Below are 57,671 nucleotides of genomic sequence, written 5' to 3' on the forward strand. Positions count from 1 at the left end.
CGGCGGCCAGGGCGAGCACCCCGGCGCTATCGGAGCCGTCGGCGGCGAGCACCTCGGTCACCTCGGGCTCGCCCAACGTCAGCGTGCCGGTCTTGTCGAACAGGACGGCGTCGACCTGGCGCATGCGCTCGAGCGCGAGCCGGTCGGTGACCAGGATGCTCATCCGCGCGGCCCGCTCGGACGCGATCGCTACCACCAGGGGGATCGCCAGGCCCAGGGCGTGCGGGCAGGCGATGACCAGCACGGTGATCGTCCGCACGATCGCCGAATCCGGCTGTCCGATAACGGTCCACACGATCGCCGTGAGCACCGCCGCACCCAACGCGTACCAGAACAACCAACCGGCGGCGCGGTCGGCGAGCCGCTGCGCCCGCGTGGACGATCGCTGGGCGTCGGCCACCATCCGCGCGATGCCGGCCAGCGCGGTCTGGTCTCCGGTGGCGGTGACGGTGATGCGCACCCCGGAGTCGGTGGCGACGGTGCCGGCGACCACGGAATCACCGATCCCCCGTGCGACCGGTGCCGATTCGCCGGTGATCATCGACTCGTCGAAGCTCGCGGCGCCGTCGATGATCGTGCCGTCCGCCGGGACGGTCGCGCCGGGCCGAACGATCACGGTGTCGCCGACCGCGAGATCGGCCGGATCGACCGGGACGACCTGTCCGTCGACCACCTTCTCCGCCCGGTCGGGCAGCAGCGCGGCCAGCGAATCGAGAGCCGAGGAGGTGCGGGCGAGCGCGGCCATCTCGATCCAGTGACCGAGCAGCATGATGACCACCAGCAGCGCCAGTTCCCACCAGAAGTCGAGGTCGTGCGGCAGCAGACCGAGCGCAGCACCCCAGGACGCGACAAAGGCAACGGTGATCGCCAACGCGATCAGCAGCATCATTCCCGGTGCGCGGGAGCGGATCTCGGAGACCGCCCCGGTCAGGAAGGGGCGGCCGCCCCAGACGTACATGACCGTTCCGAAGATCGGTGACACCCACTCGATCCCCGGGATATCGGGGAGGGTGTAGCCGATCAGGTCGGCGAACATGCTGCTGGCCAGCACAACCGGAACTGCCAGCGCCAGCATGATCAGGAAGAGGCGCCGGAACATCGCGACGTGACCACCGTGCCCGCCGTGACCGCCCATGTCGTGACCGCTCATGTCGTGCCCGGACATGCCGGCCATATCGTGCCCGGCGTGCATGTCGTGCCCGGCGTGCATGTCGTGGCCGGCGTGCATGTCGTGCATCTCATGGCCGGCGTGATGGTGCATGTCGGTCGCGGCGCCGTTCGGTTCCTTGCTGTCACCCATTGGATGCCCCATATCCGCCACCATACCCCTAGGGGGTATATCCGCAAGGGGTCCGGCGGCCCCTCGGCGTGCGACGTTCCGTAAATCACTGGAGTTCCCCGCGAGCGACGTGCCATGCTGGAGAAGTTGTTGTTCCCGAGTACGAGGTGTCGTCCTTTGTGAGTTGTGTCGAGTCCGCCGCGCCCATCACCGGCGCCGATCTCGTCATGCCTCACCGCGCGACCCCGCCACGGATGCGTCCGTAACGCTCCGGGTCGACGAATCGGCGCGAAAGCCCACTCCCCTCGGAGGTTTTCGTGACCCACTCCCCCACTGCCACCGTCACGGTGACCCGGCTGTCCTTCGCCTGGCCCGACGGCACCACGATCCTGTCGGACGTGACCACGGCGTTCGGCGCCGGCCGCACCGGTCTGGTCGGCCTCAACGGTGCCGGGAAGTCGACCGTACTGCGGTTGATCGCCGGTCTCCTGCAACCGATATCCGGGTCGATCACCGTCTCGGGCACTGTCGGCTACTTGCCCCAGCAGGTGACCCTCGACGCGGACACCACCGCCGCCGACCTGTTGGACATCACCGCCAAGCGGCGGGCGCTGCGGGCGATCGAGTCCGGCGACGCCGACCCCGCCCACTTCGAGATCCTCGGCGACGACTGGGATATCGAGGCGCGGGCCCGCGCCCAGCTCGACGAGGCCGGGCTGTCGGCGGTATCGCTCGATCGTCCGATGACCGAACTGTCCGGCGGGGAAGCGATCCTCACCGCCCTGGTCGGCTTGCGGCTGGCCGCAACGCCGATCGTGCTGCTCGACGAGCCGACCAATAACCTCGACCGCGACGCCCGCGCCCTGCTCTACCGCATGGTCGACACCTGGCGCGGCGCGCTGATCGTCGTCAGCCACGATCTCGAACTGCTCGACCGGATGACCGATACCGCCGAGCTGCGGGACGCGGACCTGCGGATCTTCGGCGGGCCCTATGCGGCCTATCGCGAACAGGTCGAGACCGAGCAGGCCGCCGCGCGCCAGGCCCTGCGCACCGCGGAGCAGAAGCTCGATACCGAGAAGCGCCAACGCGTCCAGGCCGAAACCGCGCTCGCCCGGCGGGCGCGGACCGGCCGCAGGATGGCGGAGAGCAAGAGTCTGCCGAAGATCCTGCTCGGCGGCCGGAAGAACTCGGCCGAGGTCACCGCGGGCAAGGTGCGCGGGTCGATGGAGGCGAAGGTCGACGCGGCGAAGCGGGCGGTCGAGGAACGCGCGGACAGCGTGCGCAGCGACGACCACATCCGCATCGACCTGCCCGATCCGCGGGTCCCCACCGGCCGACAACTCGCCCGGTTCCGGACGGCAGGCACCGATACAACCGACCGCTCCCTGACGATCGTCGGACCGGAACGGATCGCGCTGGTCGGGAGCAACGGCGCCGGCAAGACCCGACTGCTCGAACGCCTGCTCGGCCGGGTGCCCGACAGCGGGGAGACGACGGGCGATCCGACCTCGGGCGAGGTTGGCGGCGAGGTATTCACCCGGCGTATCGGCTATCTCCCGCAGCGGATGAATCACCTCGACGACGCCGCCTCGATCCTCGACACGGTGCGCGAGGTGGCGCCGCAGACCCCGGAGCAGGACGTCCGTGCTCATCTGGCCCGCTTCCTCTTCCGCGGGGACAGCGCGCTGCGACCGGTCGGATCGCTGTCCGGGGGCGAGCGGTTCCGGGTGGCCCTGGCGCGGTTGCTCGTCGCCGATCCCCCCAATGAGCTGCTGATTCTCGACGAGCCGACCAACAACCTCGACATCCACAGCGTCGACGAGTTGGTCGACGCGCTGGCCGACTACCGCGGCGGGCTGATCGTCGTGAGCCACGACGACCGGTTCCTCGCCCGGCTGCAGCCGGACCGGTGGTGGCGGCTCGACCGGTCGACCGGTCTGACCGCTATCGACCCGCTCGAGCCGGCGCCCGCACCGGAAGGATCACCAGCAGGCCGATGAGCAGCACCGCCGTCAAGCCGAGAACGCCCGCCTTCTCGGAACCGAAGACGACCTGGAAGGTGGAGAACGCCAGCGGCGACAGGAAGGTCACCGCGCGGCCGGTGGTGGCGTACAGGCCGAACATCTGGCCCTCCACCCCCTCCGGCGTCATGCGGGCGAGGTAGCTGCGCGCGCAGCTCTGGACGGCGCCGGGGAAGAAGCAGAGCGCCAACCCCAGCGTCCAGAACATCGTCGGACCGGAGACGAAGAAGAGGGTGAAGCCGACGGCGACCATCGCCGCCAGCGAGCCGACGATCACCGGCTTGGGACCGATCAGGTCGTCCAGGCGGCCGCCGACCATCGCGCCCAGGGCGGCGATCACGTTGGCGGCGATGCCGAAGATCAGCACATCCCCGGCGCCGACGCCGTAGACGGTGACCGCCAGCACCGCGCCGAAGGTGAAGACGCCGGCCAGACCGTCCCGGAAAACCGCGCTCGCCAGCAGGAACCAGACCGTATTGCGGTCGCGCTGCCAGAGGGTTCGAATATCGCGCCCCAGGCCTCGATAGAGCTCGGCGGTCGAGGGCTTGGGCGCGGACCGGTCGACCCGGGGCTCGTTTTCCGGCATGGTCACGAACAGCGGGATCGCCGAGAGCAGGAACCAGACCGCGCACAGCAGGGCGATCACCCGGATGTTGAGGCCGTCGTCGGTCGGGATGTTCAACAGGCCGCGCGTATCGCCGTCGCCGGCGATGAAGCCGAGGTAGCAGATCAGCAGCAGCACGATGCCGCCGAGATAGCCCATCGCGAACCCGAAGCCGGAGACGCGGCCGACCGTCGCCGGCGTCGAGACCTGCTGCAGCATCGCGAAGTACGGCACCTGGGCCAGCTCGAAGGTCACCGACCCGATCGCGAGCAACGCCAGTCCGAGCCACAGATAGCGGTAGTCGTCCCGCACGAAGAACAGCGCCGCCACCAGGATCACCACGGCGAGCGTCAGCAGGATCAACGACCGCTTGCGTCGCCCCAACTCGTCCGAACGGCGCCCGGCCACCGGCGCCGAGAGCGCGGCGATCGCGGCCGCACCGGCGAGGAACCACCCGAGCCAGGTGCTGGCGGGGGTACCGCCCGGCAGGTCCGCGCCCACCGCGTCCACCAGATAGACCGAGAAGACGAAGGTGAGGATGACGGCGTTGAACGCCGCGGAACCCCAGTCCCACATCCCCCACGCGAAGATGCGCGTACGCATCGACGCCTCCGGAGCGGTCCGTGCTGCGTCGACCATGTGGTGAGCGTAGGTCACGAATTCGTACCCGAACGCCGGCGCACCGAAACGAGACGCGGAAGGCACCCGACGTTCACTCGCTCGTTGACTTACTCTGCAGTAAGTTGGGAGTCGATGGGACCACATTCCTCCCCGGCCCGTGCGCAAGCACACGAGGAATGAGGTGATCCGAGGAGGATTCATGACCACCGCGCCCGCGGAACCACCGGTGTCGGCCGACAGCTGGGAGCTGCTGCTGCAGCCGCTCGAGCTCGGCCCGATCACGCTGCGCAATCGCGTGATGATGGGATCGATGCACACCGGGCTCGAGGACCGCGCCTACCACGTCGACCGGCTTGCGGCGTACTTCGGCGAACGCGCCCGCGGCGGCGTCGGGCTGATCGTCACCGGCGGCTACGCACCCAATCGGCGCGGCACCCTGCTGCCCGCCGGCGCCAAGCTGACCAACCGATTCGAGGCCCGCCGACACCGGCGGATCACCGACGCCGTACACGCCCATGGCGCGCACATCCTGCTGCAGATCCTGCACGCCGGTCGCTACGCCTACCACCCGTACAGCGTCTCGGCCTCGTCGATCAAGGCCCCGATCAATCCCTTCCGCCCCTGGAAACTGACCGATCGCGGGATCCGCCGACATATCGAGCACTACGCCCGCTGCGCCCGGCTGGCCCGCGAGGGCGGCTACGACGGCGTCGAGGTGATGGGCGGCGAGGGCTATCTGATCAACCAGTTCCTCGCCCCGCGCACCAACCGCCGCAAGGACCGATGGGGCGGCTCCACCGAGAACCGGCAGCGCTTCCCCCTCGAGATCGTGCGCGCGATTCGACGCGAGGTCGGCAGCGACTTCGTGATCGCCTTCCGCCTGTCGATCCTCGAGTTGGTCGAGGACGGCCAGACCGTCGAGGAGGCGATCGCGCTTGCGCAGCGCCTCGAGGACGCCGGGGTCACGCTGATCAATACCGATATCGGCTGGCACGAGGCACGGGTGCCGACCATCGTCACCTCGGTTCCGCGCGCGGCCTTCGTCGATGCGACCGAACGGGTCGCCGACAAGGTCTCGATTCCCGTGGCGGCGTCGAATCGCATCAATATGCCGCAGACCGCCGAGGCGATCCTGCGCAACGGCAAGGTCGCCCTCATCTCGATGGCACGGCCGCTGCTCGCCGACCCGGAGTGGGTGAACAAGACCGGGCAGAACCGCGCCGACGAGATCAACACCTGCGTCGCCTGCAATCAGGCCTGCCTCGACCACGCCTTCGTCCACAAGACGGTGTCCTGCCTGGTCAATCCGCGCGCCGGACACGAGACCGACCTGATCCTGCTGCCGACGAGACGCAGCCGGCGGATCGCGGTCGTCGGCGCCGGCCCGGCCGGACTCGCAGCGGCGACAGCCCTCGCCGAACGCGGCCACGCGGTCACCCTCTTCGAGGCCGGAGCGGATATCGGCGGCCAGTTCGCGATCGCCCGGCGCATCCCCGGCAAGGAGGAGTTCGCCGAGACGATCCGCTACTTCCGCCGCCGCATCGAGATCACCGGGGTCGACCTGCGCCTGAACACCCGAGCCGACGCCGACATGCTCGCCGAGTTCAACCGGGTCATCATCGCCACCGGGGTCCGCCCACGGGTGCCGCATATCGAGGGCATCGACCATCCGAAGGTGGTCACCTACGACCGGGCGGTGCTCGGCGACATCGAGATCGGCCGGTCGGTCGCGGTGATCGGCGCCGGCGGGATCGGCCACGACGTCAGCGAATTCCTGACCACCGAACACTCCCCCACCCTCGACCTCGAGGCCTGGAAGCGGGAATGGGGCGTCACCGACGACACCCACGTGCGCGGCTCGGTGGTCCCGCCGCAGCCCGAACCGTCACCGCGCGAGGTGTACCTGCTGCAGCGCAGCCCCGGGCGGATGGGCGGTCGGCTCGGCCGCACCACCGGATGGGTCCACCGGGCGGCGTTGTCCGCCAAGGGAGTCGAGCGGATATCCGGGGTCGAATACGTCCGCATCGACGACGACGGCCTGCACATCCGGGTCGGCGACGACCTGATGATCCGGCGGGTCCTGCCCGTCGACACGGTCATCCTGTGCGCCGGCCAGGAGTCGGTGCGCGAGCTCTACGACGAACTCGCCGCGCGCGGCGTTCCGGTCGAGATCATCGGGGGCGCCGACGTCGCCGCGGAGATCGACGCCAAGCGGGCGATCGACCAGGGAACCCGACTCGCCGCAAGCCTGTAGCCCCCACCCGCTAGGGTCGCTGCTTGTGAGTCTTCCCTCCCCTGATCCCCAGTCGCGCGCGGTGGTCACCGGAGCCTCCTCCGGGATCGGCCGTGCGCTGGCCGTCGAACTGGCCGCCCGCGGCTACAACCTGATCGTCGCCGCCCGCCGCGGCGATCTGCTCGACACCCTCGCCGGTGAGGTGACCGACCGCTACGGCGTGCAGGTCGAGGTCCGCGTGGTCGACCTGTCCGACCGCGAGGCGCGCGGCGAACTGAGCGACGAGATCGCCGGCCGCAATATCTCGATCCTGTGCAATAACGCCGGCATCGCCACCTTCGGCGCGGTCGCCGACCTCGACCCGGCCTACGAGCGCGCCCAGGTCGAGCTCAATGCCGTTGCGGTGCACGACCTCACGCTCGCGGTGCTGCCCGGCATGCTCGAGCGCGCCACCGGCGGCATCCTGGTCACCGGCTCCGCCGCCGGCAATATGGCGATCCCGAACAACGCGACCTACGCCGCGACCAAGGCCTTCGCCAATACCTTCACCGAGTCGCTGCACGGCGAACTGCGCGGCAGCGGCGTCAACGTGACCCTGCTCGCGCCCGGCCCGGTCCGCACCGAGGTGCCGCCGGTGCAGGAGCAGTCGATCGTCGACCGGCTCGTCCCGGACGCGCTGTGGATCTCCAACGAGATCACCGCGCGCGGCTCCCTCGACGCGCTCGCGAAGAACCGGATGCGCTACGTCCCCGGCCTGATCGGCAAGGGCCTGTCGTTGGCCGGGCAGTTCAGCCCGCGCAGCATCAGCGCACCGATCGCCGGAGCCTTCTACGGAAAGCTCGGCGCCGGTTCCTGATTCACCTCACCTGCGACGACGGCGACCGGTGCCGAAGATGCTGCGGCCGATCTCCCGACCCGCGGCGCTGGCCGCCGAGCGCAGGAAGCTCTTCACCGCGGGGTTCTGCATCATCTTGTCGACCATCGAATCGTCCTGGATCGGCGGGGGCGGCGGCAGATCGTCGGGCACCGACACCGGCGCCGGCGGCGGCGCGAGGCGGGCGGTGAGCATCTCGTAGGCCGAGTTGCGGTCGATCGTCTGCGCATAGCGGCCGTGCAGCGGCGACGCGCCGGCGGCCGCGGTGATCGCGTCGTTGCCGATCGTATCCATCAACGACTGCGGTGGCCGAATCTTGGTCCACGCCACAGGTGTTGGCGCGCCTCGCTCCGAGAGCACCGTCACGATCGCCTCGCCGGTGCCCAGCGCGGTCAAATCCTGCTCGAGATCGTAGGTATCGGTCTTCGGGTAGGTGCGCACCGTGGCGCGCAACGCCTTCTGGTCGTCCGGGGTGAACGCGCGCAGGGCATGCTGGACGCGCGCACCGAGCTGCGAGAGCACCTCCTTGGGCACGTCGGTCGGCAGCTGCGTGCAGAAGAAGACGCCGACCCCCTTGGAGCGAATCAGCTTGACCGTCTGCTCGACCTGCGCGAGGAACGCCTTCGAGGCGTCCGAGAACAACAGATGCGCCTCGTCGAAGATGAAGACCACCTTCGGCTTGTCGACGTCGCCGACCTCCGGCAGATTCTGGAATAGGTCCGCCAGCACCCACATCAGGAAGGTCGAGAACATCGTCTGCCGGGTGGACAGCTGCGCGAACTCGAACAGGCTGATCACCCCGCGCCCGTCCGCGTCGATCCGCATCAGGTCGGCGGTGTCGAATTCCGGTTCGCCGAAGAAGGTGTCGCCACCGTCGGCCTCCAGATTGACCAACGCCCGCAGGATCACCCCGGCGGTCTGCGAGGACACCCCGCCGATGCCCTTGAGGTCGGCCTTGCCTTCGTCGCTGGTCAGGTAGGCGATCACCGAGCGCAGATCCTTCAGGTCCAGCAGCGGCAGACCCTGCCCGTCGGCCCAATGGAAGATCAGCCCGAGGGTCGACTCCTGGGTGGCGTTGAGGCTCAGGACCTTGCTGAGCAGGATCGGTCCGAAGGCGGTGATCGTCGCGCGGACCGGGGTGGCGATCCCCTCGGAGCCGAGCGACCAGAACGCCGTCGGGAAGGCGGACGGCGACCAATCCGCGGCACCGGTCTTGGCGGCGCGTTCGCGCAGTTTCGGGTTGTCCTCGGCGGCGCGCGAGAGGCCCGACAGGTCGCCCTTGATGTCGGCGAGCACCACCGGAACCCCGTTGGCGGAGAGCTGTTCGGCGATCGCCTGCAGTGTCCGGGTCTTGCCGGTACCGGTCGCACCGGCGACCAGCCCGTGCCGGTTCATCGTCGCCAACGGGATGCGCACCCGCGCGTTCGGGAAGGTCTCGTCGCCGACCACCACGGTGCCGAGCTCCACCGCCGGGCCGCCCGCGGCGTAACCGGCCGCGATCGCGTCCGCCGCAGCGGATCCGGCGCTCGCCGGCGCGGCCTCGGGAGCGGGGGCCGCGGCAGGAGCGGAGGTGGCTTCGGGAACGGGCGTGGCTTCGGGCGCGGGGTCGGCAGGAGCGGCCACCTCGCGGGCCGGGGTCTTCGCGGCGGCATCGGCGGCGGCCTGCGCCTCGAGCCGGGCCACCTCGTCGGCGGCGGCCTGCGCGGCCTTGGCCGCCTCCTCGGCGGCGCGGCGGGCGGCGGCGATCGGATCCGCCGGTGCGGCGGGCTGGGGGTCGGTTGCGGACGAATCAGCCGACATATGCGGGCCTCCCGAGTGCGTGATGATCCACCGCCAGACCTTAGTCGTTACAGCCGCCGGCTAGGCTTGGCGGCTGTGCAGGACAAACTGGTATGGGTCGATTGTGAAATGACCGGTCTCGATCTGAAGACCGACAAGCTGATCGAAGTTGCCGTCTTGGTGACCGACAACGACCTGAACATTCTCGACGAGGGCCTCGACATCGTCATCCGCGCCGACGACGACGCGTTGGCCGCCATGCCCGAAGTTGTGGCGCAGATGCATGCCAAGTCGGGTCTGACCGAAGAGGTTCGTGCGTCGACGGTCAGCCTCGAGGAGGCGACCGAGCAGGTGCTGGCGTACATCGTCTCGCACGTCCCGCAGCCATCGTCGGCGCCGCTGGCCGGCAACTCGATCGCCACCGACCGGGGCTTCATCGCCCGCGACATGCCCGGCGTGGACAGCCACCTGCATTACCGGATGATCGATGTCAGCTCGATCAAGGAGCTGTGCCGGCGCTGGTATCCGCGGATCTACTTCGGTCAGCCGCAGAAGGGGCTGAGCCACCGGGCGCTCGCCGATATCGAGGAATCGGTGCGTGAACTGCAGTTCTACCGCCGCACCGCGTTCGTTCCGCTGCCCGGGCCGACCACCGAGGAGATCCGGCAGGTCGTCGTGGACATCGGCGGCGTGGTGCCGGAACCACCCGCCGGCACATAAGGCGATTAGGACGCCGCCGACCGGCACGCTAGTATCTACGGAGCCGCTTCGGTGGCTGCGGTGAGTGTAGTTCAGTTGGTAGAGCACCAGGTTGTGATCCTGGCTGTCGCGGGTTCGAGTCCCGTCACTCACCCCAAGGAGCGAGGTGCGAGCCGCGGAGGGCAAATTCTCCGCTCGGCTCGCACCTCGTTCTCGTTTCGGGTGATGATGACCTCCGTCCGCGTTATTGCTGCGTCCGGAATGCGGGGTGCGCCGTGTCGTCACCGTTCGTTCGTCACGTTTCCGAGGGTTCCCGGGTCGATTGGGACGATCCCCGAGACGGATTGCTGTCCTTCACCTCGCCGGTCGGCGACGGAACCACCCCCTCGGACACGCTGACCGCCGGGGTCTGCGTCGTACCCGCCGGCGGCTGGCTCGGCCTGCACAGCCACGAGGCCGCCGAGGTCTACCACGTGCTCACGGGCACCGGCAGTGTCCACCTCGCCGGGGCGGAGCAGCCGGTTCGGGCGGGCAGCATGGTGTTCATTCCGTCCGGGTGCACACACGGGATCCGCAATACCGGCGAGAGCGACCTCGAGTTCTTCTACGTCTACGCGGCCGACTCCATGGAGGACGAGCGCACCCGATTCCGGTATCCCACCGCGGAATAGTCGCCCGGTGCGCTCGGCACCGATCGCACATCAAGATCATCGAAAGTCGAATAGTCCGAGCGTGTTACACATGATGCAAATGTGACGTATGGTGACGATGGCGCATGTGGGGATGATGCGCACTCGTGCGCTGCTCCGGAGACGTCCGGAGCAGCGCGCCACCCCCGGCGGCCACGTCACACCACGGTCCACAGCGATGCGGCGAGGACAATAGTTCCTCGCCGACGCTCTCCCGAGCACCGTGTGCACCCACCCGAGAACGACACAGCGCCCGAGCCGAAGCCCGGGCGCTGCGTGTAGGCGATTCCGGAAAGTCAGTCGTTGGCGTTGCCGGCCTTCCAGGTGGCCCAGGGGATGTTCCAGTCGCCGAGGCCATCGGTACCCGGCAGCGTGGGGCCAACGGTATTGCTGACGACGACGAGGTCACCGCGCTTGGTGTTGTCGTAGACCCACTTGGCGTTCTCGGTGCTCAGATTCAGGCAGCCGTGGCTGACGTTGGTGTAACCCTGCTGGCCGACCGACCACGGCGCGGCGTGGAAGAAGATACCGCTGTACGACATCCGCGTCGCCCACTCGACCTCGGTCCGGTAGCCCTGCGCGGAGTCGACCGGCACGCCGTAGGTGGACGAGTCCATCACCATCTCCGCGAACCGGTCGCCGATGATGTAGACACCGTTGTCCGTCGGCGCGGAGTCCTTGCCCATCGAGGTCGGCATCGTCTTGACCACCTGGCCGTTGACCGTGAAGGTCACCTGCTTGGTGTTGTCGTCGGCGTAGGCGATCACCGCGTCGCCGATCGTGAACGAACTGGTGACGTCCTGCTGCCCGAAGAGCCCGTCGCCCAGGTCGCGGCCGTAGACGTTCACCGCGACGTTGACCGTGGTGCCCGGCGCCCAGTACTCGGCGGGCCGCCAGCGGACCTCGCGGTTGTTCACCCAGTAGAACGCGCCCTCGACCGGCGGATCGGTGGTCACGGTGATCGCGTTCTGCGCGGCCAGCCGGTCGGGGATGTCCTCGTCGAACTGGACCGCCACCGGCTGCCCGATGCCGACGGTCGAACCGTCGTTCGGCAGGACGTACGGCATGGTGACGTTGCCGGGCGAACTGGTGGTGAAGGACGTCTGCGTCGCGGTGGTGCCGCCGAGGCCGAAGGCCGTGGTGTCGATGGAGTAGGTGCGGTTGTACCCGAGCGGTTCGGTCGACTGCCAGGTGGTGCCGTCGGGCTGGATCGCCCCGGTCACCTCGTCGCCCGCGGGGTTGCGCACCGTCACGGTCTGTAGGCGCCCCTCGGTGACCGAAACGGTCAACGGATCCGCCGGCGAGACCCCGACCGCACCGTCGGCGGCCGACGAGGCCACCTTGGGCTTGATCATCTCGGCCACCGGATTGCGGTCGATGACGACGTCCGATTCCCCCGTTCCGCAGCCACCCAGAACCAACACGGCGGCAGTTGCCACCGCCGTCACGGGACGGCCCACAGCGCGCCGCCAACCCTCTACCATCGAATACCTCTCTTCGCCCCGCAGACCATAATGCCGGCCCCACGAACCGCCGCCCACTTCATTCATCGTCTCTCGCATCACTTTCATGACAGCTCAAGTAGGCCCGTGTCCAGCGCTTTTTCCGGCGAATCGGTCGTTCCGCCGAATTGAGTCAGAAGCGTTGATTGACCAGAACGGGTATTTCCGCCCGTACGGTTTCGGTTTCCGCCGGGTCGATATCCACCGTCAGCATTCCGGCCGCGGCGTCCAACTCGGCGATTACTTCACCGCGGGGAGTCGCCACCATGCTGTGCCCGATCCCCAGCGGGGCGCGCGGCGGCACGGTGCGCCCGGCGGTGGTCGGATCGGCCTGATCGGTCGCCAGGACGAAGGAGGTCGAGTCCAGGGCGCGGGCGCGCACCAGCAGCCGCCACTGCGCGAGCTTGCCCGGTCCGTCACCCCAGGACGCGGGCACGACGATCACTTCGGCGCCGTCGCGGGCCAATCGGGTGAACAGGCCGGGAAAGCGCAGGTCGTAGCAGGTGGCGATGCCCACTCCCACCCCGTCGACATCGACGACCACCGGCTCGGAGCCGGGCGCGACGGTCTCGGATTCGGCGAACCCGAAGGCGTCGAAGAGGTGGATCTTGTCGTAGGAGGCCTCGACGCCGCCGCCGGTGACCAGCACGGTATTGCGGATGCGGCCGTCGTCGGACGGGGTGAACATCCCCACCACCACGGTGACGCCGGCGGCATCGGCGATCCGGCGCACCCGATCGGCCCAGGGCCCGTCGAGCGGCTCGGCGATGTCCCGAATCCGTCCCCCGAACCGTCGCATCGTCGCTTCCGGGAAGACGACCAGCCGGGCACCGTCGTTGCGGGCGCGCTCGACCTCTCGTGCCACCAGCTCGAGATTCGCGGCGACGTCGGTACCCGCGGACAGTTGCACGAGGGAGACGATCACCGCCTCAGGCTAGTCCAGATCCCGACGAGTCGGTCATCCGACCGGTCCGTCGGTATTCATCAACGGTAGGTTCCTATAACCGCGAGTCCCCAACCGACACGGAGTGACCTCCAGTTCGGATATATTCGTCGCATGCCGCCCTTGCGTCGGTGCAGCCCGCGGGGCGCACAGCCGAACGACGACGTTCGCCGACATCCGCGACACGGTCGGTACGGCCACGCCGGCGAGGGATGCGGTCGTCGCTGTGCCGACACCATTCGGTCGACGCTCGTAACGAGGTGAGCCGGTGCTGTTTACGGAACGCATCGCCGTGGCCGAAGCCGCGGCCGAGGCCGCGCTGACTGCCGTCCTGTCCCACCCGGACGGTGTGCGCGCGTCGTACCAACCGATCGTTCGGCTCGGTTCCGGCGAGGTCGTCGGCTACGAGGCGCTGGCCCGGTGGCCGGCGACCCCGGATATCACACCGACCGAAATGTTTTCCGCGGCCAGGCGTCTCGGCCTCGCCGCTCAGCTCGACGACGCCTGCCGCACGGCGGCGATCACCGGCATCGCCGACACCGGATTCGGCCGATCCCAGACGCTGTTCGTCAATGTCGAAGTCGACTCGATCACCCCGAACGGCCTGGTCGCTCTGTCGACCCTCGCCCGCGGCCGGTGCCGGCTCGTCCTCGAACTGACCGAACGCTCATTGCTCGACAATCCGGGACGGGTGCTCGAGATCGCGGAGCAAGCAAGGGATCTCGGATTCGGGGTGGCCCTCGACGACGTCGGTTCGAACGCGGACTCGATGACGATGCTCGACTTCGTCGCCCCCGACATCATCAAGTTGGATCGATCCCTGCTGCGCACCACGGACTCTCCCGCCAACGCGGCGACGGTCGCGGCGGTCATCGCCCACGCGGAGGCGACCGGGGCGTTGATTCTCGTGGAGGGCATCGAGACCACGGAGGAACGGGCGCGGGCGATCACCTTCGGCGCGATCCTCGGGCAGGGCTGGCTGTTCGGGCATCCGGCCGCCCCGCCGACCACCCGTTGGCGCGGCGCCGGTCTGTCGGGGATCCCGCTCGGCCGGGGCGACCGGGGGACACCGGGGATGCCGTCGGACCTGATGATGATGCTGCCGACCGAGACCGCTTCGTCGGCAACGATCGTCGAGTTGATGCGCAATCTCGAGGATCACGCCCTGCAATTGCCGGAGCCGCTGACCATCCTGACCACCGTGTCGACACCGGAGCCCTCGATCGGGTCGATCCTGGCTCGCTACCGTCGCCTCGCCCGGGACAACGCCTTCGTGGCCCTGCTGTCGCCGGACCTACCGTCCGATCCTGCCCCCGGCGTCCGCGGCGGCACGGTCCCGATGAACGATCCCTTTGCCGGCGAGTGGGCCGTCGTGATCCTCGGACACAGCTACTGCGCCGCGCTGATCGCCCGCGACCCGGGTGATCCGGTGCCGTCGGAGCAGCGCCGGTTCCGCTATCTGTTGACCTTCGATCGCACGGTCACCACGATGGCCGCGCAGGCGATCATGCGCCGCATCGGGCCGATCGATCAACCGGTGGATGCCGCCCGTCCGATGCCGCCGATCGCCGCCGGCCCCGCGTACGACGTCCCGCTTGCCGCCGAGGGTCGACCGGAGCGGCGGACCGGGCCGGGAGCGCTGCGCATGCCGCGCGCCGACCCGATCCTGCTGGCGGCCACCGAGCCGGTGACGGTCTCCGCCGGCCGTGCGGGACGGGCCGAGGCCGAGGCCGAGCGGGGATCTTCCGAGCAGGCGGCTTCCGAGCGCGGCGCGTGCGAGCGCGACGAGCGATCGGCGCGCAGCCTGATGCTGCTCTTGGCGGGTCTCGAGATCCTCCCGTTGGCGGCGATGCTGTTGATCGGCGCGGCCGGGCAGCCGCCGGCGCGCCCCCTGGGGGTGCTGCTGACGGTTCTCGCAGCCGTGCTGGTCGCGACGTCCGGGCGCGGCGCCGCCACCGAGCGGACGCTGTGGGCGGCGACGATCGTCGGCCTGCCGGCGGTGGTGGCGGGTGCGGCTCTGCTGGATCCCGCCGCGGCGATTCCGCTGATCATCGTTCTGGCGGCCACCTTCACCATCGCGGCCGCGGTCGGCTCCGCGCGGCGCCGGGTCCTCGGCACGGCGCTCGCGGCGCTTGTCGGGATCGGTGTGGTGACGGTGGCGACCGCGGGGACGATCACCGTCGCCGGTCTGACCTGGTACGCCGGGGCCCTCGCGATCGCGCTGCCCCTGGTGGCGGTCGACCGACTTCGCCGCTCTCGGGCGCACACCGACGGCTCGGAGACGACCTAGCTCGGCCGAGCGACCGATCCAGCCGATGTCACTCGAGGCCGGCGACGATCTTGTCGAGCAGGGCACCGAGTTCGGCGACCTCCTTTTCGTCGAGCGCTTCGAAGAGAACCCGGCGAATCGTGTCGGAGGAACACTCCTCGGTGCGCCGCAAGACATCGATGCCGCTGTCGGTGAGCACCGCGTTGATCGCACGACCGTCGGCGGCGCAGGCGACCTTCTCGACCAGCCCGCGCCGTTCCAGACCCGCGACCGCCCGGGAGATGCGCGGCAGTCCCGATCGGGTGGTGTCGGCGAGGGCGGTCAACCGCAGTCGACCGGACTCGGCGGCGTGCAGCGCCTCGATGATCGCCAGCTCGAAGGCGGAGACCCCGCTGGGCGCGAGCCGCTGATCGAGGGCGAGGGTGAGCGCCTCGCCGACGGCGCGCAGATCGGCAGCGGTCGCCCGCTCCTGCGCTTCCCGACGAGTTCTCATGTTCCCAGGATAACACTTACTTGCGTAGTCAACTAAGACGAGCTAGGTTGTTAGTTGCAAGCGCAATCAATTTGAGGAGCGATCATGGCACGTTTCAGCGTTATCGGTACCGGCAATATGGGCTCCGCCATCGCGGGTCTGCTCGAGCGCGGAGGCGCCGAGGTCACCCGGGTCAGCCGCGACGAGACCGGCAGTGCACCCCTCGGCGACGTCGTCGTCCTGGCGGTTCCGTACCCGGCCCTCGCGGAGATCGTGAAGGCCTACGGCTCGCAGCTCGACGGCAAGGTCGTCGTCGACATCACCAACCCGCTCAACTTCGAGACCTTCGACAGCCTGGTCGTTTCGGCCGACGGTTCCGCCGCGGCCGAGGTCGCGCAGGCCGTCCCGGGTGCGCGCGTCCTCAAGGCGTTCAACACCAACTTCGCCGCCACCCTGGCCGGCGGCACGGTCGGCGACGCCCCGACCACCGTTCTGGTCGCCGGTGACGACGCCGACGCCAAGCAGACCCTGATCGACGCGATCACCGCCGGCGGCGAGTCCGCTGTCGACGCGGGCAGCCTGTCGCGGGCCCGTGAGCTCGAGGCGATCGGCTTCCTGCAGCTGACCCTCGCGGCTTCCGAGAAGATCGGCTGGACCGCGGGCTTCAACCTGTTCCGCTGATCGACCGGCGATCACTCGACGACGTGATCGCCCCACCAGGGGATCGCCCGACACCGCGCCGCACCCCGCCGTCACCGCATCCGTGGTGGCGACGGGGGCGGCGGTCGGTTGCCGGTCCCATCGGCACCCCGATGTGAATGTCCTCACCGGAGGGCCGCTCCCCCGCCGCGGTCGCCGTCGACCCCGATCCGAACGTGTTGTAATGCGCAGACCGGTCCGGTTGCACCGACGCTCCGCGCCGAGCATTCGATCGTCGCGATGCGGGGCGCGACCGCCGATCCGCGAGCCCGCGGTGGGAGGACTTCAGTGGCGCAACCACGCCTGTCGGCTCCGGTCGAGTCGACGATGGAACCCCCTCCCGGCCTGACGATGACCGGCACGTCCTCCCAGCGGGAGCGCCGACGCCGGATCCTGGACGCCACCCTCGCGTTGGCCTCCATGGGTGGCTACGACGCGGTGCAGATGCGCGCGGTCGCCGATCGCGCCGACGTCGCCGTCGGCACCCTCTACCGATACTTCCCCTCCAAGGTGCACCTGCTGGTCAGTGCCCTGGGACGCGAATTCGAACGCATCGACGCCGCCGCACCCGGGTCCGCCGGGCCGCGCGCGACCACCGCCGCGGAACGTCTGCACGGGATGATCCGCTACATCACCCGCACGATGCAGAAGGACCCGCTGCTGACCGAGGCGATGACCCGCGCGTTCATGTTCGCCGACGCGTCGGCATCCCCCGAGGTCGAACACGTCGTGCGGTTGATGGACCGCATCTTCGCCCGCGCGATCACCGACGATGAGCCCACGCAGCTCGACCTCGACGTCGCCCGGGTGATCAGCGACGTCTGGTTGGCCAATCTCGTCGCCTGGTTGACCCGCCGCTCCTCGGCCACCGATGTCGCCAATCGCATGGCCCTGACGATCGATCTGCTGCTCAACGGCAAGCCGTCCGAATCCTGAGACCTCCGCCGTCCGGCGCGCGCCGGACGCCCGGATATGCCAGCCTGGAAGGTGCGACGCCGCACGTCAGCGCCACGCCGTTCCTTGACCGCGCTGATCCCGCCGATCGGCGGTGGTCGGCCTGCGCACTTTCGGAGAAGTCGATGACCATCGCCCCGGTCGGTACCGCCCAGTCCATCCTCGGCAGTCTGAGCGAGGAGGAGATCCTCACCGCTCGCACCGTTCTCACCGACGCCGGCCTGGTGACGCCCACCACCCGGTTCGTCTACGTCGGCCTGGCCGAGCCGGACAAGTCGGATGTTCTGGCGCACCTGGCCGGCGACGGCCCCGCACCCGAGCGCCGCGCCCGTGTGATGCTGCTCGACATCGCGACCGGCGACGCCGCCGACACCCTGATCTCACTGGCGACCGGTTCGCTGTTGTCGTCCGCACAGATCGATCCGGAAATCGGTCAACTACCGATCCTCGACGAGGAGTTCACGATCGTCGCGGAGTTCCTCGCCGACGATCCGCAGTGGGGCGAAGCGCTCCGCAAGCGCGGTGTCGACCCGGCCAAGACCGTCGCCGTGCCGCTGTCGGCGGGCAGCTACGACAACCCGAACGAGGCCGGCAAGCGCATCATCCGGTCCTTCGCGTTCGTGATGAACGACGAGAAGGACCTGCCCTGGGCGCATCCGGTCGACGGCCTCTGCGCCTACGTCGACATCATCGCCCGCGAGGTGATCGACATCGTCGACTACCGCCTCTACGAGGTGCCGCAGGAGTCCGGCAACTTCGACACCCCCGAGGTCGCCGGCGAACCGCTGGAAGGCCTCAAGCCGATCGAGATCACCCAGCCCGAGGGGCCGAGTTTCACGGTCGACGGTGAGCACGTCGACTGGCTCACCTGGAGCTTCGATCTGTCCTTCGACGCCCGCGAGGGATTGATCCTGCGGCGGCTGAAGTACCAGGACCGGGACGTGATCTACCGCGCCTCGATCAACGAGATGGTCGTCCCCTACGGTGACCCGTCCCCGAACCGCTACTGGCAGAACTACTTCGACACCGGCGAGTACGTCTTCGGCAGGTACACCAACTCGTTGACGCTCGGCTGCGACTGTCTCGGCGAGATCCACTACTTCGACGCGACGTTGGCCGACGAGCAGGGCGCCCCGCGCACGATCACCAATGCGATCTGCATGCACGAGGAGGACTACGGCACCCTCTGGAAGCACAGCGACATCTTCAACGGGATGTCCGAGGTGCGCCGCCAACGCCGCCTGGTGATCAGCTTCTTCACCACCGTCGGCAACTACGACTACGGCTTCTACTGGTACCTCTACCTCGACGGCACCATCGAACTCGAGGCCAAGCTGACCGGTGTCGCGTTCACCGCCGCCTACCCCGAGGAGGGGTCGGACTACCAGAGCGCGGTCGCTCCCGGGCTCGGTCTGCCGTATCACCAGCATCTGTTCAACGCGCGGCTCGACATGATGGTCGACGGCACCGCCAACGCGGTCGAGGAGGTCGACGCGGTCTCGGTGCCGATGGGCGAGGGCAACCCGTGGGGCAACGCCTTCACCCTGCGCAAGACCCGCATCACCGAGGAGTCCGAGGGGTCGCGGCGGGCGAACGCGGAGGTGGGCCGCACCTGGCACATCATCAACACCGAGAAGACCGGCCGGATGGGCCACCACCCGTCGTACGCGTTGTACGCGCAGCAGAATCCGACGCTGCTGGCCGACCCGCAGTCGTCGATCGCCAAGCGTGCCGCCTTCACCACCAACCAGGTGTGGGTCACCAAGTACGACGTCGACGAGCGCTACGCGGCGGGCGATTACGTCAATCAGAGCAGCGGTGTCGCCGGGGTGAACACCTACCAGGAGGCGAACCGGCCGCTCGACGGCGAGGACATCGTCGTCTGGCATACCTTCGGGATCACGCACTTCCCGCGCACCGAGGATTGGCCGATCATGCCGGTCGACTACTCGGGCTTCACCCTCAAGCCGTACAACTTCGTCGACAAGTCCCCGGTGATGAACGTGCCGTCGACCGCGGCGAAGCACTGCCACCACCACTGACCGTCGCGCGGTTGTGCACACTCTCAGCGCGAGATGGGCACACCTCGGCGGCGCGGCAGCAACACGGCGGGGATCAGGATGCAGATCGCGCCGACTGCCGCGGCGCCGAGGGCGATCGCGAATCCGTCGATGGTCATGACGTTGGGCATGCCCGGCACGGTGTGGGCGGCGAGGATGGTCATCGCCATCGTGCTCGCCAGCGCGGTGCCGATATAGCGCATCAGGGTGTTGAAGCCGTTCGCGGCGCCGGTCTCGGACTCGGGGACGGCGTCCATGGTCAGGGTGGGCAGCGCGGCGTAGGTGAAGCCGGTCCCCAGGCCCAGCAGCCCGCCGAGGATGACCACCGCCCAGAGGTTCCCGAGGTTCAGGATCATCAGCACCAGCACGATCCCGTTGACGATCGACCCGATGATCAGGCTGGTCCGGCCGCCGAACCTGCGGGTGACGCGGCCACCGATCGGTGAGGTGACCATCATCATCAGGCCGCCGGGCATCGCCAGCAGGGCCGCGGTCAGCGCGGTGCGGCCGAAGCCGACGCCGTTGTGCGGCTGCATTTGCAGCAGGATCGGCATCAACACCATCGGGGTGTAGAGCACGTATCCGCCGGCGATCGCGGCCAGGTGGGTCAGCGCGGCGGCGCGCCGCACGGTGGTGCGCAAATCGATCAGCGGCTCGTCCCGATGCCATTCGAACCAGGCCCAGGCGGCCAGGATCAGCACCCCGCCGATGGCGAACGTCAGGGTCGCGGTGGAGGTCCACCCCCAGGCGGTGCCCTTGGACAGCGCCACCAGCAGCCCGAGGGTGCCCAGGGCGAGCCCGACGGCGCCGATCGGATCGAAACGAGCCGGGTGGGTGGCGCCGGCCGGGATCAGCAGCGCGATGGCGATCGCTACCATGACCGCCAGGGCGCCGGACAGCCAGAACGCGGAGTGCCAGTTGAGGTGCTCGACCGCGAGACCGCCGAGCGGCAGGCCGAGCGCGCCGCCGATCCCCAGGGTGGAGCTCATCAACGCCAGGCCGCCCGGCACCCGATCGCGCGGCAGGATCTCGCGCAGCGTGCTCATGCCCAGCGAGATCAGGGCGAGCCCGACACCCTGGAGGGCGCGCCCGACGATCAGCACCTCGATGGTGGGGGCGAATCCGGCGACGATCGAGCCGGTCAGCATCACCGCGAGGATGCCGAGCATCACCCGCTTCTTGCCGTACATATCGCCGAGGCGACCGGCGATCGGCGTGCACACCGCCGCGGCGAGCAGCGTGGCGGTGATGACCCAGGTGACGGTGGTGGTCGAGGTCGCGAGCAGCTGCGGGAGGATCGGGAACAGGGGCGTGACCAGCGTCTGCATCATCGAGCAGGCCATCCCGGCGATCGCCAGAACCGCGACGCGGGTGCGCGGTCCGGTCCGGTAGCGCAGTGGTACGCGGGCCGTGCGTGGAGCGATCCGGGATTCCAGAACCGGACTGTCCTCCACGTACGTCAACGCCATACTCCTCGGGCTGCGGGCGGCCGTCGACGACGAGCCAACACTATTTGATTAGGTAACCTTACTACCTATCGGTCGGCGGTTCGCCCCTTTTGCGGAACTCCGATCCCGGGCAACCGGCTTTAGGCTGACGACGCCACGTTTCCCGAACGCAAGGTCCGATGACGTTGACCGCTGTTCCCTCGGAGCTCTCCGCGCGTATCAGCGCCCTCGAGAGCCAGATGTTTCACCTCTACCAAACCCTCGGTATCCCATTGCCCTCCCCCGCGCAGAGCACCGCCGACGCGCTGCCGGGCGAGGTGCGCGACCTGGCCGACGCGGGTGAACGCGACCGGGCCATCCGTGCGGCGCTCGTGGCGCTCGGCCTGTCGCTGCAGGACGCCACACTGCGGGTCGACGGATATCTGCGCGGTCGAGGGCACTGAGCGCCGACCGATGCCCGACGACTACGAGCGGCTCGCCCTCGCCGCCGATCTGCATCTGACCCGCGATCGCCATCTGCTGACGGTCGCGACCTCGCGCTGGGAACCGGGGCTGTTCGTCTACGACCTCGAATACCTGACCGTCGAGGTGAAGCCGGCCCGCACCGGAACGGCGGTCGCCCTGGGGTCGCGCGGTGCGCACGTCACCTTTCAGGTGCTGCGGTTCACCCTCGACCCGGCGCAGTACACCCGCTTCGACGCCTTCGTCGCGCGGCTGCGGGACCACCGCGAGCGGATGCGGTCGGTGCAGTGAGCTATCGCTGGGCCGTCGGCACCCTCGGTCGCCCCATCTCGCAGCTGCAACGCCGGTTGGTCTACGGGGTATGCGGCCTGGCCGGCGCAGGCACGGCGGCGATTCTCGCGCTGATGCTCGGTTGGCGAGCCCTACCCGACGGCGTCACCGTCGCCCTGATCGTCGGCGCCCTCATCGCGGCGTTGGTACTGGCCACCGCGTCCGCGATGCGCAACCAACCGATCGGCGCGATCTACTTTCCGGTATCGGACGGCAGTTGGCTCGACCCGACCGGCCGCACATCGATCGACGCGGCAACCCTCGGTGGCGGTCGGCCCGAGCACTTCCCGGGTGGGCTGGTGGCGGTGACGGTCTTCGAGATGCACCGTTCGGGCCGCTTCTCCGCCGGGGAGGAACTGTTCGAGGCGTCGGTGATCGTCAGCGCGCCCGGCATGGACGCCTACCTCACCCGCGTCCTGATGCACCTGCGCGACGGTGATCGCGAACGGTGGCGGCCCGGCCGGCGCCTGCTGGGCGCCCGCTTCGAAGCGGACCGTCCCGACGTGGCGGTCCTGCCCGACGGGTACGCGGGCATCCTGGCCCCGGATGGGCGTGGCTACGCCGAGCGAGTGCTGGCCGAGGCGCCCGGACCCGAGGTCGCCGGTCGACTCGCGGTGTGGGATGCGCACACCTACAAGCTCCTGCGGACCTATGTGCAGACCTCGCTCGCCCTGCGCTATCAGCGTCCGGACGCGATCGTGCGCGATATCGTCGCCCGCCGGGACTGGATGCGCTATCTGCGGATGATCGGGGTCTTCGCGGGCGCCTTCGCGACCACCCTGTCGGCCGCCGCGATGGTGACGCTGATCCGGCACCTCGAGCTGTAACCCCAGCCGCACACCGCGATCAGGTCGAGGCCGCCCACAGGTGCATGCTCAGGTAGCTGCGCCACGGTGCGAAACGGGCTGCCGCGGCGGTCAGTTCGCCGAACGAGTCGGCCAGGCCGAGCGCTCGTGCGCCGCGCAGCAGGGCGACGTCCTTGCGCACCAGGATGTCCGGGGCGCCGAGCAGGCGCATCGCGACGTAGTCGGCGGTCCACGGGCCGATTCCGCGCAGCGCGGTCAGGCGGTCGATCAGGTCGGGAACGGTCGGGTGGTCGTCGACGGTGAGACTGCCGTCGGCGATCGCGGCGCAGACGCCGATGACCGTGTCGATGCGCGCCCGGGGCCCGCGAATGACGCGTCCGCCGTGTTCGGCGATGGTCGCCGCGGTCGGGAAGACGAGGGCGGGCCGGGGGTCGGTCGGATCGTCGCGCAGGGCCGGCGGAGTGACCGCGGCCGCGGCGGGTTCGCCGAGTTCGATGACGAGGCGGGTTAGTTGGCCGCGGGCGGCCGCCACCGTGACCTGCTGACCGACGATGGCGCGCACCAGGATCTCGGCCAGCCCGGCGGCGCCGGGTACCCGAATCCCCGGGGTGGCGGCGACCAACCGCGCGAGGACCGGATCCGCCGACAGGGCGGCGTCGACGGCAGCGGTGTCGGCGTCCAGGTCGAACAGCCGACGAGCGATCACCGTCGCTTCCGAACGGGCACGGTCGGTGTCGGCGTGGACGGTGAAGGTCGGGCCGTTGGTGGTGGAACCCCCGTCGTCGGTGAACTCGAACGCGATACCGGCCGTACCGCTGTCGGTGCGCACCGTTCGCACATAGGACCGATCGCCGACCGCTTCCATCCCCGGTACGGCCCGTGCGCGGAACCACCCGAGGAGACCGGCGCTATCGATCGGTCCCGCATGCTGCTGCCGATCGGGCATCACCGTGCGCCCGCCAGGGTCTCCAGCGTGCGACCGAGGATGCGCACACCGTCGGGGAAGGCGCCGGGGTTCGGACCGGCGAAGTTCAGCCGCAGATAGGGCGCGGTCGGCTCGGCGGGGAACCAGCCATCTCCCCCGGCGACCAGAACTCCGGCGTTCTCGCACTCGCGCACCAGTCGCGGCAGGTCGGTCCCGTCCGGCAGCCGTACCCAGATGTTGAGACCACCGGCGGGAACCGCGTGCAGATGCGCGCCGGGAACGTGTGCGCGCAGCGCGTCCATCAGCAGATCGCGGCGCCCGGCGAGCTGGTGGCGCACGCCGCGCAGGTGGGTGCGCCACGCGGGTTGGGTGATCACATCGCGCGCGACGGTTTGCAGGACACCGCTGACGTACATCGTGTGCGCCTCGACGTCGGCGAGCACCCGGTCGCGGGCCGGGCCGCGCGCGATGATCGCAGCCACGCGCACCGCCGGCGACACGCTCTTGGTCAGCGAGCGCACGTAGACGATGTGGCCGGCGTCGTCGCGGGCCGCGAGCGGGGCGGGGTCGGCGTCGATACCGAGATCGTGCGCCCAGTCGTCCTCGATGAGGAAGGCTCCCCGCTCGCGCAGGATGTCGAGGACGCCGTCGACAACTCTTGGGGCCCAACTGGTGCCGGTCGGGTTGGCGAATCGCGGCTGGGCATAGAACGCCCGCGCGCCGGTGCGGTCGAAGGCCCGGTCGACCTCGTCCGGATCCGGACCGTCGAGGCCGGTAGGTATCGGAACCAGGTGCACCCCGGCCTGCGCCGCCGCGAGGATCGCGCCCCAATAGGTCGGGGACTCGATCAACAGGGGGCGGCCGGGGCCGGCGAGGGCGCGGAAGGCGGCGGTCAGACCGCTCTGGCTGCCCGGCAGGACGATCACGTCGCCGGCGGTCGGCGCCACGATCGTCGAGGGGGTGGCCGCGGCCAGCTCCCCCGCGAACCAGCTCTGCAGCTCCGGCAGGCCCGCCGCGGGCGGTCGGCCGATAACCGCGTCGCTGCGGGCCGCACGCGCGAAGGCGGCGCGGACCAACCGCTCGGGAAGCAGTTCGCGGTCCGGGTAACCGGAGTGCAGCGCGATCGTGTCGGCCGGGGCATCCCGCAGGGCGACCGACCGCGGCGGCTGGGACGGCAGAGCGCCGAGTGCCGCGGTCTGCCAGCCGTAGTCGTTGGGCCGATTCACCCGGGCCGCGCGCACGAATGTACCGACACCGGTGCGGGTTTCGACCAGGCCCTGCTCGGTCAGGGTGCGCAGCGCCTTCTGCACCGTCACCGGGCTCGCCCCGTACTCGGCGACCAGCGTCCGCGTCGAGGGCAGCCTCGCGCCCGGCGCAGCGCCGTCGATCCAGCCCTTCAAGCCGACGACGATCCGCGAGCTGCTATCGTCATACATGAGTACACAGAGTAGCGCTATCGTCGATCGGTCGGAAGTGGTATCCCCCGCACGGTCGGGGCTCGCCTGGGGCCTGCTCGGTGTGGTCGCCTTCTCGTTCACCGTGCCGTTGACCCGCATCGCGGTCGCCGACGGCGGCATCTCCCCGCTGCTCGTCGGATCGGGGCGGGCCGTGATCGCCGGACTGCTCGCGCTGCTCGTGCTGCGCGCCTTCCGGCAATCGTTGCCCACCGGCCGGCAATGGTTGCGCCTGGCGGTCGTCGCCGGCGGCGTGGTGGTCGGCTTCCCGTTCCTCACCTCGTACGCGCTGACCACGGCGTCCGCCGGGCACAGCGCGGTGGTGATCGCGATCCTGCCCGCCGCGACCGCGGTGATGGCGGTGCTGCGCGGCCACGAGCGCCCGCCGACGTCGTTCTGGGTGGCAGCGGGATGCGGTGCGGCGGCCGCGGTGGGGTTCGCCGCGCTCCAGGGCGGCGCCGTGGAACTGCACGGGTCGGATCTGTTGTTGCTCGCCGCGGTGGTCGTCTGCGCGATCGGATACGCCGAGGGCGGCCTGATATCGCGGGAACTGGGTTCCTGGCAGACGATCTCGTGGGCGTTGGTGCTGTCGCTGCCGGCGATGCTCGTCGTCGTCGCCGTCGTCGCGATCGACCGGCAGCCGCCGACCGCGTCGCCGGCGCAATGGGGAGCGTTTGCCTACCTCGCCGTGATCAGCATGTTCCTGGGCTTCTTCGCCTGGTATCGCGGGCTCGCGATCGGGCCGATGGCACGGGTCAGCCAGGTGCAGTTGGCGCAGCCGGTGTTGACGATCTGCTGGGCGGCGCTGCTGTTGGCAGAACCGCTCACCTGGCCGATCGTGCTCGGCGGATGTGCGGTGATCGCCTGCGCGCTGATCGCCGTGCGCACCCGCGGTCGGAAGCCCGACCGCGGGTGACGGATCCCGCCCGGGGAAGAGGACGATTTCCGTTGACGCACAGCGCCTTTGCCGACTACGGGCAGTAGACGGTGTAGTCCCAGTCGGTGCCGGGATCGCCGATGACGCGGACCAGCACCGAAGTTGATCCACCCGGAGGAAGGCCAACCTGGATCGAGCCGGTGCCCTGATTGATGTTGTCACCGACCCGCCCGGTATCGGCGACCTGCACGCCCTCGTAGAAGACCTGGATCTGGTCGGGCACGTTGTATGTCTCGTAGGACAGCACGAACGAAGTCGGTCCGGACACGCCGAGAATGTGGTTGGTGTCGGTAATGCCGGCACCACCCGACTGCGTGGAGGCATTGCAGGCCTGCGTGAGCGGAGGCGCCGACGGACCTGCCCCGCCGGGCCCGGTACCGGAGCTTCCACCCAATTCGCTGCTGATCCCACCGGGCAGGCCGATGACCCCACTGCCGAAGTCGAGCACGCTGCTGCCGAAGTCGACCGCGCTGCTGCCCAGGTCGACGGCGCTGCTGCCGAGCCCCACGGCATCCGAGATCGGATCCGCGACCGCCGCGCCGGGTGCTCCGATCGCCAGCGTCGCCGCCGCGGCACCACAGGCAACCATTTTCTTCCAGGATTTCGTCATTGCGACACCACTTCCCTCCGCCCGGCGATCGGTGCGCGCAGCCGGATGGGATGGGCTGTCGTCGAACGATTCCCGGGGCCGGAACGCAGCCGAGTTCACCGGGGAATCTCAACCACCGATCCCCACTGTCGACGACGGTGGGAGGTGCGACAAGACAGAAAAAATGGTGTCACCCGGATGGGTGACACCATTTGCGCCGAGATATGTGCGCCATCAGGGACTTGAACCCCGAACCCGCTGATTAAGAGTCAGCTGCTCTGCCAATTGAGCTAATGGCGCGGACCGGATGACTCCGGCTTGCGAGGTAGAACTTTAACAGCAGAACCGCTCCGGGCGGAAATCGGCTGGTCAGAGCGGGTGCGCGAGGATCAGCGCCGCAGGAAGCGGGTGACGATCAGCAGACCCACGGCCGCCCCCACGCCGATGAGGGCGTACTTGACCTGAGGTTCGCTCAGCCGGGCCACCACCGACTCCTTGGTGCTCGCGACCAGGCGCCGCGGGTTGGCCCGCACGACAAGTTCGTCCAGCGTGGATGCCAATTGGTTGCGAGCGGCTTCGATCTCCGCCTCGATCCGCTCGGTGTTATCAGCCACGTACCCAGCCTCCATCCGGTTCCACAGTCGCCTGCCCCGCGGTCCGAGGCTTCCGGTAGCCGAAGCCTAGTGGACGGCGCCCCCGGGTACTCTTGGGCCGTGGCAGATAACAGGCTGGCAGTGGGCGATGTTGCCCCCGAGTTCACGTTGCCCGACGCCGACGGCACGGACGTCTCGCTCGCGGACTATCGCGGACGGCGGGTTGTCGTCTACTTCTACCCCGCCGCAAGCACACCCGGCTGCACCAAGCAGGCCTGCGATTTCCGCGACAGCCTCGCCCAGCTCAACGGCGCCGGCCTCGATGTCCTCGGCATCTCCCCCGACAAGCCGGCCAAGTTGGCGAAGTTCCGCGACGCCGAATCGTTGACCTTCCCGCTGCTGTCCGATCCCGATCGCGCGGTGCTGACCGCCTGGGGCGCCTTCGGGGAGAAGAAGATGTACGGCAAGACCGTGCAGGGTGTCATCCGTTCGACGTTTGTCGTCGACCCGGAGGGTCGCATCGAGGTGGCGCAGTACAACGTGCGGGCCACCGGACATGTCGCCAAGCTGATCCGCGACCTCAAACTGGACGCCTGAAACCGTAACCCCTGGTTACGGCCAATTGTTTCGCATCGCAGCCCCGTCGGCGATACTGGAGTCATGCAGCCGTCCAACGACCCCGAGGGCGACGCGGAGTTCGACGAACTTCGCCCTCGGCGTCGTCCCACGCAGCAGCGCAGCAAGGTCAAATTCGACACCTTGCTCGGCGCTGCCCGCGAGGTATTGGTGGACGTCGGCTTCGAGTCGTTCACCTGCGAGCAGGTCGCCTCCCGCGCCGGACTGCCGATCGGCACCCTCTACCAATTCTTCGCGAACAAGTACTCGATCGTCGCGGAACTGAGCCGCGAGGACTTCATCGGCGTCCAGAAGGAATTGTCGGCGTTCAGCGGTGAGATCCCCTCGCTCGACTGGTTGCGCTTCCTCGACCGCTTCCTCGACCACCTGGCACACCTGTGGGTGAGCGATCCGTCGCGCCGGGCGGTGTGGCTGGCGATGCAGTCGACCCCGGCCACCCGTGCGAGCGTGCAGATGTGGGAGGCGACCATCGCGGAGGAGATCACCCGCATGCTCGCCCCGCTGACCCCCGATACGCCGCGTGAGCAGCGCACCTTGATGGCGCAGGTGCTCACCCACGTCGTCTACTCGATGCTGAACTTCTCCGTCCAGGCCGAGCACAGCCACCAGGACGCGGTGGTCGAACTCAAGCGATTGATGGGCGCCTACCTGCGGGTCGCGGAGCAACAGAGCCGCCGCCGCTGATCCCTCGCGAGCCTTCGACCTGCTATTTCTCCTTTAGATGGCCTAAAGTAGAAATAGGTGGAGGGTTTCGGAGGTTGCCATGGCGCACTACGTCGACCGACTGTGGACGGCGGACACCACCGCCGGTCTCAGTCGTCGCGACCGCGCGAGCGGCCGCTACCGCGCCTACGTGCCGGACGAACTCGGTGACGCGCTGCCCGTCCTCGGCGCGGCGGCGGCTTCGGCCGCCGAGGACGCGGTCGCGGTGCTGGCGCGGGCCGACGAGCGGATCGGCCCGCGCAACGGCCATCTGAACCACCTGTTGATCCGTTCGGAGTCCATCTCGTCCTCGTGGATCGAGGGCAACCGGGTGACCCCGAAGCGGTTGGCGATCGCCGAGCTGCTCCACCACGGGAACCGGGCCGCCTTGGACGTCGTGGCCAACGTGCAGGCAACCGAGAATGCGATCGCTCGACTGGCGGATCGCAACCGGGTGATCGACGCCGCCGACATCGACGACCTTCAGCATGTGATCGAACCCGAATTGCCACGTGGACAACGCGATCAACAGAACTGGGTCGGTGGACCCGGCTGGAGCCCTCTGCGCGCGGATTTCGTACCGCCCCCGGAGACCGAAGTCGCGCGACTGGTCGACGACCTCGCCCGCTTCCTGACCGCAACCGCCGGCAACCCCATCGTCCGTGCGGCGATCGCCCACGCCCAATTCGAGACGATCCACCCGTACATCGACGGCAACGGGCGGACCGGGCGGGCCCTGATCCACACCGTGCTGCGCCGGACGGATGCCCTGCGCCACATCCTCATTCCGATCAGCACGGTCTTCGCGGGCGACGCGAATGCCTATATCGGGGGGCTGACCGGTTACCGGCAGAATCCACCCCGAGTGGACGACTGGGTCATCGGATGCGCCGCCGCGGCCGAAAAGGCGGCAGCGGGGGCGGTCCGGCTGGCGGAGCAGGTCACGGAGCTCGATGCCGCTTTGCGCGACGAATTGGTCCGATTCCGACAGACCAAGGGGCTACGCCCCGCAGCGCCGCGCCGAGACGCGGTCGTCCTCCGGATTCTCGACGGCCTGGCCGCCCATCCGGTCGTGACCGCGGAATCGGTGGTTGACCGCTTCGAGGTCTCACCTGCCGCCGCCCACCGCGCCCTGACCGAGCTGGCCGAGGCCGGAATCCTCGGCCGCACCAAGGATCAGAAGGGGCGCCTGATCTGTTGGACGGCGGATCGACACCTGGCGCTGGTCGCGCTCACCGAGCGCAGCAACCGGGTCGGCGGCGCCGATACCCGTGAACGAGCACCACGACTCGGGCCACCGCGACCGGTGTCACGTCATACGTGAGGCGATGCCTGTTGCTCAGCCGACGGGTTGCGGCAGGCGTTCCTGCTCGGGAAGTGGCGTTCCGCCGCCGGTGCTGCGGGTACGACGGAGACTGATCAACCAGACCACCAGCAGGTAGAGGATGCCCGCGGCGGCGGCGATCGCCAGGGACAGCGCAAGGTTGCCGCCGGTGCTCGCCTCGGCGACCGGAGCGGTGGTGTCTGCGGCCACCGGTTCGGCGCCGGGGGTCAGGCTGTTGGTGGCATTGCGCAGGTTGGTGTTGACGCCCTCCAGGACGCCGCCGAGCTGATCGATGCCGGCGGTCAGCTGCTGCGCGGCGCCGACCGCATCGCCGCGGGCGGCGGCGATGGAGCCCAGACCGTCGCGCAGCGTGATCGCCGATGCCAGCGCGGAACCGATGGCGGCGTCGACACTTTCGGACGATCCCTGCAGCGCGGTGTCGATCTGGCCGAGCGAGTTCGACAGTTCGGCGGCCTGGCCGGTGCCTGCCTCCAGCGAACGGGCGCTGTCCTGCATCCCGCGCAGCTGCGCGAGGGTATCGGCGACGCCGGCCGCCTCGCTCGCGGGTGCGGGCAGGCTTTCCAGGGAGGCGACCAGCGGGGCGACGAGGCCGTCGATCTGTGCGGCGGCCTGGCCGAGTTGCTGGGCGTCGTCGAGGCTTCCGGAGATCGAGCCGATCAGCCCGGACGCCTGCTGCGCGGCGACGGTGGTGTCCGGGGCCTGCTGGAAGGCGTCGACGATCTGCCCGGCGCCGGTGTGTGCGGTGTCGACGGCGTCGAAGACCTGCTCGGTGCCGTCGACCACGCCGCCGAGGCTCGACGAGGCGCCGGTGATCGCGGCGGACAGGAAGCCGAAGACCATCGACACGCTGGAGAGGGACTGGCGCGCCGATTGCAGGTCCGCCTCGGTCACGTCGCCACCGGCGACGGCCGGAGTGGTCGCCGCGGCAGCCGGCTGCGGGGCGTCGGTCATCGAGTAGGTGAGCGCCCCCGCCCCGAACATGACGGCCAGCAGGCCCACCACCATCAGGGCCACTCCGCCGACCACACGTCGCAGGTCGATGCCGTCCACCACAAAGCCTCCCAGAGTCCTACCGACCACCCACCATAGGTGAATGGTCCCGTTCGACCCTGCCGAGCGGTCGCCCCCGCACGAGGGGGTTGCCCGCGGACCGGTCGCGAGTAGCGTCGAGCGCGTGCGGTTCGACATCTCGGTACCCCAGTTCAGCGGACCCGACGGAGTGGACGCGGCGGCCCTGGCCGCGTATCTGCGCCGGGCCGAGGAGTTGGACTTCGGCGGCGCCTGGGTGATGGAACAGACACTCGGCCCCGCTCCCCTATTGGCGCCATTGGAGACCCTCGGCTATCTCGCGGCACTCACCGAACGCATCCGCCTCGGCGTCGCCGTGCTGGTGACGTCGGTGCAGTCTCCGGCGCACCTGGCGGGCAGCCTCGCGACGATCGACCTGCTCAGCCACGGCCGGTTGGACATCGGGATCTCGGCGGGCGGCGGCTTCCGAAAGTTCGAGGCGTTCGACGTCGACCGGGAGACCTTCGTCGGACGCTTCCTCGACGGCCTGCGACTGATGGCCGACATGTGGGCCGAAGGGCCGGTCGACCACGAGGGAGCGTTCTTCACCGTGCGCGGCGATATCCAGCCGAAGCCGGTGCAGCGCCCGCGCCCACCCCTGTGGTTCGGCGCCGGCGCGCGCACCTCGCTGCGGCGGGCGGTGCGATACGGCGACGCCTTCATGGGAGCGGGCTCGAATTCGACGGCCCGCTTCGCCGGGCAGGTGCAGAATCTGCGCGTCGCGCTCGAGGAGGCCGACCGCGACCCGGCGACCTTCCCGATCGGCAAACGGGCTTACCTCGCCGTCGACGACGATCCCGCCGCCGCGCGGCGCTCGGTTCTCGACGGCCTGCGCCGCATCTACGGCGATTCCGTGCCGGGCCTCGACGAGGTCGCCGTCGCCGGAACCCCCGATGACGTCACCGCCGGGCTGGCCGAGGTGATCGCCGCCGGCGCCGGGACGCTGCTGCTCAATCCGATCACCGGCACTCCCGAGGGCGATCACGAACAGATGGAACGGCTTGCCGCCGAGGTGATTCCGCAACTGTCCGATTGACCTCGACCAACCCTATCCACCGAGGGCCGGCACCGATCGCTCGTCGCAGAATTGTGCGCATATCCCCACAATTCTGGGGATGGCGTCGGGAGACTCGGCCGGTCTATGTCGACTCGACCGCGCGGGAGCGATGGCGACGCACCCGTACGCGGGAGCCGCATCGGGCGCTGCTGCACCAGGTCCGGCGGCCGGTGACGTCGAGGAAGTGGCCGGAGCAACTGTCGTCGCCGCAGGGCCGGATCAACGGGCGTCGGGGGCCGCTCAGGTCACCGAGCATCTCGGTCACCATCAGCGCCACCGCCACATCGGTGGTGGCAGGCGATTCGACGACCGGCCCGCTCTCCCCCGCGGCCAGATGGAAGGGTTCGAACGCCGCCTGCGCATCGGTCAGCAGGGCCAGGTCGCCCGCTTCGGGTCGCCGACCCTCCTCGTCCGCGCGCAGCACCGCATGCATCGCCTCGCGCAGCGCCCGCACCGCATCCAAATCCGCGGCGGTCGGTGCGACGCGCGGCGGCAGGCCGACCTCCGCCAGGAACCCGGCCAGGGCGGCCGGGTCGGACAGCAGATCAACCTGTCGACTGCGGTAACGGCCACGCAGCGTCGCCAGCAGATCGAGCCAGCGCGCGCCCGCGGACTCGTCGATCATCACCACTTCATCGTAACGCCTTGACACGTTACCCAGCCACAGAGGAGCGTGTTACGCATGAAACCGTTACAGCTCTGGTTGATGACCGTCGCGTTTGTCGCCATCTGGACCAGCGGTTACCTGGTCGGCTCGCTGGGCACCCGATACGTGGCGCCGGAAGCCCTGGTGTTCTGGCGGTTTCTCATCGCCGCCGCCGTGATGGCCGGCATCGGCGTCTGGCGCGGGATGAGCTGGCCGCAGGGGTGGGATGCGTTGCGCTACGTGGGAATCGGCACGATCTTCTTCGGGCTGCAATTCGGCGCCCTGTTCTACGGGATGTCGGTCGGCGTGCCGGCGGCGACCACCGCCCTGATCGCCTGCAGCGCGCCGTTGGTGGTCGCGGTGCTGTCGAGCGGGCTCGGTTGGGAGCGGCTGGGTCCGCGCCGCTGGGTGGGGATCGGGATCGGCGTGCTCGGGGTGGCGATCACGCTGGCGGACCGGGTGGGCAGGCCGCCGCATGCCATCGACCTCGTGTGGCCGCTGCTGGGGTTGACCGGGCTGGCCGTCGGAACGCTGCTGCACGGTCGCATGCGGACCGGCCATCCCGGCCCGACGATCGGCGCGCTGGAGATCGTCGGGGGCATCCTGCCGATCGCGATACTCGCACCGCTGACCGGCACGCTCACCCTGGAGGCGGCGCCGGTGGAGATCGGCGCGCTTCTCTGGCTGGCTCTGATCGCCGGTGTGGTCGCTCCGCTGATGATGTTCGTGCTGATCCGGGAGCGCGGCGCGGTCGGGACGAGCAGTCTGCTGTTTGTCGTGCCGGCCCTGACGGCGCTGGCAGCCTGGCCGACGCTCGGGCAGCCGTTCGGTCCGACCGCGCTGATCGGCTTCGCGGTCGCGGGCGCCGGGCTGCTGCTCGCCCTGCACCCGGCTCCCGAGGCCGGCGCCGCGCCGGCCACAGCGGGTTCGGGGAGTTTGGGATCCGCCGGGTGGCTCGCAGGCTCCCCAAACCGGGCAGGCCGCGCCGAGCCGTAGACGAGACCGGGGTGTGCGCCCTGTGGCGCACACCCCGGTTCGTTGGTCTAGCGGGTCACTCCTCGAGGACCACCATCGCGGCGGCCATGTCCCCGTCGTGGGTCAGCGACAGGTGGATCTTGACCGTCGGCAGGAACTCGGCGGCCATGCCGTGCAGCTTGACCGTCGGGCGCCCCCACGCATCGTTGACCACCTCGATCAACGGATACGGGTTGTCCCCGATCTGCGGCGGCCGGGCGAAGCGCGAGGTGGCCCACGCCTTGAGCACGGCCTCCTTCGCCGCCCAGCGCACCGCGTAATGCCGCGCCGGATCCGACCCGCGGGAGGCCGCGTGGCGCCGCTCCCCGGCGGTGAAGGATTCCTTCACCATCGTCGTACCCGACTGATCGAGCTGTTCGGCGAATTCCGGCACCGACACGATGTCGAAACCCACCCCGAGGATGCTCACGCCCGGCCCTCCGCTTCCTGTGCACCGCCGGCACCACTGCCGCCGCCGGAAACACTATCGGCAACCGCGCCGTTCGTCCCGACGATTCGGTACACGGAGTCGTCTCCGAGTCGAGCCGACGAATCCATCAACATCTCCGCCTCGAAGGCCTTCGCCTTCTTGTGTGCGGAGTCGTCCGGGCCGAGGCGCCGGTCGGACGGTGGCCGCTGGTAGAGCTCGGGTCCACCGGCCATCGCGGCGACCAACCGTCGGGCACCGTCGACCCGACGCTGATGCGCCGCGGCGCGGTACGCCGCCCGCCGCTCCTCCGGGATCGAGGCGACAAACGCCTCCGGGTGGACCACCGCGATCAGGCCGGACACGTGACCGAAGCCGAGGCTGGTCAGCAGGCCCGCCCGCAGCGGCAGGTTCTCCCCGAACCGCAGCGGTTCGCGCGCCCACACCAGGTTCGGGAAGTCGGCCATCTGCTCGTCGACGCAGTCGAGGCTGCGGTTCGGCGGGATGACGCCGGCCGCGAGCACCTGGCACAGACCGATCAGCTGGAAGGCGGCGGCGCCACCCTTCGAGTGTCCGGTCAGCGACTTCTGCGAGATGACGAACAGCGGGTTGCCGGCACTACGACCGAGCTTGCGCGCCAGGCGCGTATGCAGTTCGGCCTCGTTCGGGTCGTTCGCCGCGGTCGAGGTGTCGTGCTTGGAGACCACCGCGATGTCGTCCGGTCCCACCCCGAGGCGGGCCAGCGAGGTCGCCATTGGCGAGGAGCCGCCGCCGATACCCGCACCGAGCGCACCGAGTCCGGGCGCCGGGATCGAGGTGTGCACGCCGTCACCGAAGGACTGCGCCCAGCCGATGACACCGAGAACCGGCAGCCCCATCTCGAGGGCGAGGTCGCCGCGCGCCAGCAGGATCGTGCCGCCACCGTGCGATTCGACGAAGCCGCCGCGTCGACGGTCGTTGGCCCGCGAGAAGCGGCGATCCTCGATGCCCTTGGCGGACATCGCCTTCGAGTCCGCGGTGGCCGACATGTCACCGAAGCCGATGATGCCTTCGATGCTCAGGTCGTCGAAGCCACCGGCGACCACGAAGCCGGCCTTGCCGAGGCGGATCTTGTCGACACCTTCCTCGACGGAGACCGCCGCGGTGGCGCAGGCCGCCACCGGGTGGACCATCGCGCCGTAGCTACCGACGTAGGACTGCACAACATGCGCGGCAACAACATTCGGCAGGGCTTCCTGCAGGATGTCGTTCGCCCGCGACTCGCCGAGCAACGTGTCGATGTACAGCGAGCGCATCGAGGTCATGCCGCCCATGCCGGTGCCCTGAGTGTTGGCGACCAGACCCGGGTGGATCCAGCGCATCAACTCGGCCGGGGTGAAGCCGGACGACAGGAACGCGTCGACGGTGCAGACGATATTCCACAGCGCGACCCGGTCGACCGAGCTCGCCATGTCCGGCGAGATACCCCACCGGGTGACGTCGAAGCCGGTCGGGATCTGGCCACCGACGGTGCGGGTGAGCTTCATCCGCCGCGGGACCCGGATCTCCGAGCCCGCCTTGCGGGTGACCTTCCACTCGCCGTCGTCCTCGAAGATCACCGTGCGCTCCGGGTCGGAGGAGGCGTAGGCGCGCGCCTCCGCCTCGCTTCCGGCCGAGAACGTCAGGTCGTTGTCGAGGAAGATCGACGTCATCAACGGCGCGGTGTTGTCGATCATCTCGTCGTCGTCGCCGTACCGGCGGATGCCGCTGCGCTCGACGACGGTGTCGTGGTAACGCTCGGCGATCTCGTACTCCGGAACCAGGTCGCCGCTCTCGGCGTCGTACCAGCCGGGCTTGGGATCGTTCTCCCAGGTGATCAGGCCGGTGACCCAGGCGAGTTCGAGAACGCCGGCGGCCGAGAGCTTTTCGTCGACCTCCATCTCGAACCGGGTGCGCGCCGATCCGTACGGTCCGAGTTCACCGGCACCGACCACGACGACCAGATCCTCCGGTCGCGCGTCGATGGTCGGCCAGGTCGGGATCGACGACTCGATACCCACTCCGGGCGGAGCCGGCAGTGCGTGCACCCCGGCGGGCGCGGCCTGCTCCGGCGCCTCGGCGTCGGCCTCGGCCTCGGCGGATTCGGCCGCCTGACGAGCCAGTTCCGGCAGGCTGATCTCGAGATCGGCCAGACCACCGGTCAGGTCGATGTCGATCGGGCCGTCGGCGGCGCGCTCCCGAGCCTCCGGCGAGGCGGCGGCGAGCAGCTGGTCGGCCATCTCGGAGGTCGACCAGGTGCTGACACCCGCGGCCTCGACGGCGTCGACCATCGGGTCGTTGTGACCCATCAGGCCGGTGCCGCGCACCCAACCGATCCGGGCGTGGGCCAGGGTGACTCGCTCGGCCCAGTTGCGCTCGACCTTCCAGCGGTTGAGCACCGCGTCGAAGGCGGCCTTCGATTCGCCGTAGGCACCGTCGCCGCCGAAGATTCCGCGGTTGGGCGAGCCCGGCAGGATCACGTGCAGCCGGCCGTCGACGTCGGAGTCGACGCCGACCGCGGCCAGTCCGGCGATCAGCCGCTCGACCGACCACAGCAGCACGCGCATCTCCATCTCGGCGCGGGCACCGGCGTCGGCGAGTTCACCGGAGACCCGCGGCGCCGCGAACGGCAGCAGCAGGGTCGGGGTGAACGCCTGCTTGACCACGACCGCCGAACCACCGGCGGTGACGGTCTGCTCGGAGCCGACCCACTCGATCAGGGCGTCGACGTCGGTGTAGGACGCCATATTCGCCGGGACCACCCACAGGGCGGCGCCGCTGCGGGCGGAGCGCCGGTAGAGGTCGCGGTACATCGCGAGCCGCGACGCGTCCAGGCGCGAGGTGGTCGCGAAGACCGTCGCACCCCCGGACAGCAGCTTCTCGATGGTCGCGGCGGCGATCGATCCCTTGCCGGCGCCGGTCACCACGGCGACCTCGTCGGCGAACTGCCCCGGCGTGGTGTCCTGCGCCGCCGCGGCGATCCGCTCGTACTTCTCGACCAGGTCGGGGCGTCCGGCCGCGGTCGCCCGCGCCGCCCACCAACCGGCCTGCTCGGCGACGGCGTCACCGGCACCGACAAACGCCGCCGACAGCACGTCGACCTCGCTGTCGATCCAGATGCGCGCCAAATCCTCACGCGCACTGGCCCACCGGTCGTCGAGCAGCACCGCACGCTTGTCGTCGAAGGCCGAGGCGACCGTGCGCGGCCAATCGGAACCGAGTTCCGCGGCCACCAGGTCGACCAGTTCCTGATCGGTGGTGTCCACGCCGGCGTCCGAGATCCGCTCGGCCAGGCCGAGCTGCTCGAGCACCAGCCGGGCGGCGGAGGCGAGCACGCCGTCCTTACCGGTGATCTGGTCGGTGAACTCCCCGAGCGCGGCGGCGTCGACCGTGCCGCCGCCCCCGCCACCGGCCGACGGCAGTGCGACCGAGACGCCACGACGGGCGGCGACGCCGGCAACAGCAGCGTCGATCGCCGCGTCGACCGACGCGGTGTCGGTCAGCGATTCGACCAGACCGCCGAGCGGCCCGCCGCGCACCGAGTCACCCTCGCGGGTACCGAGGGCCACCTCGGCGGTGACGTGGCTGGCCCAGCCGGGGCCGAGCTGCCAGACACCGGTCACCCGGTCCTGCACGTACGAGGGGCGCTTTCCGGTGGGGCCGAAGACCTTCCGCAGGTGGTCGCCGATCGAGTCGGTCAGCACCGGGCCGAACGGGCGATAGGTGCGGGCCAGCTTGTCGACCGTGCCCGCCAGGGACACCAGGTCGGCGTCCGCGGCGCCGTCGATCGCGCCGAGTCCGAGCTCGGAGCCGAGGTCGACCAGCAGCTGGTTGCGTCGGGACGAGACGCCGTCGCAGAGGGCCTCGATCGTGTCGGCGGGGCCGATCTGATCGACGCGCATCTTCGTCCACAGCCCGATCAGAATCTTGGTCGCGTCGGCGGCGGCAAAGCCGATATCGGCCGGCGCCGGACCACCCGCGGGGGCGGCCGCCGGAGCGGGAGCCGGGGCCGGGGCGGCCGCAACGGCGGCGCCGCGAGCGGCTTCCGCTGCCGCCGAATCATTTTCGACCGGAACGCTGGGCTCCGGCTCGTCCTCGACCGGGGCCGGGTCGACGTCGGTGGAGTAGACCACCGCCGCTTCGCGCTCGATATTGAGCACCTCGACCGGGTAACCGACGCGACCGGGCAGCTTGAGGGTGTTGGTGGCCAGGCCGGCCACCGTCGGCGCCGAGGCCAGACCGACCTCGATGAACCGCTCGACACCCATGCCGCCGTCGGCCTCCGACGCGAACAGCAGGTCCTGCGTTTCGATCCAGCGCACCGGGCTGGCGAACTGCCAGGCCAGCAGTTCGGTGAGCACGACGCGGGTCAGCTTGGCCGGCTGCGCCGCCCAGTTGTCCCAGTCGGCGAGCACCGTCGCGAGCGGATCGGAGGGCACGAGATCGGCGATCTCCTGGACGAAGTCGCGCTCGAGCGAGAACGGCTTGGGCACCAGGTTCGGGATATAGCGGCCGAGCAGGATCGACGGGTCGATCTCCTCCGGCAGCAACTGCTCGAGGCGCGCCCGGAAGTCGGGCACACCGCGGCGCAGCACCGAGGAGTGGAACGGCACGTCGATGCCGGGAACCAGGATGAACGAGCGCTTGCCCCCGAAGTCGAGGCGCATCTTGTCGGCGCGCTTCTCGAGTTCCTCGAGACCGGCGACCGTACCGGCGATCGCATACTGCGAGCCGCGCAGGTTGAGGTTGACCACCTGCAGGAATTCGCCGGTATCCGAAGCTATTTGGGCGATGAACTCCTCGACCTGCGCGTCGGGGAGACCCATCTGGGACGGGCGGATCGCGGCCATGCGGTAGTCGCTGGTGCCGTCCTCGTGGCGCGGGACCAACTCGTGCATCGCCGAACCGCGCTGGAAGACCACCTCCAGGATCGCTTCGAGCGGAAGGACTCCCGCGACCGCGGCCAGGGCGTTGTACTCACCGACCGAGTGACCGCAGAGGATCGCGTCCTCGACGAAGGCGCCGGATTCACGCAGTTCCGCGATCTGGGCGACACCGAGGGTAGCCATCGCGACCTGGGTGAACTGGGTCAGGTGCAGCACGCCGGCCGGGTGCCGGTAGGTCACACCGCGAGCCTTGACCTCGGTCGGGTTGTCCCGCACGACCGCGAGGATCGAGAAGCCCAACGCTTTGCGGGTGTGCTTGTCGGCGCGCTCCCAGATCTGGCGGGCGGCCGCGGAGCGGGCGCGGGCGTCGAGGCCCATACCCGGCTTCTGGATGCCCTGTCCGGGGAAGGCGTAGACGGTCTTCGGGGCGGCGATCCGGCCGGTGGCCACCATGACCAGGTCGGAGCCGATCCGGCAGGAGACCTCGACGATCTCGGCGCCACCGTCGCGGGCGATCCGGTCGACGCGCACGTCGATCGGGGCGCCCGGGCGGACCATCCCGAGGAAGCGGGCGGTCCAGGCGGTCAGCCGACGCGGCGGCAGCGCCTGCTCGGCGTCGATGGCGACGACGACCTGCTGGGCGGCGGCCGAGAGCCACATGCCGTGCACGATCGGGCTGCCGAGGCCGGCGAGGCGGGCCGCGGCGTTCGAGGTGTGAATCGGGTTGTGGTCACCGGAGACCTGGGCGAACGACGCCATCGACCGCGGCGCGGTGATCGTGGTGTCCCGGCGACGCCGGCGCGGGGTATCGGACACGGCGTCGGTGAGCGAGCCGCCGGCGCGATCCGGATCGGGCAGCTCGGCCTCGCCGGTGCGGCCGCGGATGGCGAACCGCTCGCGCAGCACCGCCAGGACCGGGGTCTCGATGCCCTGATCGAGCATCAGGCCGATCTCGACCCGTACCTCGACCACGCGGCCGATGTCGGTGTCGACGACGTCGCCGGAGGTGGCCTTGACCGCGAGAACCGCTACCTCGTCCGGCAATTCGGCGAACAGCTGGATCGCGTGGTCCAGGTGCACCAGGTCGAGCATGCCCTCGATGACCGCGTCGCCGTCGGCGGTATGCGCGGCGCCGAGGACGGCGAAGACCGCGGGCCAGCAGGCGCCGACCAGCACGTCCGGGACACCGTGCGGTCCACCGGTCAGCGAACCGGCCAGGCCCGCGGCGGTGACGCCGGTGTGGTCGGCCGGCAGATCCGGCTGCCAGGCGATGTTGATGCGGGCGACACCGTTGCGAACGGTGGCGAGGTCCTGTCCGGCGGCCAGCGTCAGCAGCTCGGACATCGCGGCCTCGGCGTCGGCGTACTCGACGACCGGGGCGGCGCCGGTGGCGACGGCGGCGGGCATGCGGATCGGGATGGTGACCGTGCGCGAATCGCCCAGCGGCACCGACAGACGCACCAGGCCGTCCTCGACCAGGCTCAGGCGCGCACCGGTCGGCGGGTGCACACCGGTGTCGCCGTCGATCGACCACGCGTCGACGTCGCCGAGCTTGTGGATCGGGTTGATGGTGATGCGGCCGGCCCAGGAGACGTCCGGGGACAGCAGCAGCGTGGCCAGCGGGCCGTCGGCGGCGTCACCGCGACGGCGGGAGTCGACGTCGACCGGCTCGCCACCGGCGGCGGTGATCCGCTCCGCGGCAGCGGCTTCGAAGCGATCGAGCAGTTCACCGACCGGCTCGTCGACGCGGGTGATGCCGGCGACCGCGACGGTGCCGGGGATGACGCACACCTCGTCGGCGCCGTAGCGCGGATCGTGGGCCTGCCACAGCGAATCCGAACGCCACCAGCGGCGCACGTCCTTATCGATCACCGGGACGAAGTTGACCGGCTTGCCCGGCGTGCGGCACAGCGCGATGAAGAACGGCACATCGACGGGGTGCAGGACGGTGGAGGCGGCCTCCGGGTAGCGGGCGATCAGCGCGGCGATCGCGTCGCGCGGGGACTCGAGCGCGTCGTCGGCGAAGAGCGAGGCGATCGTACCGCGGTCGGCCTCGTTGAGGCGAGCCTCGGTGCGCTCCAACATCTCCCGGAAGCGGTTGCGCCAGCTGACGTCCAACCACACCGAACGGCCGCCGACCAGTGCGGCGTCGGCGACCGCCGAGCCGGTGTCGAACGGAGCGGCGACGTCCGCGCCGATCGCGAGGTCGACGTAGCGGCCGAGCCAGTCGCCGTAGGTCATGGTCTCCACGTCGCCGAAGTACGGCTTCGCGGTGCCGTCGAGCGCGGCGATGATCTCGTCGCGGCGCGCGGCGACGGCCTCGTCGTCACCGGCGACGTCGTCGAGCAGTCGGCCGGTGCGCGACGCGGCGTTGTCGATCTCGTGGATATCGGCGCCCAGCTGGCTGCGGCCGGAAGCCATTCCGCCGGTGGCGGTTCCGGCGCCCACCCAGTCGGGGGTTCCGGGGGTGTCGACCAACAGCTGCTTGACCTCGGGCGAGGTGGTCGCCTCGAGGGTCGCCATCGCGGCGGTGCCGACCAGCACGCCGTCGAGCGGCATCGCCGGGTAGCCGAGCTGAACGCTCCACTCACCGGTGATGTAGTCCGCGGCGCGGTCGGCGGTGCCGATACCGCCACCGACGCAGACGATCACGTTCGGGCGGGTACGCAGATCCGCGTAGGTGGCCAGGAGCAGATCGTCCAGGTCCTCCCACGAGTGGTGACCACCGGCGCGGCCGCCCTCGATGTGCACGATCACCGGGTAGTCCGGGACCTCGGCGGCGATGCGCAGCACGGCCTTGATCTGCGCGACGGTGCCGGGCTTGAAGGCGACGTGGGTGATGCCGACCTCGGTGAGCTCGGCGATCAACTCGACCGCTTCCTCGAGCTCCGGGATGCCGGCGGTGACGACCACGCCGTCGAAGGGGGCGCCGGCGGCGCGAGCCCGCTGGACCAGTCGGCGGCCACCGAGCTGCAGCTTCCACAGGTAGGGGTCGAGGAACAGCGAGTTGAACTGCACGCGGCGGCCCGGCTCGAGCAGGCTGCGCAGATGCTTGACCCGGTCGAGGAAGATCTCCTCGGTGACCTGGCCACCACCGGCGAGCTCGGCCCAGTGCCCGGCGTTCGCGGCGGCCGCGACGATGCCGGCGTCGACGGTGGTCGGCGTCATGCCGGCCAGCAGCATCGGCGAGCGGCCGGTCAGGCGGGTGAAGGAGGTTTCGACGACCACGCGACCGTCGGGCAGACGAACGGTGGTGGGGGCGAAATCGCTCCACTTCGGGTCGGGTTCGCGCACGGCGCCCGGGGTGAAGAGGCTGCGCTGGCCCTGTCGGGTCGCCGCGGCGACCACGCCGACGCCGCGACCGCGCAGCAGGGCGCCGGTCAGGCGGGTCATCATGTCGCTCGGCCCGAGGTCGAGGACCCACTGGGCGCCGGAGGCGATCACGGTGTCGACCTCCGCAACCCAGTCGACCGGGTCGGTCAGCACCGCGCGAGCGAGCCGTCCGGCCCGCTCGACGTCCAGCCCGCAGAGGGTGGCCCAGTCCTCGACGGTGGCGACCGCCTCGGCGAGCACGGAGTGGTGGAAGCCGATCTCGACCGACAGTTCCTCGAAGACCGGCGAGAAGACCGATCCGCCACGCTTTTTCGCTTCGCGTTCGCGCTGCTCGCGGTCGGCGATCTCCTCGCAGACCTCCTGGACACGGGCCAGCCGCGCCGGGGAGCCGGAGAGCACCACGCGGCGACGGCCATTGCGGATCGCCAGTTCGGCGCGGCCCGGATCGGTACCGACCAGGTCGTCGAGGATGGCGCGCAGGCGTTCGGGGTCGACATTGGAGACCGCGACCATCGGGCTACCGACCGAGTTGGCGATCAGCCCGCGGCGGCGCGAAACCAGCGCACCGGCCGCGCCGATCAGCTGGGCGACGGCCAACAGCTCGGCGTCGTCGCGTCCCTCGGTGCGGGCGGCCTCGACGGCCAGGGCGCCCTGCGAATGACCGACGATCGCGGCGGGCGCGGTCGAGGTCCAGTCCAGACCCTGCTGGGCCAACGCGCGCAGCGCAGCGATCTGGGTGAGCAGCACGCCGGGGATCGACACAGCGGCACTGCTCAGAACGGCGTCGGACGGGGTCGAGACGCTCTCGCCCTCGAGGCCGAAGCTCTCGTCGTGGTCGGCGACCCAGGTCAGCGGGTCGAATCCGGACGGCCGGACCACCAGCAGCTCGGCCTTGGCCGGCGCGAGCAGGGCCTGCGCGGCCGCGACCAGTTCGGTCAGCGGGCCGTCGAGGGCGCCGTCGTTGATCAGTTCGGACAGCGGCTCCAGCCAGGGGGCTCCCTGTCCGCCGAAGGCGACGGCGTACGACTCACCACCGCGAAGCCGCTCGGCCAGGGTATTGATGCGTTCGCCGGCGGAACCTACTCCGCGCCGCCATCCGGATGTGCTGTCGTCGATCGTCACTGCTGGGGTTTCCTCTCGCCACGGCCGGTTATCGGCGCGCGGAACCCCACGATGTCGAGGGACCGGCACCGATCTCTGATCGATTGCAGGACAAAGCATCACGAGTCGTTTGGGCCGAACTCGTGAGCGCGGGCGACCCTCCTTGGCCTTTCCGGCCGTACGCGGATCGCGTGCCGGACTGCCCGACGACCAGCATGACACAGAATCATGAGGAATTCCTCAGGTTCCGTCGAATGTCATTGGTTACCGGCGGGTATCAACAGTCGACGCCATCCGCACCAATCGACCGATCGCACGCTCGGCACGCAAGGACCGCAGGTCGGAGCCTCAACGGCCCGTACGTCACGTCACAGACCGTTATCTTTTCGTGATGCGTTTGTTATCTTCCTTTCCGTGGAACACTCAAACGCCCTGCACAGCGGCTCTTTCCGGAGGAAGTGACACATCACACACACGTCACGGCGTCACGGACCCGGGTCGCGAACGTTCCGCACGGAGCCGATTACACTTCGACGAAAGCACGCGCGAGTGGCGGAATTGGCAGACGCGCTGGATTTAGGTTCCAGTGTCCTCGGACGTGGGGGTTCAAGTCCCCCCTCGCGCACCCCCCTACCGACCGGCGATCCTCGCCGACCGGTCGACCGGCCTAGGCCGGCGCCGGATTCTTCGCGAGCAGCAGCAGTCCGCCGAAGGTGATCATGCCCGCCCCGGACGCCCGTCGCAGCCAGTGCAACCGCGTCGCGGCGAAGGTGCCGGCCAGTCGCCCGATCACCGCGTAACACAGGATCGCCGCCACCTCGAGGATCAGGAAGACCGTCGCGAGGATCAGGTAGCTCAACCAGTAGTGCCCGACGTCGACGAACTGCGGGAAGAAGGCGGCGAAGATCAGGATCGCCTTCGGATTGCCCAGCGCAATCAGGCCTTCCGAGCGCAGCGCACCCCGCAAGGTCTGCGGCTCGGCGCCGGCGGGATCGTCGACCCGCGACCGGCCGATCAGCAGCCGCACCCCCAGATAGAGCAGGTAGAGCGCGCCGACGACCTTAAGAATGGTGAAGGCGACCGCGGAGACGCTCAACAGGGCGCCGAGACCGAGCGCGCTGAGCGCGATCATCACCGCGAACGCCGCCAATCGTGCGGTACCCGCCGCGACCGCGAACCCGACTCCCTGCTGGGCGCCGTAGGTCACCGACAGCAGATTGTTGGGACCGAAGGCGAGGTTGAGGACGAAGCACGCGGGAATGAACACCAGCAGGTCAACCATGTCGCCACCTTCCGAGTCGGGCACTGGCAGCGCACTCTAGCGGCAGGGCCCCGATCCTGTCGTCCGAGTTTCGAGGTCTGCGACGAGCGTCAATCACGCACCGAGACAGCAGATTCGGACACTTCGGACAGGCGGAACAGGGCGACCGCGAAGGCGACACAGGCCACGAGGAGCAGCACGCCGACCGCCATGCGCCCGGCCGGCGGGACGAAGTACTGCGAAATGAACACGATCCAGGCGGCGCCGAGGAGAACGGCGGCGTATCGCGGCCCGCCGGCGCGGACGAGGGCCAGGCCGGCGAGCACCGCACCGGTCGCGAACGCGAGCAGCCCGATTCCGAAGAGCGTGGCGGGCAGGGGGTGGAGCCGGATCGACTCGGCGACCGGCATCTCCCCGGCCGCCGTCACCCCACCGACCGTCGACACGACGGGATCACCGGCCAGCACGTGCAGCGCGAAGGTCTCGGCGCCGTAGTAGGGCAACAGCAGCGCCGCGCCCACCGCCGCGAAACCGGCCGACCGGCCCGCGGCCCGGGCCCCCGCCGTTCCCCGCAGGATGCGGGCGCCCTCGACCAATCCCCCGGCGATCGCGACGAACCCGACCATCGCGGCGGTATGCGAGACCAGCCACCACACCGAGGCGAACTGCTCGACGGTGTCGCCGGCCACCCGGTACGGCCGGGTCAGCAGATAGACCGCGAACAACACTCCACCGGCGGACAGCAGCACCGCCGCCCGGGTCGGTGCGCCCGCCGCCGCGGGAGTGATCGGGTACGCCTCGGACATGTCTACTCCTCAACCGCTCGGGGATCGTCCTGTCCCGAGCATGGCAAGGTCGTCGATGTTCGTCAAGAGCGCCGCTCTCGTTATAGAGCAGCGCTCTCGCTAGGCGCCTCGGCGTCGCCGGCTTCCGGTTCGTCGTCGTCGGCGGTCGCCGGGCGGCGCACCAGTTCGATGACCACCAGGCCCACCAGGACGATCAGCACGATGGTCACCACGCCGCCAACGGTGATCGGGCGAGTCTGGAACAGCGCGAAGACGCCGAGCCCGATCGTGGCGGCGACCAGCGCGGAACGCCACCGATCGACCACCCGGCCGACGTTGCCGGTGCCCAGCCCGCGTCGGTCGGCGGTCGCACGCACCGAGGTGAATCCGGAATCGGCGGCGCCGCGGATCACCCGCGCCGGTCGATAGGAACTCGACAACCAACCGCCGATCGCCACGAACAGACTGAGCACCACCAGGGCGAGCACGCCAGCCGAGAGGATCTGGGTGAGTTGGTCGAAGATGACCTGCGCGGTGGCGGTGGGCATGATCGACGGGCTCACCGCGCCGGCGTAGTACTGCTTGCCGATTCCGAGGACGCCCGCGAGTACCAGCAGCGACACCGCCAGTCCTCCCCCGGCCCACGCGAGCGCATGCGCGCGGTCGCGAGCGGCAAGGACGCCGACGACGAGCAGAGCGAGCACGATCCAGGGCAGCCAGTAGCCGACCGCGACCGCGACCTGGTAGACCGTCCGCACGGTCACCAGCGAATCCGAGGCGACCACCGGGATCGAGCGTTCGATCGCGGGAATTCGCTCGGCGAATCCGAAACCCTGCTCGACGAGAGCCTGCTTGGCCCCCTCGATGACCGGGCCGAGCTCGACGGTCAGGGTGCCGTCCTCGGCGAGCGCCACCAGTCGGTTCGGGTCTCCCTGGATCACGGCGACCGTGCGGATATGGGTCTGCCGCAGCGCCCCCTCCCAGAGCACGGCGAACTGCGGTGACGCCACCAACTGCTCGACCGCACTTCTGGTCAACTCCCGCATACCCGCGGCGGCCGGCCCCTCCAACAGGGGAAGGGCGGCCATCGCCCGCGGCGGCAAGCCGAGATCGCCGGCCCCGGCGAAGAGGTCGCTCACCAGCGCGTCGATGTCGACGTTGTCCTCGATGCCCTGCGTGACCTGATCGGTCACCAGCGCCTGGACCTCGGGCTGTTCGGCGAGCGGCGCGAAGGTCTCCACGAAACGGTCGGTGTCGACGAGCTGCGTGCGCGCCCAGATGCCGAGCACGGCGATCGGGGCGAGCAGCACGCTGACCAGGATGAGCACCAACGCGATGACCCCGCGCCCGCCGCCGCTCCGGCCCTTTCCCGCTCCGTCGGCCGGCACGGTCAACTCGCGGTTGCGGAGCTCGAGTTCCGCGACGCGCGCTCTCAGTTCGGCAAGTTCCTCTGACGCCCCGGTCGGTTCTGACATCTCGCCTCTATCTTGGGCGGGTATATCCCGCAATGGATGGATCGGGCCCAGCGAAACCGTTCGCTTCTCAACCGAATTCTAAGTGCCTGCCCGCGTGCGATGCGATTCCGACCAACCGAATCCCGCCCCCTATTTCCGGGGGTTTTTCCGCTCCGACCGACCCTGCCGATCCAGCGAAACTCCCGACCATCAGGGCCGACGAGCAGTGCGATCGCCGTGGGTTCGACCACCGCCGAAGCGGTACAACCCGCGCCGGTCGCCATTGCGAGAGGAGGGCACCGCGATCGAAACGAGCGGCCCACCATTTCCGACGCTCTACCGAATGCCGCCATTTCCGAGGGATGACGACGCCGGATTCGGGAGGAGTTTCAGGAACCGATACGGATATGCCGTGCTTCGTCCGGACCGACACAGTCGGTCGGCTGCTCGAAACCGGCGCGACCGTCCAGGGTCGCGCGACCGCAGAGCCAGTCGTCGACGATCAGCATCGCGGCCGAACCCTGCGCCATCGTCGGTGCGTCGCGCAGATACCCCTCGGCGATGCCGATCGCGGTCGCACAGTCCACCGGTCCGGCGACGACCGACACCGGCAGGACATCGCCGAACTGGGACGCCACCTGTCCACAGACCCCACCGGGTGCGGCCGGCGATCCGGCGCCCGCCGAGGGAGTGGTCGGTGTGATCGTGGACACGGCGGTCGGTGTGATCGAGGACACGGCGGTCGGTGTGATCGAGGATGTCGACACCCCCGCGGCCGCCTGCGGATCGCTGTCGATCGAGCCGCCGGAACAGGCCGCCACGGTCATGGTCAGCCCCATGGCCAGGACCATCCCCGCTCCCCGCCGCCGACCGATCCGCATGCGCCCAGTACAGCATTCCCCTGGTCCGGCATACCGCGCATCGCTCGTCGGCAGACGCGGGCGGCGACGAGTAACGACGACGGGCGGTAGTACCGTGGAGAGGTGACCTCGCCCGCCATCCGCCGCCGAGTGATCCAGGTTGTCTTCGTGGTGGCCGCGGCGGCGACCTGCCTCGTGCTCGGCTGGTGGCAGTTGCAGCGCTACGAGTCCACCAGCGGAACCGGTCAGAACCTCGGATACGCCCTGCAGTGGCCGCTGTTCGCCGCCTTCGTCGTCTTCGCCTACCGCCGCTTCCTGCAGCTCGAGGAGGATCCCACCGAGCCGACGCGCGTCGACGGCCCGACCGAGATCCCCGCGGGCGTCCTGCCGACGCGCCCGACGGTCGCCCCGCCGGTGGAGCCCGACCCGGAGGACGGCGCGTTGGTGGAGTACAACGCCTACCTCGCGCAGCTCGACGCCTCCGAACGTCCCGCCGGTCCGCTGCGCGCCAACGAGCGCGCCTCGACCGCCGTCGCCGACCCACCCGACACCGCGCCCGGCCGCGATTCCGATCACAGTGACCACAGGAGCCAGCAGTAGTGACCACCGAGCCCAACGCGACGACCGACGCCGCCCCCGCCGACGCCGGCCGCATCGCCCGGATCCGCTCGGCCCTGCTGCGCTACCGGGTGCTCGCCTATGCCACCGGTATCTGGCTGCTCGTGCTGACCGCGGAGATGATCGCGAAGTACATCCTGCACGTCGAGAACGTGCCCAACTGGATCGCCGTGGTCCACGGCTGGGTCTACTTTGTCTACCTGCTGCTGACCCTCGACCTCGCGGTCAAGGTGCGCTGGCCGATCGGCCGCACCGTCGGCACCCTGCTCGCGGGCACGATCCCGTTCCTGTCGTTCTACGTCGAGCACAAGCGCACCCAGCAGGTGCGCCGCGACTTCCTCGGCGGCTGACCGCCCGGAGCGTGTGCAAACCAGACGGAAATCGGGGCGCCGAGGAGATAATCTCCTCGGCGCCCCGATTTCGTTCAGGTACGCACAGCCCGCGCGTACGGGCGGACCTCAGGCGCCGCCGGCCAGCCGGGTGAACAGCTCGGTCGCGATCAGCTCCCGCAGGGCCCGACCGCGATGTGAGACCGCGTCCTTCTCCTCCGGCCTCAACTGCGCCGCCGACCCGCTCTCCCCCTCGGGCAGGAAGATCGGGTCGTAGCCGAAGCCGCCGTCGCCGACCGGCGCCGTGGCCACCGCGCCCGGCCAGGTGCCCCGCACCACAATCTCGTCACCCGAAACCGGGTCGACCAGCGCGCAGGTGCTCACGAAGGCCGCACCGCGACGTTCGGCGGGCACATCCCGCAACTGGCCGAGCAGCAGCTCGAGGTTCGCGGTGTCGTCACCGTGGCCGCCCGACCACCGCGCCGACAGCACGCCGGGCATGCCGTTGAGGGCGTCGACCTCGATGCCGGAGTCGTCCGCGACGGTGGGCAGACCGGTATAGCGGGCACCCTCCCGGGCCTTGAGCAGGGCATTGTCCTCGAAGGTCGCCCCGGTCTCGGGGGCCTCGGGATACGGGTCGACCTCGTCGAGTCCGACGACCTCGACCGTCTCGATGCGGGCCTCGGCGAGGATCCGGCGCAGTTCCTTCAGCTTCTTGGCGTTGCGGCTGGCCACCAACACCCGGGTGGTCGTCACAGGTGCGGTCACGATGTCGCGTCGGCCGACGGGGCGTCGGCGGGTGCGGCCGCGAGGGCCAGGCGCTGGTACTCGAAGAGCTGCTCGCAGCCCTGCTCGGCGAGGTCGAGCATCGCGTTGAGGGTCGAGCGGGCGAAGGTCGCGCCCTCGCCGGTGCCCTGCAGTTCGACCAGGGTGCCGGTATCGGTGGCGACGACGTTCATGTCGACCTCGGCGCGCGAGTCCTCCTCGTAGGGCAGGTCCAGGCGCACCCGGCCGTCGACGACGCCGACGCTCACGGCGGCGATCATGCACGACAGCGGCTTCGGGTCGGTCAGCAGACCGCGCTCGCGCAGCACCTCGACCGCGTCGGCCAGCGCGACATAGGCGCCGGTGATCGCGGCGGTGCGGGTGCCGCCGTCGGCCTGCAGGACGTCGCAGTCGATCGCGATGGTGTTCTCACCGATCGCCCCGAGGTCGATGCAGGCGCGCAACGAGCGGCCGATCAGCCGGGAGATCTCCTGGGTGCGGCCGCCGACCTTGCCCTTGACCGACTCGCGCTGGCTGCGGGTGTGGGTGGACGACGGGAGCATCGCGTACTCGGCGGTCAGCCAGCCCAGGCCGGAGCCCTTGCGCCAGCGCGGCACACCTTCCTCGATGCTCGCGGTACACATCACCCGCGTCTTGCCCACCTCGATCAGGACCGATCCGGCCGGGTGGGAGGTGAACCCACGGGTGATCCGCACGGGGCGCATCTGGTCATCGGCACGATCGTCTTGGCGTTTCGACACGCCCTCAAGCGTAGTGGGCGCCGGCGCTCACAACTCGAATACCTCGCCCGGGCTGACCGCGTGGACGGGTCCGTCGAACTGACCGGCGGCCTCGGCGATCACCGCCTCCCGCGAGGTCCACGGGGGAATGTGGGTGAGCAACAGCGACTTGACGTTGGCCATCTTGGCGAGCTGTCCGGCCTCGACCCCGGACAGGTGCACGCCCGGCGGGCGGTCCTCGGCGTGGGTCCAGGACGCCTCGCTGAGCAGGTAATCGGCGTCGCGGGCGAGGTCGATCACCGCATCGCACATGCCGGTGTCGCCGGTATAGGCCAGCACCTTGCCCTCGGCGGAGGTCACCCGCATGCCGTAGGACTCCGGCGGGTGGAAGACCTGCCGCACCTGGACGCTGTAACCGCCGAAGTCGACGGTGTCACCATCGCGCCAGCGGTGCAGGTCGAGAGTGTCGGAGACGTCGTCGATGCTGCCACCACATTCCGCGGAGGCGACGCCGAGCCGGAAGGCGGTATCGGCGGGCCCGAAGACGCGGGCGCGGCCGGTGGCGGGGATCGGGTGGTACCGCCGCCACACCAGCAGCCCCGGCACATCGAGGCAGTGATCCGCGTGCAGATGTGACAGCAGCACGGTCACCCGGGACGGGTCGGCGTAGCGCTGCAGGGCCCCGAGGATTCCCGGACCGAAATCGATCACGGTCGGTTCGACGCCGGGTGCGGTCAACAGATAGCCGGATGCGGGACTGTTCGGTCCGCCCACGCTGCCGGAGCAGCCGAGCACGGTGACACGCATGGCGGTTATCGTGCCATGCTCGAAATCCTGCCCGCGCCCCCACCGCCGACCGTGGTCCGCTTCCGCGACAACATCGCGCCCGCGACCACGCCACCGATGGCGCCGAACAGGTGCCCCTGCCAGGAGATACCGGTCTGCCCCGGCAGCACGCCGAACAACATCGTGCCGTAGACGAGGAAGACGATCACGCCGATCGCCAATTGACCGATGCTGCGGTTGAACACCCCGCGCACGATCAGGTAGGTCAGCCAGCCGAAGATCAGCAGCGAGGCGCCGACGTGCAGCGTGCCGATACCGCCGGTCAGCCAGGTGCCGACGCCGCCGATCACCCAGATGATCGCGGTGGCCGCGATGCCACGCCCGATACCGGAGGCCAGAACCATGAAGCCGAGGATCGCGACCGCGAAGGTATTGGCGTAGAGGTGCGCCCAGTCCGCGTGCAGGACGGGGGCGAACAGGATCCCGACCAGACCGTCGGTCTCGAGGGGACGGATTCCGCCCTCCTGCTCGAGCCGCTGTCCGGAGATCACGTCCGCGAACTCGATGACGTAGAGCATCACGATGAAGCCGGCGGTCAGGAGGGCGGCGGAGACCAGGGCGCCCCCGCGTCGACGTCCCGTCCCCGGACCCGCGGCCGGAAGTCCGTTGGGTGCACTCATGACCTGTCACCTCTCGCGGTCGCGGCCACCGAGGGGCGGCGGGCGTCCTGATCCGTCCTTTCGAGACTACGCCACGGCCCCGGGGTGATCAGGACGAGCGACGGGGCCTCGCCGGGTCGCGGCGGCCGACGATCAGCCGAAGGCGGAGGGAAAGACCTCGCGATAGGCGGGGATGCCGGCCACCGACGTCGCGCGCAGAACGGCGTCGACGATCGCCTGCTCGGTGACCACCGCCGCGGTGACGCAGATCGTCGCGAGCGCGGCGAGGTCGCCCATCATTCCGGCGGGCGTCGGTTGGTCCGGGTCTACCGGGGTGATCGCCCCGGTCGCGACCGCAAAGACGGTATCCCCGTCGAGCGGCGTGTGGACCGGCCGGATCGCGCGGGCCAGGCCGTCGTGGGCGGCGGTGGCGACCCGTCGGCATCCGGCCGGTGTGAGCGCCGCATCGGTGGCGACGACGCCGATGGTCGTGTTGAGGTTCCCCGGCTTGCCGGCCAGGGCGAGCGCCGCGGCCAACTCGGCCGGGTCGGGGGTGCGCAGCGGGGTATCGGCCGGGGTCCCCCAGGGCCGGCCGTCGGTCGGGTCGAAGACCATCCCGACCGGGTTGACCACCATCAGGGCGGCGACGGTGACCCCATCGGCCGGGCCGCCGGTGATCCGGATCGAGGCGCTGCCGACCCCGCCTTTGAGGACGCCGGCTCGCGCACCGGCGCCGGCGCCGGCCGTTCCGCGGGCGTAGTCGACACCGGCCGCATCGAACGCCGCCGCACCGAAGTCGGCGGTCGGGCGGACGGTCGGGTCGCCGACGGTCAGGTCGAAGATCACCGCCGCGGGCACGATCGGCACCGTGATCGGCAGGGTCGGTCCCGCGGCGCGGATCCCCCGACCGGTCTCGGCGAGCCGTCGCATCACCCCGTCGGCGGCGGCCAGCCCGTAGGCGCTGCCGCCGGTCAGCACGATCGCGTCGGGACCGAGGACCGAGTTCTCCGGGGACAGCAGATCGGTCTCGCGGGTGCCCGGTCCCCCACCGCGGACGTCCACCCCGCCGACGGTCCCCGCCGGCAACAGGATCACCGTGCAACCGGTCGCCGCACCGGTGCCGACGCCGTCGGACCCGGCCGGGGTGACCTCGTCGTCGATCCGGTGGTGATGGCCGACCCGGATGCCGGCGACGTCGGTGAGCAGTCCGCGGGTCGGCCCGGCGGTGGTCATCGGTGCGGTCAGCCGACCGCGTCGAGCAGGGAGTCCTGCATCCAGGTCATCCAGTGGTAGACGTCGAGATAGGCGGCGCGCGGATCATCCTCCGGCAGCCGGTCCGGGGTATCCGCGTCGACACCGATCACCGTGCCGAGGACCAGCCGCACATCGTTGATCCCACGCAGCCAGAGCTCCGCCTGCTCACGGGTCAGCGAAATGCGCCCGCCGGTCGGGGGCAGAGTCGCGAGGATCAGCGCGGCCGCCGACTGCTTGGCCTCGATGATCCCGAGTTCGTGCAGGCTGCGCAGGCCGCCGGATTCGATGCTCTGCATCTCCTGCTCGACCGGATCGTGCTCGACCTCGGGGCGGTGAAAGTCCGGCAGCAGCCGGGCGAGCGCCGCATCGCGCGGCGGTTCGGTACCGGCCAGGCGCATACCGGTCAACCGGGTCAGGTCGTCCTCGGGTGCTTCCTGGCGCCGCTTGTCGAGCATCCCGTTGAGCGATTCGACCAGCGACCGCAGCATCCCCGACTCGCGGGCGTTCATCTCGGTGCGGATGCGGGTGCCGCCGAGCGTCGACTTGCGCGCCCAGGCATCCACTAGCGGTCCCGCTGCATGGTCGCCCAGAGGCCGGCCTCGTGCAGCCGATGTACGTCGTTCTCCATCGAGTCCTTGGTGCCGCTGGAGACGATCGCCTTGCCCTCCGAATGCACCTGCATCATCAACTCGGTCGCGCGAGTCTTGCTGTACCCGAACAGCTTCTGAAAGATGTACGTGACATAGGGCATCAGATTCACCGGGTCGTCCCAGACGACGGTCACCCAGGGCCGGTCATCGGCATCGAGGGTGGCCTCGAAAGTCGAATCGGCAGGCGTCGCCTCGGGCATCGCACTGGCCATCCGGAGCGTATCGATCGTCCGCCCGCCCATGGGGTAGCTCCCGTATCCCATAACCCGCAGTTTACGACGCCGGTCGCGGCCGCGCCGCAGCGGGAGGTCTGGCACCGGGCGCACGACGCTCGTAAAGTCTCGCCGATGAGCGTCCGGACGTCGACGGCCCTGTTGACCGACCAATACGAACTGACCATGCTCGCCGCCGCCTTCCGCAGCGGGCGAGCCGAGCGACGCTGCGCCTTCGAGGTTTTCGGCCGGCGCCTGCCCGCGGGCCGACGGTACGGCGTCGTCGGCGGCACCGGCCGCGTCGCCGAGGCGGTCACCCGGTTCCGGTTCACCGACGAGCAGATCGACTTCGTCTCGCACTTCCTCGACGACAAGACCACCTCCTGGCTCGCCGACTTCCACTTCCGCGGCGATATCGACGCCTACCCCGAGGGTGAGCTCTACTTCCCGGACTCCCCGATCCTGACCGCCCGCGGCACCTTCGCCGAGTGCGTGATGCTCGAAACCCTGCTGCTGTCGATCCTCAACTTCGATACCGCTATCGTCTCGGCCGCCACGCGGATGGTCTCCGCCGCCAACGGCCGGCCGCTGATCGAGATGGGATCGCGCCGCACCAACGAGGAGGCGGCCGTATTCGCCGCCCGCGCCGCCTACCTCGCCGGGTTCACCACGACCTCCAACCTCGAGGCGGGTCTGCGGTTCGGCATCCCGACCGGCGGCACCAGCGCGCACGCCTTCACCCTGCTGTTCACCGACAAGGAGGGACCGCAGGAACAGGAGGCCTTCGCCGCGCAGGTCGCCGACCTCGGCGTCGGCACCACGCTGCTGGTCGACACCTACGACATCACCGAAGGCGTCCGCAACGCGGTCGCGGTCGCCGGGCCCGATCTCGGCGCGATCCGCATCGACTCCGGCGAACTCGGCGTCCTGGTCCCGCAGGTGCGCCGCCAGCTCGACGACCTCGGCGCCCGCAATACGCGCATCGTCGTCTCCGGCGACCTCGACGAGTACGCGATAGCCGCGTTGCGCTCGGAGCCGATCGACTCCTACGGGGTGGGCACCTCCCTGGTGACCGGCTCGGGCGCCCCGACCGCCGGGCTGGTCTACAAGCTCGTCGAGGTCGACGGCACCCCGGTCGCCAAGCGCAGCGCGCACAAGCAGTCCCGCGGCGGCGTCAAGCTCGCGCTGCGGGTCGCCCGACCCAGCGGCACCCTGGTCGAGGAGCGCATCCTGCTCGGCGACGCCGCGGACGCCTACCGCGCCGACCCCGCGTCGCAGGCCGTCGAGGGCTCGATCCGCGAGGTCGCCCGGCCGCTGCTGCGCGGCGGCGAACCCGTCGAGTCGGACTGGTCGGATCTGTCCGCCGACCGGGTCCGGGTTGCCGATGGCCTGCGCGCGCTGCCCTGGGAGGGTTTGGCGCTCTCGGAGGGGGAACCGGCGATCCCGACCGTCATCGTGGCCTGAGAGTCGCGCGTGGCCTGAGAGTCGGCGGATCGGCGCGCGTCCCCGGCCGCTCGGCGACACCCGGCTAGAGTGTCGACGGTGCCGTCCGACTCCCCCACCCTGTCGGCCACGGATTCCCCGACCACCGCCCCGCCGGCGAAACCGGCCCGGTCGAGCGCTCCCGTGCCGCCGGTCTCCCGTCTGCTCGAGATCGCCGTCGAGGCGCTCGGCGGTTCGAGTCGGGACGGGCAACGGCAGATGGCCGCGGCGGTCGAGCACAGCATCGACACCGGCGAACACCTCGCGGTACAGGCCGGGACCGGCACCGGTAAATCGGTCGGCTACCTCGTCCCCGGGTTGCGGCACGCGGTGACCTCCGGCCGGACGGTGGTCGTCTCGACCGCGACGATCGCGCTGCAACGGCAGTTGGTCGACCGCGACCTGCCCCGACTGGCGGAGGCGCTGAAGGAACCGCTCGGCCGGGCGCCGCGCTTCGCGCTGCTCAAGGGTCGCGGCAACTACCTGTGCCTCAACAAGCTGCACGCGACCACCGAGGCGCCGCCGAGCGATACCGAGGTGATGTTCGACGCCTTCGAGGTCTCCCGGATGGGTCGGCAGATCAAACGCCTGAGCGATTGGGCCAACGACACCGAGACCGGCGACCGCGACGAGCTGGTGCCCGGCGTCGAGGAACGCGCCTGGCGGCAGGTCAGCGTCGGCACCCGCGAATGTGTCGGCAAGGCGCGCTGCTCCTTCGGCGAGGACTGTTTCGCGGAGAAGGCGCGCACCCTCGCCGGGCGGGCCGATGTGGTGGTGACCAACCACGCGATGCTCGCCATCGACGCGATCAGCGGGGTGGCCGTCCTGCCGCCGGACCCCGACGTGGTGATCGTCGACGAGGCCCACGAACTGGTCGACCGGGTCACCGATACCGCGACGGCGGAACTGAGCGCGACCGGGTTGACCGGCGCCTCCCGCCGGGCGGCGAGCCTGGTGGACGACGAGGTCGCCGATCGACTGAAAGCCTCGGTCGAGGACGTCACCCGCCTGCTCGAGGAACTGCCGGCGGGGCCCTGGGACCGGCTGCCGAACGGCGCGGATACCTCATTGGCCGCGCTGGCCGACGCCTGCGCGGCGACCCGGGTCGCGATCGGCCCGGCGCGGCCCGGTACCCCCACCGATGCGGCGGCCGCCCGCACCGCCGCGCTGGCCGCGATCGACGAGGTCGCCTCGACGGTCACCCGCATCCTGGGCACCTACGACGAGCCGAACCCGTCCGAGCGGCGCACCGTCGTGTGGTTGGCCGAGGAGCGCGGCGCCGGCGGCACCACCCGCCATATCCTGCGCGCGGCGCCGCTGTCGGTCGCCGGTCTGCTGCGCACGACGCTGTTCGCCGAGTCGACGGTCGTGCTGACCTCGGCGACGCTGACCATCGGCGGCAATGTCAACGCCTTCGCCGCCGCCTGGGGACTGCCCGCCGCGGGCGCCGACACGATCGACCCGGCGGACCTCGACGACGTCGTCGCCACGCCCGGTCCGGACCCGACGCTCGCCTCCGCCCGGTCCGCCGAGGGGAAGACCACGCGGTGGACCAGCCTGGACGTCGGTTCGCCCTTCGACCATCCCCGCGCCGGCATCCTCTACGTCGCCAAGCATCTGCCGCCGCCGAAGCAGGGCGATGCGCCCGCGGCGGTGATCGACGAGATCGAGGAGTTGATCACCGCGGCCGGTGGCCGCACCCTCGGGCTGTTCTCGTCGATGCGCGCCGCGCGCTACGCCGCGGACCAGTTGACCGAACGGCTGTCCACCCCGGTGCTCTGTCAGGGTGACGACACCCTGTCCGCTCTGGTCGAGCGGTTCGCCGAGGACGAGGCGACCAGCCTCTTCGGCACCCTGTCGCTGTGGCAGGGGGTCGACGTGCCGGGCCGGTCGTTGTCGCTGGTGATCATCGACCGCATCCCCTTCCCGCGGCCGGACAACCCGCTGCTCAACGCCCGTCAGCGCTCGGTCGAGGCGCACGGCGGCAACGGTTTCCTGTCGATCGCCGCGAACCACGCCGGGCTGCTGCTCGCCCAGGGCGCGGGTCGGCTGTTGCGGTCGACCGCGGACAAGGGGGTGGTGGCGGTGCTGGATTCCCGGCTGGCCACCGCGCGCTACGGCGGCTACCTGCGCGCCTCGCTGCCGCCGTTCTGGCCGACCACCGATCCGGCGAAGGTCCGCGCGGCCCTGACTCGGCTGACCGCCGAGCGGGCCTGAGACCTCACCCGCCGAGCCGGTCCGAGACGCCGACGCCGAGCGGGCGCGAGGTTCAGTCGAGCAGCGCCCGGATCGCGTCCGCGTAGCGGTCGAGGGTCGGTTCGTCGATCGCCGCGTCGCC

Annotated in this window: 49 protein-coding genes and 3 tRNA genes (2 of these 52 running past the window's edge); 24 read left to right on the top strand and 28 right to left on the bottom strand. The window is 70.0% G+C overall.

The features are described from left to right. Positions 1–1,300, bottom strand: partial view of a heavy metal translocating P-type ATPase gene (locus MB1_RS06110; RefSeq protein WP_157083931.1) — the 5' portion only. It extends 848 nt beyond the left edge of the window; the window shows 1,300 of its 2,148 coding nt (coding positions 1–1,300); it begins with the start codon at positions 1,298–1,300; its stop codon lies off the left edge, out of view. 296 nt (positions 1,301–1,596) lie between these two features. Between MB1_RS06110 and MB1_RS06115 the strand changes: the two genes are divergently transcribed. Next, the gene (locus tag MB1_RS06115; RefSeq protein ID WP_066904789.1) at positions 1,597–3,282 is read left to right on the top strand and encodes an ABC-F family ATP-binding cassette domain-containing protein; all 1,686 of its coding nucleotides are present in this window, start codon (positions 1,597–1,599) and stop codon (positions 3,280–3,282) included. Here MB1_RS06115 and MB1_RS06120 read toward each other — a convergent pair. Then, a complete protein-coding gene (locus tag MB1_RS06120; protein WP_066905042.1) occupies positions 3,227–4,546 on the bottom strand; it encodes an MFS transporter in 1,320 nt (439 codons plus the stop codon). The genes MB1_RS06115 and MB1_RS06120 overlap by 56 nt on opposite strands. A gap of 181 nt (positions 4,547–4,727) precedes the next feature. Between MB1_RS06120 and MB1_RS06125 the strand changes: the two genes are divergently transcribed. Together MB1_RS06125 and cmrA are read left to right on the top strand one after the other, a co-directional pair. After that, entirely contained in the window at positions 4,728–6,782 is a 2,055-nt protein-coding gene (locus MB1_RS06125; RefSeq protein ID WP_066905044.1) for an NADPH-dependent 2,4-dienoyl-CoA reductase, read from the top strand. A gap of 25 nt (positions 6,783–6,807) precedes the next feature. Beyond that, a complete protein-coding gene (gene cmrA / locus MB1_RS06130) occupies positions 6,808–7,617 on the top strand; it encodes a mycolate reductase (RefSeq protein ID WP_066904791.1) in 810 nt (269 codons plus the stop codon). A gap of 6 nt (positions 7,618–7,623) precedes the next feature. Here cmrA and MB1_RS06135 read toward each other — a convergent pair whose 3' ends face one another. Then, positions 7,624–9,435, bottom strand: a complete 1,812-nt coding sequence (locus tag MB1_RS06135) for a helicase HerA-like domain-containing protein (RefSeq protein WP_084351003.1) — start codon at positions 9,433–9,435, stop codon at positions 7,624–7,626. Positions 9,436–9,510: 75 nt separating this feature from the next. On the opposite strand from MB1_RS06135, the gene orn reads away from it, so the two are divergent. The 3 genes from orn to MB1_RS06150 all read left to right on the top strand — a co-directional run bounded on the left by orn (position 9,511) and on the right by MB1_RS06150 (position 10,784). After that, positions 9,511–10,134 carry an oligoribonuclease gene (orn, locus tag MB1_RS06140; RefSeq protein WP_066904793.1) on the top strand — a complete coding sequence of 208 codons (624 nt, stop codon included), beginning with the start codon at positions 9,511–9,513 and terminating at the stop codon, positions 10,132–10,134. A gap of 60 nt (positions 10,135–10,194) precedes the next feature. Continuing rightward, positions 10,195–10,270 (top strand) — tRNA-His (locus tag MB1_RS06145). 118 nt (positions 10,271–10,388) lie between these two features. After that, positions 10,389–10,784, top strand: coding sequence for a cupin domain-containing protein (locus MB1_RS06150; RefSeq protein ID WP_084351004.1), 396 nt, complete (start codon positions 10,389–10,391; stop codon positions 10,782–10,784). Between the two features lie 314 nt (positions 10,785–11,098). Here the strand turns inward: MB1_RS06150 and MB1_RS06155 are convergent, their stop codons facing one another. Beyond that, positions 11,099–12,286 (bottom strand): L,D-transpeptidase, encoded by a 1,188-nt coding sequence (locus MB1_RS06155; protein WP_066904797.1) that lies wholly within the window; start codon positions 12,284–12,286, stop codon positions 11,099–11,101. 151 nt (positions 12,287–12,437) lie between these two features. Beyond that, a complete protein-coding gene (locus MB1_RS06160; protein WP_066904799.1) occupies positions 12,438–13,229 on the bottom strand; it encodes a carbon-nitrogen hydrolase family protein in 792 nt (263 codons plus the stop codon). A gap of 286 nt (positions 13,230–13,515) precedes the next feature. Here MB1_RS06160 and MB1_RS06165 point away from each other — a divergent pair, with 286 nt between their 5' ends. After that, positions 13,516–15,537 carry a sensor domain-containing phosphodiesterase gene (locus MB1_RS06165; RefSeq protein WP_066904801.1) on the top strand — a complete coding sequence of 674 codons (2,022 nt, stop codon included), beginning with the start codon at positions 13,516–13,518 and terminating at the stop codon, positions 15,535–15,537. Positions 15,538–15,565: 28 nt separating this feature from the next. Here the strand turns inward: MB1_RS06165 and MB1_RS06170 are convergent, their stop codons facing one another. Then, entirely contained in the window at positions 15,566–16,009 is a 444-nt protein-coding gene (locus tag MB1_RS06170) for a MarR family winged helix-turn-helix transcriptional regulator (RefSeq protein WP_066904803.1), read from the bottom strand. Between the two features lie 84 nt (positions 16,010–16,093). Here MB1_RS06170 and MB1_RS06175 point away from each other — a divergent pair, with 84 nt between their 5' ends. From MB1_RS06175 to MB1_RS06185, 3 genes are all read left to right on the top strand, one after another. Then, entirely contained in the window at positions 16,094–16,669 is a 576-nt protein-coding gene (locus tag MB1_RS06175; protein ID WP_066904805.1) for an NADPH-dependent F420 reductase, read from the top strand. Positions 16,670–17,014: 345 nt separating this feature from the next. Further along, positions 17,015–17,623 (top strand): cholesterol catabolism transcriptional regulator KstR, encoded by a 609-nt coding sequence (gene kstR / locus MB1_RS06180; protein WP_066905046.1) that lies wholly within the window; start codon positions 17,015–17,017, stop codon positions 17,621–17,623. Positions 17,624–17,766: 143 nt separating this feature from the next. Then, positions 17,767–19,683 (top strand): primary-amine oxidase, encoded by a 1,917-nt coding sequence (locus MB1_RS06185; protein WP_066904807.1) that lies wholly within the window; start codon positions 17,767–17,769, stop codon positions 19,681–19,683. Positions 19,684–19,706: 23 nt separating this feature from the next. Here MB1_RS06185 and MB1_RS06190 read toward each other — a convergent pair whose 3' ends face one another. Continuing rightward, positions 19,707–21,155, bottom strand: a complete 1,449-nt coding sequence (locus tag MB1_RS06190) for an MFS transporter (RefSeq protein WP_245650061.1) — start codon at positions 21,153–21,155, stop codon at positions 19,707–19,709. Between the two features lie 173 nt (positions 21,156–21,328). Between MB1_RS06190 and MB1_RS06195 the strand changes: the two genes are divergently transcribed. Genes MB1_RS06195 through MB1_RS06205 form a run of 3 tightly spaced genes read left to right on the top strand, consistent with a single transcriptional unit; the run spans position 21,329 to position 22,768 of the window. Continuing rightward, positions 21,329–21,592 (top strand): hypothetical protein, encoded by a 264-nt coding sequence (locus MB1_RS06195; RefSeq protein WP_066904811.1) that lies wholly within the window; start codon positions 21,329–21,331, stop codon positions 21,590–21,592. Positions 21,593–21,602: 10 nt separating this feature from the next. Then, entirely contained in the window at positions 21,603–21,902 is a 300-nt protein-coding gene (locus MB1_RS06200; RefSeq protein WP_066904813.1) for a hypothetical protein, read from the top strand. Then, a complete protein-coding gene (locus tag MB1_RS06205; RefSeq protein ID WP_066904815.1) occupies positions 21,899–22,768 on the top strand; it encodes a hypothetical protein in 870 nt (289 codons plus the stop codon). The genes MB1_RS06200 and MB1_RS06205 overlap by 4 nt, the downstream gene beginning before the upstream one ends. A gap of 19 nt (positions 22,769–22,787) precedes the next feature. On the opposite strand, the gene MB1_RS06210 is transcribed toward MB1_RS06205, so the two are convergent. Further along, positions 22,788–23,693 (bottom strand): DNA-3-methyladenine glycosylase family protein, encoded by a 906-nt coding sequence (locus MB1_RS06210; protein WP_066904817.1) that lies wholly within the window; start codon positions 23,691–23,693, stop codon positions 22,788–22,790. After that, positions 23,693–25,108 (bottom strand): aminotransferase-like domain-containing protein, encoded by a 1,416-nt coding sequence (locus tag MB1_RS06215; protein WP_066904819.1) that lies wholly within the window; start codon positions 25,106–25,108, stop codon positions 23,693–23,695. Before MB1_RS06215 ends, MB1_RS06210 begins: the two co-directional genes overlap by 1 nt. Here MB1_RS06215 and MB1_RS06220 point away from each other — a divergent pair. Further along, complete coding sequence (locus tag MB1_RS06220; RefSeq protein WP_084351008.1) at positions 25,107–26,042, top strand: DMT family transporter; 936 nt, start codon at positions 25,107–25,109, stop codon at positions 26,040–26,042. The genes MB1_RS06215 and MB1_RS06220 overlap by 2 nt on opposite strands. Before the next feature lie 55 nt (positions 26,043–26,097). On the opposite strand, the gene MB1_RS06225 is transcribed toward MB1_RS06220, so the two are convergent. The 3 genes from MB1_RS06225 to MB1_RS06235 form a co-directional block, all read right to left on the bottom strand. Next, positions 26,098–26,673, bottom strand: a complete 576-nt coding sequence (locus MB1_RS06225) for a hypothetical protein (RefSeq protein ID WP_245650042.1) — start codon at positions 26,671–26,673, stop codon at positions 26,098–26,100. A gap of 206 nt (positions 26,674–26,879) precedes the next feature. Then, positions 26,880–26,952: transfer RNA gene (locus MB1_RS06230), tRNA-Lys, on the bottom strand. A gap of 89 nt (positions 26,953–27,041) precedes the next feature. Next, complete coding sequence (locus MB1_RS06235) at positions 27,042–27,266, bottom strand: DUF3618 domain-containing protein (RefSeq protein ID WP_157083925.1); 225 nt, start codon at positions 27,264–27,266, stop codon at positions 27,042–27,044. A gap of 99 nt (positions 27,267–27,365) precedes the next feature. Here MB1_RS06235 and bcp point away from each other — a divergent pair, with 99 nt between their 5' ends. The 3 genes from bcp to MB1_RS06250 all read left to right on the top strand — a co-directional run bounded on the left by bcp (position 27,366) and on the right by MB1_RS06250 (position 29,907). Next, entirely contained in the window at positions 27,366–27,842 is a 477-nt protein-coding gene (bcp, locus tag MB1_RS06240) for a thioredoxin-dependent thiol peroxidase (protein ID WP_066904827.1), read from the top strand. A 63-nt stretch (positions 27,843–27,905) separates the two neighbouring features. Further along, positions 27,906–28,565 carry a TetR/AcrR family transcriptional regulator gene (locus tag MB1_RS06245; RefSeq protein ID WP_066904829.1) on the top strand — a complete coding sequence of 220 codons (660 nt, stop codon included), beginning with the start codon at positions 27,906–27,908 and terminating at the stop codon, positions 28,563–28,565. A gap of 79 nt (positions 28,566–28,644) precedes the next feature. Continuing rightward, positions 28,645–29,907 carry a Fic family protein gene (locus MB1_RS06250; RefSeq protein ID WP_066904831.1) on the top strand — a complete coding sequence of 421 codons (1,263 nt, stop codon included), beginning with the start codon at positions 28,645–28,647 and terminating at the stop codon, positions 29,905–29,907. A 15-nt stretch (positions 29,908–29,922) separates the two neighbouring features. Here MB1_RS06250 and MB1_RS06255 read toward each other — a convergent pair whose 3' ends face one another. Continuing rightward, entirely contained in the window at positions 29,923–30,978 is a 1,056-nt protein-coding gene (locus tag MB1_RS06255; protein ID WP_218000191.1) for a hypothetical protein, read from the bottom strand. 124 nt (positions 30,979–31,102) lie between these two features. Here MB1_RS06255 and MB1_RS06260 point away from each other — a divergent pair, with 124 nt between their 5' ends. Continuing rightward, on the top strand, positions 31,103–32,032 hold the full coding sequence (locus MB1_RS06260) for an LLM class flavin-dependent oxidoreductase (RefSeq protein ID WP_066905048.1): 930 nt from the start codon (positions 31,103–31,105) through the stop codon (positions 32,030–32,032). Between the two features lie 103 nt (positions 32,033–32,135). On the opposite strand, the gene MB1_RS06265 is transcribed toward MB1_RS06260, so the two are convergent. After that, positions 32,136–32,678 (bottom strand): CGNR zinc finger domain-containing protein, encoded by a 543-nt coding sequence (locus MB1_RS06265; protein ID WP_169801608.1) that lies wholly within the window; start codon positions 32,676–32,678, stop codon positions 32,136–32,138. A gap of 57 nt (positions 32,679–32,735) precedes the next feature. Here MB1_RS06265 and MB1_RS06270 point away from each other — a divergent pair, with 57 nt between their 5' ends. Then, entirely contained in the window at positions 32,736–33,695 is a 960-nt protein-coding gene (locus MB1_RS06270) for a DMT family transporter (RefSeq protein ID WP_084351010.1), read from the top strand. Positions 33,696–33,750: 55 nt separating this feature from the next. Here the strand turns inward: MB1_RS06270 and acpS are convergent, their stop codons facing one another. After that, a complete protein-coding gene (gene acpS / locus MB1_RS06275; RefSeq protein ID WP_066904839.1) occupies positions 33,751–34,143 on the bottom strand; it encodes a holo-ACP synthase AcpS in 393 nt (130 codons plus the stop codon). Continuing rightward, positions 34,140–43,499 (bottom strand): type I polyketide synthase, encoded by a 9,360-nt coding sequence (locus MB1_RS06280; protein WP_084351012.1) that lies wholly within the window; start codon positions 43,497–43,499, stop codon positions 34,140–34,142. The genes acpS and MB1_RS06280 overlap by 4 nt, the downstream gene beginning before the upstream one ends. A gap of 522 nt (positions 43,500–44,021) precedes the next feature. On the opposite strand from MB1_RS06280, the gene MB1_RS06285 reads away from it, so the two are divergent. After that, a tRNA-Leu gene (locus tag MB1_RS06285) sits at positions 44,022–44,103 on the top strand. Positions 44,104–44,145: 42 nt separating this feature from the next. On the opposite strand, the gene MB1_RS06290 is transcribed toward MB1_RS06285, so the two are convergent. The 4 genes from MB1_RS06290 to MB1_RS06305 form a co-directional block, all read right to left on the bottom strand. Beyond that, entirely contained in the window at positions 44,146–44,760 is a 615-nt protein-coding gene (locus MB1_RS06290) for a LysE family translocator (RefSeq protein ID WP_066904841.1), read from the bottom strand. A gap of 89 nt (positions 44,761–44,849) precedes the next feature. Continuing rightward, a complete protein-coding gene (locus tag MB1_RS06295; protein WP_066904842.1) occupies positions 44,850–45,545 on the bottom strand; it encodes a hypothetical protein in 696 nt (231 codons plus the stop codon). Between the two features lie 80 nt (positions 45,546–45,625). Continuing rightward, positions 45,626–46,999, bottom strand: coding sequence for a hypothetical protein (locus MB1_RS06300; RefSeq protein WP_066904844.1), 1,374 nt, complete (start codon positions 46,997–46,999; stop codon positions 45,626–45,628). Positions 47,000–47,367: 368 nt separating this feature from the next. Then, entirely contained in the window at positions 47,368–47,829 is a 462-nt protein-coding gene (locus MB1_RS06305) for a hypothetical protein (RefSeq protein ID WP_066904846.1), read from the bottom strand. 132 nt (positions 47,830–47,961) lie between these two features. Here MB1_RS06305 and MB1_RS06310 point away from each other — a divergent pair, with 132 nt between their 5' ends. Next, positions 47,962–48,438 carry a hypothetical protein gene (locus MB1_RS06310; protein WP_369406848.1) on the top strand — a complete coding sequence of 159 codons (477 nt, stop codon included), beginning with the start codon at positions 47,962–47,964 and terminating at the stop codon, positions 48,436–48,438. A 53-nt stretch (positions 48,439–48,491) separates the two neighbouring features. After that, positions 48,492–48,806, top strand: coding sequence for a DUF3817 domain-containing protein (locus MB1_RS06315; RefSeq protein ID WP_245650065.1), 315 nt, complete (start codon positions 48,492–48,494; stop codon positions 48,804–48,806). A 108-nt stretch (positions 48,807–48,914) separates the two neighbouring features. Here the strand turns inward: MB1_RS06315 and rdgB are convergent, their stop codons facing one another. The 7 genes from rdgB to clpS form a co-directional block, all read right to left on the bottom strand. Next, positions 48,915–49,541, bottom strand: a complete 627-nt coding sequence (rdgB, locus tag MB1_RS06320) for an RdgB/HAM1 family non-canonical purine NTP pyrophosphatase (RefSeq protein ID WP_066904850.1) — start codon at positions 49,539–49,541, stop codon at positions 48,915–48,917. An 8-nt stretch (positions 49,542–49,549) separates the two neighbouring features. Next, the gene (gene rph / locus MB1_RS06325; protein ID WP_066904851.1) at positions 49,550–50,311 is read right to left on the bottom strand and encodes a ribonuclease PH; all 762 of its coding nucleotides are present in this window, start codon (positions 50,309–50,311) and stop codon (positions 49,550–49,552) included. 27 nt (positions 50,312–50,338) lie between these two features. Further along, a complete protein-coding gene (locus tag MB1_RS06330; protein WP_066904853.1) occupies positions 50,339–51,097 on the bottom strand; it encodes a cyclic nucleotide-degrading phosphodiesterase in 759 nt (252 codons plus the stop codon). Between the two features lie 5 nt (positions 51,098–51,102). Further along, on the bottom strand, positions 51,103–51,756 hold the full coding sequence (locus MB1_RS06335) for a rhomboid family intramembrane serine protease (protein ID WP_084351014.1): 654 nt from the start codon (positions 51,754–51,756) through the stop codon (positions 51,103–51,105). Between the two features lie 132 nt (positions 51,757–51,888). After that, positions 51,889–52,968 carry a P1 family peptidase gene (locus MB1_RS06340; protein ID WP_066904854.1) on the bottom strand — a complete coding sequence of 360 codons (1,080 nt, stop codon included), beginning with the start codon at positions 52,966–52,968 and terminating at the stop codon, positions 51,889–51,891. A gap of 8 nt (positions 52,969–52,976) precedes the next feature. After that, on the bottom strand, positions 52,977–53,552 hold the full coding sequence (locus tag MB1_RS06345; protein ID WP_157083928.1) for a DUF2017 domain-containing protein: 576 nt from the start codon (positions 53,550–53,552) through the stop codon (positions 52,977–52,979). Beyond that, positions 53,552–53,851 (bottom strand): ATP-dependent Clp protease adapter ClpS, encoded by a 300-nt coding sequence (gene clpS / locus MB1_RS06350; RefSeq protein WP_245650043.1) that lies wholly within the window; start codon positions 53,849–53,851, stop codon positions 53,552–53,554. Before clpS ends, MB1_RS06345 begins: the two co-directional genes overlap by 1 nt. Positions 53,852–53,986: 135 nt before the next feature. Between clpS and MB1_RS06355 the strand changes: the two genes are divergently transcribed. Continuing rightward, complete coding sequence (locus MB1_RS06355) at positions 53,987–55,315, top strand: nicotinate phosphoribosyltransferase (RefSeq protein ID WP_066904858.1); 1,329 nt, start codon at positions 53,987–53,989, stop codon at positions 55,313–55,315. A 162-nt stretch (positions 55,316–55,477) separates the two neighbouring features. Next, positions 55,478–57,550: an ATP-dependent DNA helicase gene (locus MB1_RS06360; RefSeq protein ID WP_066905054.1), complete on the top strand. Its 2,073-nt coding sequence runs from the start codon at positions 55,478–55,480 to the stop codon at positions 57,548–57,550. A gap of 52 nt (positions 57,551–57,602) precedes the next feature. Here MB1_RS06360 and MB1_RS06365 read toward each other — a convergent pair whose 3' ends face one another. Further along, a protein-coding gene (locus MB1_RS06365; protein ID WP_066904860.1) for a hypothetical protein crosses the window boundary here: on the bottom strand, positions 57,603–57,671 show its 3' portion. Its footprint extends 1,317 nt past the window's final position; 69 of the gene's 1,386 nt are visible here — the last part of the coding sequence; the start codon falls outside the window, past its right edge; it ends in the stop codon at positions 57,603–57,605.

The sequence above is a fragment of the Millisia brevis NBRC 105863 genome (assembly GCF_001552615.1).
Lineage (GTDB): Bacteria > Actinomycetota > Actinomycetes > Mycobacteriales > Mycobacteriaceae > Millisia > Millisia brevis.

What these genes read in the sequence shown, in the direction of transcription:
- MB1_RS06120 (WP_066905042.1), bottom strand. Translation starts at nt 4,546, where the DNA reads ATGGTCGACGCAGCACGGACCGCTCCGGAGGCGTCGATGCGTACGCGC.
- MB1_RS06125 (WP_066905044.1), top strand. Translation starts at nt 4,728, where the DNA reads ATGACCACCGCGCCCGCGGAACCACCGGTGTCGGCCGACAGCTGGGAG.
- MB1_RS06135 (WP_084351003.1), bottom strand. Translation starts at nt 9,435, where the DNA reads ATGTCGGCTGATTCGTCCGCAACCGACCCCCAGCCCGCCGCACCGGCG.
- MB1_RS06155 (WP_066904797.1), bottom strand. Translation starts at nt 12,286, where the DNA reads ATGGTAGAGGGTTGGCGGCGCGCTGTGGGCCGTCCCGTGACGGCGGTG.
- MB1_RS06170 (WP_066904803.1), bottom strand. Translation starts at nt 16,009, where the DNA reads ATGAGAACTCGTCGGGAAGCGCAGGAGCGGGCGACCGCTGCCGATCTG.
- MB1_RS06175 (WP_066904805.1), top strand. Translation starts at nt 16,094, where the DNA reads ATGGCACGTTTCAGCGTTATCGGTACCGGCAATATGGGCTCCGCCATC.
- kstR (WP_066905046.1), top strand. Translation starts at nt 17,015, where the DNA reads ATGGAACCCCCTCCCGGCCTGACGATGACCGGCACGTCCTCCCAGCGG.
- MB1_RS06185 (WP_066904807.1), top strand. Translation starts at nt 17,767, where the DNA reads ATGACCATCGCCCCGGTCGGTACCGCCCAGTCCATCCTCGGCAGTCTG.
- MB1_RS06195 (WP_066904811.1), top strand. Translation starts at nt 21,329, where the DNA reads ATGACGTTGACCGCTGTTCCCTCGGAGCTCTCCGCGCGTATCAGCGCC.
- MB1_RS06200 (WP_066904813.1), top strand. Translation starts at nt 21,603, where the DNA reads ATGCCCGACGACTACGAGCGGCTCGCCCTCGCCGCCGATCTGCATCTG.
- MB1_RS06210 (WP_066904817.1), bottom strand. Translation starts at nt 23,693, where the DNA reads ATGCCCGATCGGCAGCAGCATGCGGGACCGATCGATAGCGCCGGTCTC.
- MB1_RS06220 (WP_084351008.1), top strand. Translation starts at nt 25,107, where the DNA reads ATGAGTACACAGAGTAGCGCTATCGTCGATCGGTCGGAAGTGGTATCC.
- MB1_RS06215 (WP_066904819.1), bottom strand. Translation starts at nt 25,108, where the DNA reads ATGTATGACGATAGCAGCTCGCGGATCGTCGTCGGCTTGAAGGGCTGG.
- MB1_RS06225 (WP_245650042.1), bottom strand. Translation starts at nt 26,673, where the DNA reads ATGACGAAATCCTGGAAGAAAATGGTTGCCTGTGGTGCCGCGGCGGCG.
- MB1_RS06245 (WP_066904829.1), top strand. Translation starts at nt 27,906, where the DNA reads ATGCAGCCGTCCAACGACCCCGAGGGCGACGCGGAGTTCGACGAACTT.
- MB1_RS06250 (WP_066904831.1), top strand. Translation starts at nt 28,645, where the DNA reads ATGGCGCACTACGTCGACCGACTGTGGACGGCGGACACCACCGCCGGT.
- MB1_RS06265 (WP_169801608.1), bottom strand. Translation starts at nt 32,678, where the DNA reads ATGATCGACGAGTCCGCGGGCGCGCGCTGGCTCGATCTGCTGGCGACG.
- MB1_RS06270 (WP_084351010.1), top strand. Translation starts at nt 32,736, where the DNA reads ATGAAACCGTTACAGCTCTGGTTGATGACCGTCGCGTTTGTCGCCATC.
- MB1_RS06290 (WP_066904841.1), bottom strand. Translation starts at nt 44,760, where the DNA reads ATGGTTGACCTGCTGGTGTTCATTCCCGCGTGCTTCGTCCTCAACCTC.
- MB1_RS06295 (WP_066904842.1), bottom strand. Translation starts at nt 45,545, where the DNA reads ATGTCCGAGGCGTACCCGATCACTCCCGCGGCGGCGGGCGCACCGACC.
- MB1_RS06300 (WP_066904844.1), bottom strand. Translation starts at nt 46,999, where the DNA reads ATGTCAGAACCGACCGGGGCGTCAGAGGAACTTGCCGAACTGAGAGCG.
- MB1_RS06305 (WP_066904846.1), bottom strand. Translation starts at nt 47,829, where the DNA reads ATGGTCCTGGCCATGGGGCTGACCATGACCGTGGCGGCCTGTTCCGGC.
- MB1_RS06330 (WP_066904853.1), bottom strand. Translation starts at nt 51,097, where the DNA reads ATGCGTGTCACCGTGCTCGGCTGCTCCGGCAGCGTGGGCGGACCGAAC.
- MB1_RS06335 (WP_084351014.1), bottom strand. Translation starts at nt 51,756, where the DNA reads ATGAGTGCACCCAACGGACTTCCGGCCGCGGGTCCGGGGACGGGACGT.
- MB1_RS06340 (WP_066904854.1), bottom strand. Translation starts at nt 52,968, where the DNA reads ATGACCACCGCCGGGCCGACCCGCGGACTGCTCACCGACGTCGCCGGC.
- clpS (WP_245650043.1), bottom strand. Translation starts at nt 53,851, where the DNA reads ATGGCCAGTGCGATGCCCGAGGCGACGCCTGCCGATTCGACTTTCGAG.
- MB1_RS06355 (WP_066904858.1), top strand. Translation starts at nt 53,987, where the DNA reads ATGAGCGTCCGGACGTCGACGGCCCTGTTGACCGACCAATACGAACTG.